This window comes from Cellvibrio sp. ATLC23, from assembly GCF_057196725.1.
In genome coordinates this window covers 57,672-115,342 of record NZ_JBXUOS010000015.1, presented here as the reverse complement: position 1 = coordinate 115,342, position 57,671 = coordinate 57,672, and the positions used below count along the sequence as shown (strand labels likewise).

The following is a 57,671-nucleotide window of genomic DNA, read 5'->3' as shown; positions in this document are numbered from 1 at the left end:
GGGAAACCTGTATTGGCGCGACTAGAGGTAAATACAAACGTCAGAGTGCGGCGCTAAGGCCGGCACCTCAATTTTTATCTGTTATTAGACTGAGTGTAGTTCAGGTCGCTGAATTCTGCGTTTTGGCGCCTTAGATCTATTTTTTATTAACCGAAAGCAAATCTCAGGCAATAAAAAACCCGGCGCAAAGACCGGGTTTTTTATCGAATACAACAATCAAGAATCAAACCAGTAATTACTTGATTTTGCCTTCTTTGTAGATCACGTGTTGACGAACAACTGGATCAAACTTTTTGATTTCCATCTTTTCTGGCATGGTGCGCTTGTTCTTGTCAGTGGTGTAGAAGTGACCAGTACCAGCAGAAGAGTTCAGACGAATTTTTTCACGCATGATAAATAGCTCCTAATTACACTTTGTGACCAGCGGCACGAACATCAACCAACACAGCGTCGATACCACGCTTGTCGATGATACGCATACCTTTTGGCGTCAGACGCAGAGAAACAAAACGCTTCTCAGCTTCAACCCAAAAACGGTGAGATTGCAGGTTTGGCAAAAAACGACGCTTGGTGTGGTTTTTTGCGTGAGAAACATTGTTGCCGGTAATTGGACGTTTGCCGGTAACTTGACATACCTTGGACATTTTATTGCCTCATTAAAAAATCAGCGCGCTAAGCTGGAAGCGCTGTGTTAGAACCGTAAAACAGACTAACAACCAGCCTAGAGCATTGTTGTAAGCAGCCTATTCTTTCCTAAACGCGGGTAATTTCAGGGTCGGAGCAGCAAATCCCAGAGGGAAATTTGCGCGAAAATGACGCTCTTTTAATACGTCTTCACAACCCTGCCGCAAAGAGCCGCGTTTTATACCAAAACAGTCCCCCAATAGCAATGAAAAGCTGTTTTTTTGACCAAAAAAACTGGCATTCGGCCAATTTCACAGCAATCCACGTTCGGCAAACGAAATTACCTCACTATCGCCGACCACCATATGATCAACAACACGCACATCGATTAGCTCTAATGCCGCTTGCAAGCGCTGGGTGATACGGCAGTCGGCCTGACTGGGTTCGGCAATTCCGCTGGGATGATTGTGACTGAGGATTACTGCCGCACAATTGTGCGCCAGCGCGCGCCGCACCACTTCGCGCGGATAGACCGAAGCACCGTCAATCGTACCGAAGAATAACTCTTCATAAGTGATCAGGCGATTTTGGTTGTCGAGAAATAACACCGCAAATACTTCGCGTGGTTGATGACGCAACTGGGCGCTAAGATAACGGCGCACCAAGTCCGGGCTGGTAAGCAGATCACCCGCTTTCATCGCTGCCGACAGGTGACGGCGCCCCATTTCCAATACAGCTTGCAGCTGCGCATATTTGGCATTGCCCAAACCGAGCCCCTTGCAGAACTCAGCCTGCGATGCTTCCAGCAACGGGCGCAAGCCACCGTATTGCTGCAATAACTCGCGCGCAAGATCCACTGCAGATTTGCCCACGCAGCCAACCCGCAGGAAAATGGCGAGCAATTCAGCATCGGATAAGGCGCGCGGGCCAAGGGATAAGAGTTTTTCGCGGGGGCGTTCGGCCTCGGGCCAATGGGCAATCGACATGGCATTCTCCTTTGATGCGCGATTAAACGCGCGTGTCCTTGTAGTGAGATCTGATCATTACTTTCAGTACCGTAACTGTGCGGGACAGTTACGAAAACGCCGGCAAGAATGGTATCTTAACCCTCTTTCGTCAAGCCCTGCGTGGCTGGCGCTGTTAGTGGCTAATTACGCCCAGCAGGGCTAAGGTTGATCACTAGTCATCTTTTTGCTGCCGGAACCCAACCCTATTTATGACATCGCTTGCCAACAAACAGATTTTGCTCGGCGTGACCGGCGGAATTGCCGCCTATAAAAGTGCCGATCTGGTGCGTCGTCTGCAAGATGCGGGCGCCAGTGTGCAAGTGGTTATGACACCTGCCGCGCAGGAGTTTATTACCCCACTGACGATGCAAGCGCTGTCTGGCAATCCGGTGCATACTCAACTGCTCGACCCCGAAGCCGAGGCGGGCATGGGTCATATCCAATTGGCGCGCTGGGCGGACTTGGTATTGATCGCCCCCGCCACGGCCGATTTTATCGCACGTTTGAGTCAGGGTATGGGCAATGACTTGCTCACCAGTATCTGCCTCGCCACCGCTGCGCCCATCGCCATCGCACCAGCAATGAACCAGAGTATGTGGCACAACCAAGCAACCCAAGCCAACCTTGATACCCTGATTAAGCGCCGGATTGCAGTATTCGGTCCAGCAGATGGTATGCAGGCTTGTGGCGATATAGGCGCAGGGCGCATGCTTGAGCCCCTGCAACTGGTCGATGCCGCTGCCAGTTTGTTTGCCAGTGGTAGTTTGGCCGGGAAAAAAGTGGTGATTACCGCTGGCCCTACGCGCGAAGCGCTCGATCCGGTGCGCTATTTGAGCAACTACAGCTCAGGCAAAATGGGCTACGCCCTAGCGCAAGCCGCAGCGGAAGCGGGCGCCGAAACAATTTTGATCAGTGGCCCCACCCAATTGCCAGCACCGGCACGGGTAAAGCGCATTGATGTAGTAAGCGCGGAAGAGATGCTTTCCGCCAGCTTGCATGCAGCACAGGGGTGCGATTTATTTATCGCCGCCGCTGCGGTGGCCGATTATCGCCCGGCGCAAATCGCCACACAGAAAATGAAAAAAAATAACAGCGATACATTGACACTCGCTCTGGTAAAAAATCCAGACATAGTGGCGAGTATCGCGTCGCTTAATCCAAAACCTTTTACCGTAGGTTTTGCGGCGGAAAGCGAAAATCTGCTGGAATACGCGCGCGTAAAATTAGCGCGCAAAAATCTGGATATAGTTGTCGCCAATAATATCAGCGATAGCACGATTGGTTTTAACAGCGATGACAATGCCGTTACGCTGGTAGAGCAAAATGGCGCGACTGATATTAGCCAGCGCAGCAAACAGCAATTGGCGCGCGAACTTATCGCGCTCTTCGCACAAAAAATAACAGTGCAATAAGCTCAGGTTTGTTAGCACAACAAACGTCATAGATTCGTTAGCCAAAAGGTATAGGTGTGAACCCACAGGACTTATTAAAAGCCAAGGCAGAAGCCAGCACAACACCGCTTTCACGCAGTGCACAGCGCGCTTTAGACGCCGCTAAGTACAAAGCCGCGGTGCAGCAAAAAATTCTCCTGATTTTACTGGGCATAGCGCTGATTATTAACGCGATTGTGGGCTACCTGCTCTATCAAAAACTGGTCGTGCAGCAACAACAGGTTAATTTGCACAATCTAACCCAAGAAAAAGTGGATGAACGAAGCAGCGCGCTCGCCAGTTATTTCAAGCAGCAAACTCAACTAATCGACAAACTTGCCACTGAATCAGAATTGATTGCCAGTCTTGATACAAACAATCCAGACAATACCGCAGAAATGCGCGCGCAATTGGAAAAAAAATGGCTGCGCACAACCCAGTCTGCACTTAACCTGCGCTTGCTACCATTGGGCAGCGCGCAGTTGGATCGCAACGCTGAATTTCCTATTCGCTATGCCGAACTAGATTTAATTAAACGCGCAGAAGAGCGCCAAGCCACCTTGCCAGAGCTAGTTGAAATTAATGATCGCTGGATGTTGAACTGGGTTCGCCCGCTAGCAACAGATGAAAAAAGTCCGCCGCTAGGAACGGTCATGGTCACCATAGATGCAGCCGAGCTAATCCGCATCTTTAACTCAGCAGAACCAAGTCTGGGTGAATTCATACTGCTACAACAATTTACCGGTAGCCCGCCACAAACGGTTAAAAAACTCGGTGCGGGCACCGCTGGCAATAGTATGCAGAGCAATGTCAGCGGCAGCCATTTGGTTGTTAAATTTACCCCATCTGAACAGCTGTTGCTGGCCGCCGAAGAATTACCCGCACTTTGGTTAAGTCTAGTCAGCTTGATAGTGGCAGGAAGTTTGGCACTGGTGTGGTTCATCAGTAAAATTTTGGTGCGCATCGAGCTCGGCGAAAAAGACAATGCAACACCATCGGTTGCCGAGGTGGTCAAAACCAGTAAAGAGTCAGTCAGCAGCGATGATGCCATGACCAATCCACTATTCCAAAAACAAGATATTCTCGATATCGCTATGATCGATGAAGATGAAAATATTCTCGGTCTGCAACAGGCATCCGGTAAAAAATCCAGCGCTACAGCGCGCAATAAAATCAATGAAGCCGATATACCCGCTGAAATTTTTCGCTCTTACGATATTCGCGGGCTGGTCGGCAGCCAGGTAACACCTGAACTCGCCCAACTGATAGGCCAAGCGGTCGGCAGCGAGGCAATTGATCAAGGTGAACAAGCCATTGTGGTAGCGCGCGATGGCCGCACGCACAGTGAATCATTAACTCAAGCGCTCATTCGCGGCATTCTGCGCTCCGGCTGCAATGTGATTAATATCGGTGTAGTACCCACACCGTTGATGTATTTTTCTACGTTTCATTTCGAGGATACCAGTAGCGGTGTGATGGTAACCGCGAGCCACAACCCCAAAGAGTACAACGGCTTTAAAGTGGTGATGAACAATCGCGCACTGGCCGATGATGCCGTGATCGATCTGCGCTCGCGCATTATTGGCCAACGTTTTCATCAGGGGCTTGGTGAAGAGACGCCGCGCAGTATTATTCCAGATTATATCGACCGTATTTTTTCTGACGTGGCACTTGCGGGTAATGTCTCGATAGTGGTCGATGCGGGCAACGCAGTAACGGGTATAGTGGCGCCGCAATTATTTGAAGAGTTGGGCTGCGATGTTATCCCTTTATTTTGCGACTTAGATGGTGAATTCCCCAACCATGACCCAGACCCAACCGTCGAAAAAAATCTGCACGCACTCATCGCCAAAGTGCAGGAAAGCAATGCCGATATTGGTGTTGCCTTTGATGGTGACGGCGATCGCTTAGTGGTAGTCACCCCTAAAGGCGATATTATCTGGCCCGATCGTCTATTAATGCTGTTCGCCAAAGATGTGCTCTCGCGCAACCCGGGCGCCGATGTGTTGTTCGATGTAAAATGCTCGCGCCAATTAAACCAAGTGATTAGCAGCTACGGTGGCAGGCCAATTATGTGGAAGACTGGCCACTCACCGATGAAAGCAAAAATGGAAGAGACGCAGGCTTTAATTGGCGGCGAATATTCCGGCCATATCTTTATTAAAGACCGCTGGTACGGTTTTGATGACGGTATTTATGCAATGGCGCGGCTACTGGAAATCATCACCCTGCGCGATCAAAAAATCGATGATATTTTTGCGGCCTTTCCGCAACTCTACTCAACACCGGAAATTAAAATTGCCATCCCTGATCTCGACAAGTTTGGTTTGATTAATAAACTCAGCGAAACTGGCGATTTTGCCAACGGCACTATTACTGCCATTGATGGCCTACGCGTGGATTACACCAAAGGCTGGGGACTGGTGCGCGCCTCCAATACATCGCCCGCGCTAACACTGCGCTTTGAGGCGGAATCACACGAATCCCTGGAAAAAATCCAGCAAATTTTCAAACGGGAATTATTAAAAGTCGATAACCGTTTAACGTTTAATTTAAATTCACAGGATTAATTTTTATGTCTTTAAACCGCGAATCAGCGATGAATATCGCCAATGTATTAACTGAAGCTCTGCCTTACATACAACGCTTCACCGGTAAAACCGTGGTAGTAAAATTTGGCGGCAATGCAATGGAAGGTGAAGAACTGCAAAACAGTTTTGCGCGCGATATTGTTTTGATGAAACTGGTCGGCATGAATCCCGTAGTCGTACACGGTGGTGGGCCACAAATTGGCAACCTGTTGGAAAAACTCAGCATCAAATCCGAATTTATCAATGGCATGCGCGTAACTGATAGCGCCACCATGGATGTAGTGGAAATGGTATTGGGTGGCACAGTGAATAAACAAATCGTCAGCCTGATTAATCGCAATGGCGGTCAGGCGATTGGTTTAACTGGCAAAGACGGAAAATTAATTCAAGCGAGAAAGTTAACCGTTACCCACAAAACCCCTGAAATGCTTGCACCGGAAATTCTCGACATCGGTCATGTTGGCGAAGTGGCCAACGTCAACACCTCCGTCATCGACATGTTGATCAACAGTGATTTTATCCCAGTAATTGCGCCCATTGGCGTGGGTGAAGATGGAGCCTCCTACAATATCAATGCCGATTTGGTTGCAGGAAAAATTGCCGAGTATTTACGCGCGGAAAAATTAATGCTGCTCACTAACGTGTCTGGTTTACAAGATAAACAAGGCAAAGTATTGACTGGCCTCAGCACTGAGCAGGTAGACGGCTTAATTGCCGATGGCACTATTTACGGTGGCATGTTACCCAAAATTGCCTGCGCACTCGATGCAGTAAAAGCCGGTGTTAACAGCGCCCACATTATCGATGGCCGCGTTGATCACGCAGTGCTGTTAGAAATATTTACCGATGTCGGTGTAGGCACACTGATCACCAATAATTCTCGCAAGGTCTGATCCAATTGTGCGCGTCGCCAATAAACATGGACGCGCACTCTTTTAAATGGAATCGCTCTGAATGGAGTCGCTATGATTAAATCCCCTAGTAAAACCCCGCGCCGTCAACAAATTCTGGAATGTTTGGCGCGCATGCTGGAAGCCAGCCCGGGCGAACGAATTACTACCGCTGCGCTAGCCAGAGAAGTCGGTGTCTCCGAAGCGGCGCTCTATCGGCACTTTCCCAGCAAATCCAAAATGTTTGAGGGTTTAATTGAGTTTATAGAAGAAACGATTTTTTCCCGCATCACACTGATTCTCGCCGAGGAAAAATCGGCATTAAAACGCTGTGAAAAAACTCTCTCGCTGCTACTTACGTTTGCCGAACGCAATCCGGGTTTGACTCGCTTGCTTACCGGCGATGCACTGACCGGTGAAACCGAGCGCCTGCGCGTGCGGATCGCGCAGTTTTTTGATCGCATTGAAACCCAGCTAAAACAAATATTGCGCGAAGCGGAATTGCGCGAGGGTTTGCACCCACAGCTACCTGTTGCGGCCGCTGCCAATTTGTTAATTGCCCTAGTTGATGGCCGTATCGCTGAATTTGTACGCACTGAATTTCGCCGTCGCCCGACAGAACATTGGCAAGATCAATGGCAACTGATAGCGCAGGGGTTTTTGGTGGCGAGTGACTCCGCCCAATAAGTTTCGCCCATAAAAAAACCGGCAACTGCCGGTTTTTTTATGGGTAAAGAATCATAATCGCTATTGCGAAATTTCAATAAACCGCTTGCGATCTTCATCGAACTTTTTCTCTACCGCTGTTAACTCTTGTTCGCGCTGCTGGATCTGCTCTTGAGTATCCTTCTCTTCTTGCACCAGCTTATCTATATTGCGCAATAACTCTTCAGGCAACTGGCGACCAGCGCGCTCTATCGCGGCCGCTTGCTTTTGCGAGGTTTCCAAGCGCGAGCGAGCAGAGAGCAAGTTAGCTTGCAAGATATTGATATTGCCTCGCAAACTTTCCAGATTGCGACGTTTCGCTGCATCTATATCAGCAACATTACTGTAGCTGCGACGCAGTTGAATATCATCACGCTCACGCTGTTCACGCTGTAGTCTTTCACGCTGCAAACGCTCCGCTTCAGGTCCCTGTATCACTGGCTTAACAACCTTAAGAACTTTTCCACTGAGCGAAACAATTTCATAGCCATGATTGACGTACTCAGGTGGAATCGCACTATCAAGCACAGTCACACCCGCCTTGTTTTTATAGCGATAAACCACTTTGCCCGCTGCAGTATTTTGCGCGGCAACCCAGCCGCTCAACAACAGCGAACTACAGGTGATCAATACTAATAACAAGCTGCGCATCTGAATCAGTTACCTCTCTCGTATCACGCCAGCTCTACACCGTAGGTTGCGCGATATGCTTTGATTTTATCCACCATTGCCTCTTGGCCACTTTGGTTTTCAAGATAATCAATGATGTGATTCAAGTTAATAATGCTAATGACCGGTATACCAAAGGTTTGTTCTACTTCCTGTATTGCAGATATCTCGCCCTGCCCTTTCTCCTGACGATTCAAGCCAATCAACACAGCGGCAGGTTTAGCACCTGCGGTATCAATAATGCTCATCACTTCGCGCACTGCAGTGCCTGCGGTGATCACATCATCCACAATCAGCACCTTGCCTTGTAACGGCGCACCTACCAATGTTCCGCCTTCACCATGGTCTTTCGCCTCTTTGCGATTGTAGCAATAAGGCAAATCGCGCTGATATTGATCAGCCAGAGCGATGGCAGTGGTGGCAGCCAAAGGAATTCCTTTATAAGCCGGGCCAAACACTATATCGAACTCCACGCCCGATGCAGTGATAGCCGCCGCATAATAGCGACCCAATTCAGCCAAAGCCTGCCCGGTCTGAAAGCGGCCAGCATTAAAAAAGTAGGGGCTGGTGCGGCCCGATTTGAGCAAAAAATCGCCAAAGCATAACGCTTGATGCCTGACAGCGAGCTGAATAAAGTCAAATTGGTATTTTTCCATGCAAAGTATCCAACTATGAACTAAGTTTTAAGTGACAAAATAAATACAACGAGGTCTTGCCCATGAGCAAGACCCGCATTTGGATCACAGCAGCTTTCCAAATGTAAGGATGTGAAAATTCGTAACGCCTACCACAAAAAACCCGATATTGGCGGTAACACAATCACACAAAGCTCGGGTATGATACACAGTCCGTAATCAAGGGGCTAACATGAGAGTTATCAGTCTTAGCGTCGATGGTATTTTTCAGGCGGCGCAACGCGGCCTATACACTTGGCTCGCGAATCAAGATGCAGATTTTATCTGCTTGCAGGATCTACGCGCACTAGAGCGTGAGTTAGAGAAACCCGAGTTCGAGCTCAAGGGCTACCATGCCTATTTTTTCGACTCTGGTACCAAACACTACAACGGCGTTGCAATTTATACCCGCCTGCAGCCTAAAGCGCTTATTTACGGCTTGGGTTTTGCCTCGGGTGTCGATATGGAAGGCCGCTATCTGCAGGTGGATTTTGAGCAATTAAGCATTGGCTCCCTGCTCGCCCCTGGCGCCAGTTCCGCGATGGAATCCCAAGAAGTCAAAATCAAATTTTTTGATGACTTTCAGGCGCATCTGGACAAAATCACCCGAAAGCGCCGCGAATATATTTTCTGTGGCAATTGGCAGATGGCTCACACCCCAAAAGATGTGAGCAATAGTGCCGCCAATCAGCACAACTCCGGCTTCTTACCCCATGAGCGCCAATGGTTGAGCCAATTGTTCAATCAAATTGGTTACGTCGATGCCTTCCGCAAGGTGAACAAAGACGGCGATGAATACAGCTGGTGGCCAAAAGGCCTTAAAGACGATGGCGACGGCTGGAGAACCGATTTTCAAGTAGTCTCCAATAGCCTCGGCGCCAAAGTCGAATATGCAGCCATCTACAAAACCCAGCAGTTTTCCAGTCACATGCCGGTCATTATCGATTACGACATAGAACTGTAAAATAACCGGTTATAAAAAACCCGCTCGGGCTACCGCAGCGGGTTTTTTATATATAGAACCAACGCGCGCATTATCAAATCCTATTCAACATTAAAGTATTTGCAATCACTTTATATCTATTCAGCGCAGTACAAGTCCTCAGTCGAAAAAACTCACCTGCCCAGCGCTCAAGAAAATACTCTCTTCTTTTGATATTTAATTTGATGATGGTTTGAATTAACATGCTCGCCCGCTCAAATGAGCACACCACACTTTATGGCTTTTTTAAAAGGATGCAAAATGATTACCCTTCAATCACGCCCCGCTCTACTTCTCTCACTGTGTTTAATGTCACTGGCAGGATGTGGCGGTGGCGGATCAGATAAACCTGCAAGCTCATCATCACCAAATAATACGGCTCAGTCTTCAGCTCAAAACTCAAGCCAAGCAAACAACCCAGATTTTGATGCAATAACCGGCTTGTACGATGCGAGTATCACCAGCAACAATATTAAAGATGAGAGCTATCTCTATATCAGCGGAGCTGGAAAAATTACTGCTTATAATTATTTAGGTGATGCTAAGGACGCTGGAAACAATTGCTATAGAGTGGCTATAGACAAAGATATTAATGCAGGCATCAATGGCAAAACAATCAGCTATTCGAAAGCAAATGCAGAATACACCACCAGCGTAAATGATAACTCTATCGCTTGGAAACTGGACTCTAATAACGCAATTACAAAAATAGTCTACGGCGGCTCTATCAGTAGCAGCAGAATCTCATTGACTAGCGGGGGTGTTTCACTAGTAATCGACAGTAAAAAAATTACTAGTCCAAGCATTACTGATATCACCAGCAGCCTTTGCAAGTAGAGACCATTTTCAAATAAATACCTATTGAGGCAACTCAAGCTTTTACATTTGCACAAGCTCGCAATAAAACACAAAAAACCTCGCTGCGAACAATCACCAATCACCGCGGGGTTTTTATGTGTTGAAAATCTATAGGATAAGCGGCTTAATTATTCAACAGATAGCGCGTCATACACCACGACCTTGCTCCACAAATGCTGATGCTCATCGATAAACTTCTGGTGCAATGGATGGCCCTGATACGCATCTTGCCCCGCTACATCATCAAATCCGAGCAACTCTGAAACGTGGTAAGAGTTATCTATAACTTCACGCTTTTCCGTCGATGCAGGTATACCCACATGAATACTGCGCACCGTCTCAATCGCCCCCAGAGACTTAACACCAGCAATCAACTTGGCAAGATCTTCTTTTGACTCGGGGTTTTTCAACCAGAAAAAAACATGATGCAGTAATTTAGGCATAGGATTATTCGCTGTAGTTGATGTTGCCAATGCACCCGATGAAGCGAGTGCCGCTCCGGCGATAGCACTGGCAGTTAAAAATTCACGGCGGGTAGTAGACATGTGTGCTCCTTGTTATTGCATTTGAGCAATAAAATGACGCCAATCCGGCACAATCACAAATGTTTTTACGCAAGATTACTCAAGGCCGCCACCGCATTGTTGCGGTAGCACGCCTCCTGATCGTGACAACAAAGCAAATTACAGCCAAGCATATTGTAAGTTTGTGAACAACACACCCAATTAAAGATTCTATGAATCAAACATCCACTTACCGAAGTCGCCTGCCCTTGGATGAATGGCAGGATTGAACGTTTCTTTGGCACCCTGAAAAAATCCATTAGACACATCGTGATTAAATCCGCCGAGTTAGATACTCGACTTATCGAATTCCGTTTCTATTACAACCATGTCCGCCCACACCAAAACCTGAAAGGTAAAACCCCTGCTGAGACTTGGAGCAAGCGCTTATCCGATTACACAAAATCACCACAAGAGATCATTTTATGGCAGGGCGGGTTATTACTGGGAACATTAGCGCCAATAGAAATTTATCTGTGATTTTTTCGGGCAATTATATTGTCCATGATTTTTATTGCCAAAATTCGTGGAAATTCAAATTTTTCAAACGCCGCTCAATAAAAAGCAGTAAATTTTTGCAAAAAATGGAATTTTTTAAGTCGCACAACCAGCAAAGTTGCTCATTTATAATAAAACTTTGCTGGTTAACAAATCCCACCAGTTGGTTTGGACGTGTGGACAGGACACCCTCAACTGGAAGGCGGCATTGAATCATTTTATGATTGTGTTCGATAATCGTTTGGCCGACTATCGTTAAAAAGCAGTTACACAGAATTTTTTACAGGCTCGAAAAAATGAACAGCCATTTTTTTCATCATAACCTCTAAAATTATTTGATGATCTTATATGCCGAAGGGAAGTTTTTCTCGCACCATTCGAAATACTCTTTTTCAGATTTCATTGTTCCATTTTCATAATTGGTCTCAAATTTTATATCAATACCTGACTTAACCATATTTTGAATAATAGCCAGTCTTGCTATAAGCCATTGCATAGGAGTAGCAGTTCCATAAATTTCTGCATTTAAAAGTGCCTTATATGTTTCAATACTTACAATTCCTTTTCTCAACTCAAAATCTATAGTAATTTCATTCATTTAAAGGCCTATTCATTGAAAATGAATTGATATAATTTATTCAATTAATTTTTAACATTTTCCCAGTTTTTTCATCGTAACGATATCCATGCTTGATCAAAAAATCATACTCTTTTCCAAACCCACTTCTTTGCAATGAACCATCAGGAAGTTTTCTGTTTAATACATCATCTATAGGCTTCGTTGCCATATATATTTCATCTCCTCGCTCAACTGCTGCTTTAAGGAATGGTTCGTTTACTTCAGCCCAAAATTGATCAGGTGTTTTGTACATATTATCAGGAGCATTTAGGATATTAAATCCACCATTGTTTGCAGCGGTATAGTCAGCGTTCTTCGCTAGAATCAATTGATCATTAATAATATTTTGAGTATCGCCAACATAAGTGCCAAGAACAGTTGTTGTTTTTCCTTCAGTTGCTTTGATAACCACACCACTAGTAGTTTGCATTTCATAATATTTTTGATTGGGCGGAAGCTTGCCAAAATCCCCTTCCGCACGAACGCCAGCTAAATTATCTCTTGCTGCATTTGCAGTATTAGCAACTTCATCCGTCGCCTTACCTCCTGCTTTAATCACCTTGTAAGCATCAATGCCAACATCAATTAACTTACCACCAACAAACTCAACCGCCAAATCCGTCATGGATTCCAGATTGACCATGCTATCAGCAGCTTCCGCCGCAATAGTACATGCCGTACCCTGACAGAAATCAGATGGTTCCGCCGTTACGATACGAATTTTAACTGCATCAGGCAGTAGTTTTGCAGCTTCCAATGACTCAGGCGAAACACCCAATGCGCTTGCATCTAACTGATCGATTTCAGTATTCAAATTATCCGTTGGGCCGCGCTTTTCTGCTAATGCGCCGAGAATCAACAGCACCTCTGCTGCCTGTGCTCCTTGCAAATCGCCTTGTGCTTTTTTGCCTGCAATATAGTTTGGTAACCCCATCGCAAATTGGGAATTCAATTTGCGATTATCCACCTCCGCATTACCAACGGCATTTGCCTTGATGGTGCCCTGCGTTACCGCGTAACTGTTATTCAAACTCGCATTGAACGTGCTACCGCCAGTGCTATCCAGACCACTGCCTGCCGCTTGGTTAATACGGTCAGAGAACTGGGTTCCGAAAGCATTCGCCTGCGCTTCCTGAGTAGCGTCATTTTTTCCATCGGTACGTAACGTGAAGGCTTCTACAGTTTCATGGCCTAAAGTATTGAGCATGTCGGTTTTGACACTACCATCGGCATTAACAAAAATATTGCCATATTGCGCATTATTTTTATCCAGAACGGTGCCGCCTTTGGTGTCCACGAACAGCGTACTGCCCAATGAGGTACTGGTAGTGTTATTGCCGCTGTAGAGGAATATTTCGCTGAATTGATCTGGCGATATTCCAAACTTCGCTTGTGCCATTTGCCCTAGTGCCGCGAAGGATTGAGCGAAAGTATCGCCATCCTGACTTTTCAAACCTTCCATTAATTCTTTGTATGCTGGGTTGCGCGTCAGTTCATTTTTGAGTTGGGTAGCTTTAGTGTTGTTGTCCAGTGTGCGCCAGAAATCGGTAACACCTAGAGCTTCCTCTTGACGCACTGCACCTACTGCACGACCAATGTCCTGACCGAATTCTTTGGTGTCAGTCACATCGTTTTTAATTTGCTGACGACCGTCACTGGTCAACAACCGATGATCCAACGTTGCATCCACCGTTTGGCTCTGCTCGCTGTTCCACAGTTCCTTTTCAGTACCTGTGGTGTCACGGTTCATGCCGATTAGCGGTGAACCATTAGCTTTACCGGCTTCGGTCAATTCACCGTCTGTCTCAAGCTGGGTTCCACCCACGGTGATATTGCCGTGACCCAAAGTCGCCAGGGTTTTACTGGCACTGTTTTCCTGGGTGTTGCTGTAGGTCAGGTTGCTGGTGTTGGCGTAGAGCGTTTTGCCATTAGCGCCTTCGGCGGTGGGTTGGCCTTCGCGGGGGTTGGGAGTGCCTTCTTTTTTCTCGCCCACACCGAAGTTGGCGCTGACACCGGCATTGGTCTGGGTGTTCTGGCGGATGTTGCGCAGGTCAGTGAAATTCAGGCTGCCGGTGCTGAAGTCGAGTTGGTTTCTGTCGCTACCGTCTTCGTTAATCGTCGCCAGTAATGCACCGGTGATTTGGGTGTGGCCGCCTACGTTGACATTGGCGGTGCCACCGCTGGTGAGGCTGGTGAGGACGGTTTCGCGGGTGACGCTCATGCCGTTGCCGCCGCTTAGACCACCGTTGACGCCACTGACATCGCCACTACCGCCAAAGCTGGCACCACCACTAACCCCCATACTGGTATTGCGGCTGTTGCTGCGATCCTGCACCGATTCCAGATTGAGGTTGCCTGCAATATCCACATCCAATTGTTGGTTGGCATGGACATTCGCACCACGGATGTTGGCATCGCCACTGGTGGTCAGGTCGATGTTGTTGGCAGTGAGCGTTGTGTTGTTGTGGGTGGTGCTACGGTCGCTTTCTTTGCTGCGGTCAAAGCTGCCGGTGATGCTCGCGCCACCGCTGGCACCGTACACGGTCATTTGCGCGGTGACGTGACCATGCTCTTGTTCACTTTGGCTTTCACTGGTGTTTTTGCTGGCGAGCAGATTGAGGTCGCCGGTTTGAACACTGATTCGATCCGTCGCGCTGATATGGCTGCCGCTGATGGTGGTGCTGGTGCCTGCGGTGTTGAGCTTGCCATCCTCACCCATGGTGCCGGTCTGGATCAGCACTTGGTTGCCCGAAAGGTGGGAGGCTACGGCGGTAGTGCTCTTTTCTTTGGTGTTGGATTTGCTGGCGTCTATATCCAGTTGGATACCGGCGTTGAAGCCGTAGGTGGAGGCGCTTTGTGCCGCTGCAGCGGTTTGCTGCACTAATGCGGTCGTGGCACTGGTGAGATTGATTGCTGCAAGGGCAACGCCTGCCTGATACCACTCTTTGTCGCCTTTGACATCGCCTACGAGTTCGCGCAGTTCCAGCACATCGTCGTAATTGACGCCGGGAACTTTATTGGCATAGTCACTTTCCAGTTGATTGAGCTGGTCTTCCAACTGACTGACATTGCGCTCGTAGGCTTTGTAGTCTTTCTTGGCTTGTTCGAGTTTGTCTTTGGCTTCGTCCACCGCGATCACGGCTTTAACCACTTCAGCAGCTTGATGCTGCACCACAAAACTCAGTTCGGCGGAGCCGTGAACTTCCTTGGTTTGGGTTTCATAGGTGTCGGTGGCTTCTTGCACGGTAACACCGGTGGCGCCCGCCAAGCCAAGCGTGCCGCTGTTGTTCTTGTCAGCATCGGCGGTGAGCGTGGAGCCGGTGATGTTGACGCTGCCGGCAGTGGCAACCAGGGTGACATCCTCATTACTGGTGAGGGTGCTGCCGCGCATGCTGGTGGTGGTAGTTTTAGTATCCACCTTGTCGTATTGGGCATCGGCGAGTTTGATCGTGGCACGGCCATCTTCATTTTTGATTAGCTGATCCGGGCGGGTCAGGCCTTTAGCCAAGTCGCCAAAACCAACGTTCATTTCCTTGTCGTGGCTGTAGCTGTTAACGACGGTGCGTGAGGCGTTGATGTCGATATCGCCCATATCGCTGACGATCTTCACACCTTGTGCGCCGATAACATCCGAACCGATGACTTCACCGGAGCCGACCTTACCGGTAATTTTGCCGCCCGCAATCAGGGTGGATTCCTGACCAGAGGTGATGCCTTCGCCGGATTTGTGCTCTTTACTGCCGTAGAGATTGCCACCGCTTCCAATGCCGGATTTTTTACTCCAGCGCTCGCTGTTATTGACCACTTCACCGGCGGTAATCAGCAGTTTATCGACGGCTTCCAGGTTGATGTTGCCATCCACTATGACATCGGTTGCGGCCAGGGTCAGGTTGTTGCCCGAGAGGAAACGCGCATCGCCACCGGCTGCAATCAGGGCATTTTGCAGTTGGGTATCGGCTTCTACTGCGCCTTTATCTTTTTTGCTCAGGCCACCTACGCCGGATTTTTTACTGCGATGGAAATCCAGTTCTTCATAGGTCATGCCGGTGATATTGATGTCGTCATCCGCTGCCACCACCACACTGCCACCGGCATTGAGGGTGCCGCCGAAGATATTGACGGTGCTGCTTTCATCGGTGACCAGCTTGCCTGTGCTGTCCACATGGCTGTTCACCAATATATTCCCACCCGCATTGATCACCCCGCCGGTAACGGTTTGATCCAGGGTTTCGTTCTCGGTGGTTTTACTACGCCCAAACGATTTCTTTTTCTTGGTGTAGTCATAGTGGTAATCCGAATCCACTACGGCGCTGAGGTTTAAGTCGCGCGTGGCGGCGAGGGAGACGTTACCTGCGGCGTTGACCATGGTGCCAATAAGGTTGGCGTCTTGCCCGGCGTTGAGGTTGACGTTGCCACCGCTTTGGAGATCCACCAGCGTGTGGGTGGTTTGGGTGTCGATGACTTTTTTGCGCTTGGCGATAGATTCGCTGTGGCTGGTATTGGCCAGCGCGCTCAGGTTGAGGTCGCGCCCGGCACTCAGGCTGGCGTCGCCACCGGCTTTGAATTGGGTGCCTTCGGCATTCAGGTCGCGCCCTGCATCCAGCGTTAACCGGTGACCGGCTTCGATGCTGACCACCTGGTGGGTGGTTTCACTGGTTTTGTTGGTGACCTTGCGCGTGCTGGTGTCAGTTGCGCTGGTGATGGTTATTGCATCCAGCTTGATGTCATTACCCGCCTTGAGGGTGATGTCTTGCGCGGCTTTGAACTGGCTGCCTTGCAAGTCCAGGTCTTTACCCGCATCCATCCGCAAGCTGTTGTGTGACAGGATGGTTGAAGCAGCACCCACACTGGTGCTGGTGTTGCGGCCATCGGCACTGGTGAAGGTAGTAAATTCCGTGCGGTTGATGATGCTGCCTTCGCGGCTCACCAGGTTCACGTCTTTCCCTTCAATCAAGCCCTGCTGGTTGAGGATATCGTTCTGCGCGGTAAGGTTTAGCCAACCGCCGGATTGCAATTTGCTACCCGCCGTGTTGGTGATGCTGTCACCCGTAAGGCTGAGGAAATCCGTCGCACTGATGTTGCTCTGGTTGGTGATCTTGCCATCGGCAAAGATACCCACCATGGGGCCGGTGACTGTACCGGTGTTGGTGAAATCCTTACCGGCACTGAGCATCACCCCGGTGTTGCTGTTGATGATTCCCTTTTGATCAAAGTTACCGAGCGTGCCCAAACTCAACAAGCCACCGGCAGCAATCAACCCATTGGTACTGATGCCATTGCCCGACCAGAGATCCATCTTGCCACCGGCAGACATAACGGCGCCGTTCGGCAGCAGGCTGGCTTTGTCCACGCTGGCGAGATACAACTCCGGCACCAGTACTTTTTCGCCATTCACCGTTTTTTCCACCAGCCAGACAATATCGCTGGTGAGCGCAGCAGCCTGCTCTTTGGTGAGCGCAACGCCCACCGCCAGTTGCAAACTCTGGTTCGCCGCTACCGCGTTGTTCATCAGCGCCTGCATCTGGTCGTAGTCGTTGGTGGCACTGCCCACAAAACGGGTATTGGTCTGGCGCACCAGCGCATCGCGGATCAACTGGTTTTCAAAGAAGGCATCACCCAGGCGCTTGACCGTTTTATCCGGGTTGTAGCCGATGGCATCCAACAGGTAATCCGAACCGAGGAAGTTGCTGTATTCGGTGAATTCCGGGCGGGTTTCGATCAGGACATCGCTACCCGGCGCTTTGTTTTCTACGTACAAACCACCTACGTTTTTAGGATTGAAATCGGCGGGCAACACGTTGACTACCGTGGTTTGGGGGGTTTTATCGCTACCGGTTACGGCCTTACCACTGCCGCTAATACCTTCTACCGTGCCAGTGACTGCCACGGGCTTCAGACTGTCGGTGCTGGCGCCCGGTGCACTGCCGGTGGACCCGGCAGTGGTAGTTTCACGCGTGTGCAGCGCACCGGTTGCCACGCCGGTGCTATCGGGGGTGAAGCCATCCAGCGCTGCCAGGTTGGACGCGGCGCCATCGAGTTCGCTGGCCCGGTCATCCGGTGCGCTGGTGGTGCTGGCGTCAGTACTCGTGGGGGCGCCGAAGAGGGCGTCAAAGGCGCGTTGTTTGAGCGCATCAATATCTTCGGTGAAGCTGGTCAACGAGCCACCGACCGTACTGCTGGCAACAGCAGCGGTCAGGCTGGTGGGGTCTACATCGCTGGCGGTCCCGCCGGTTTGGGTGGCAATGGCAGTGCCGCTGCCGTTGGCGTTCACCGTGACGACTGCACTGGCGTTATGCACACCCGCTGCGCCCACTGCGCCCGATGTGTTGCCCGCGCTGAGGTTGATCACCGAACCCACGGCGCCACCACCAATACCACCGGCATTGACGCCACTGCCGTTAACGGCACCGTTTTGGGTGAGTGACTGGGCGCCGGTATTGGCCGCTGAACCCGAGTGGGTGCCTACGGTGTTGTTGCCACCGCTGGCGGCATTGGCTTGATTGCCGCGATTGCCGTTGGTATTCGTGGCACCGCCTGTATTGGTGTTTTCTGAGTGGTTGCCGCCGGAGTGACCGTTGACAGTTTGGGTAATGCTGCCTGCCAGAGAGCCGGAAATATTGCCTGCTACCCGGACAATACCTATCGGGGTACTGGTCGCATCCAGTGTGGTGACAGTGGAATAACCTTTGTCATTGGGGCTGTCAATACAACCTGAACATGGCCCCGTCCCCACATAAACCACCGTTCCCGTCCGTGTTTTGGTTTTGTCCTGGGCACTTGTCATTGTCCAAGAGCCGCCGGATACAGTCAGGTCTCCACCGGTGGAAATCACCCCGTAGAGGTTGTTAATGCTGTTATTGCCGTTAAGCGACAGGCTGCCACCCGCTGCAATCACCGCTTCGGGGCCGGAGCTGGTGTAATCGTAATGGGTGGATTCAGTAAAACTAAATACCCTGCAGCCGAATTTGAGAGTCGAGCCACAGTCTTCTTCCTTGGTTGAATACAGATATTCCTCTTTCCGTGGTGTGGTAGCAATGGTTTCCAGCGGGGTTAAGCCGTTGTTGTTGATGTAATTGGCACTGAGCGACATGGTTCCGATGGATTCGATCCGCGCCTGGTCATTATTAATAAAGTGCGTGGCCGTAAGACCCATATTGCCCAGCGAGAAGATTGTCCCGCGGTTACTCAGGGCGGACATGTTGATGTTCATATCCCCCCCGGAAAACAGCACATTACCTAAGCCATTGGCCACATCGGCCGTGGTTGTCAGGGTGAGCATACCTGCCGCTGCCGTGGTACCGTAATTGACGTATTGGTTCGCCGAAATGGTGAGGGCTTTTGCACTGGTGATGCGGCCCGTATTGGTGATTTGGCTGCGTGCTGTGATGCTGGAAATACCCTCGGAACCGCCCATGATGGCACCCATATTCCACAGGGAGCCCGCTTTCAGCGTCAGGGTTTTTACCGTGGATAGGGTGCCGTAGTTAGTGATGTCACCTTGGGTGGCGATACTCAAACTACCGTTTGAAGTAATTCTTTCGCCGGCACCTATGTTGATGGAATCCTGCACATTAAAACTCAGCAAATTACCAGCAGACACATTGCCCACGGCACCGAAGGTTTTCAGGGTAAGGTCTACTGTGTTATCCGAATCTATGCTGCCACGATTGGTCAGGGTGAGGGTATTGATACTCACCTTCTGCGCGCCGCTGATACTGCCAGCGGCTTCGTTAACCAACCAGCTTCCCTTGGCGCTCAACAAGACCTCACCCGCACGGCTGCCCAGAGTGCCCGCGTTGGTGATGGTATTGGCATCAATGGTGAGGGTGGTCAGCGCCGATATTTCGCCACTATTTACAAAATCACCGGCAGTACTCCAGTTGATAGCGCCATTACTGCGCACGACACCACCGGTATTGGCAAAGGTGCTGTAATCGGCGCTGAGTGAACCCAATCCGAAATGACTAATAGTGCCGGACGAATTATTAATTCCCCCGACCGCATTAATAACAAAGTTGTTGCTGTTAACGGCGATGAGGCCGCTAGCATTCACCAGGCCATAGCGCGATTCAATGTTGCTAGTTGCACTACCGAGTGCGGCTATTGTTCCGCCACTATTGTTCAGACCTGCTGCACTGCCTTGTACCCCAATTCCAAATGAGTCGGCAATGATGCTTGCGCCGTTGGTATTCACCAGGTCGCCAGCGGTATTAATCACTGCCTGCCCTTGGGCGCTATTAATAATACCGCCGCTATTATTGAGTTGGCCGCTGCTGGTTAACACCAACTGGCCCGCACCGGTTTTAACAATGCTACCCAACTGGTTGTTGATATCGCCTGCGTTTGCCTGAACCGTGAAATGGCTGTTGGTAGTCGCAATTTTTCCACCGCCGGAATTATCGATGACACCTGCGACGATTGAACCGCTGCCGCTTCCGGTGGAGACAATGGTGCCGCCAATATTGCTGAGCATGCGCGCGGCGAAATCCAACTCTTTACCCTGCATCACGCCGCTGTTGTTATTAATATCGCCAGAGGTATTTACCGTAAAACGACCATCCGCAATCAATGAACCGCCGTTATTATTCACAGCGGAATTAATGGTTAAATTCCCTTGTGTGTACAAATAACTGCCGTTGTTGTTAAAGGTAGAGCCGCCACCAATAGCAATCCCTGATTTTGCAAATAGCGAACCTGAGCCGGACAAACTGCCACTTAAACTGGCCGCACCCGCAGTGGATACCGAACCACCGGATAGGGTGACGCTACCGCTATTGCCTAAACTCAGCGTGCCGGTGCCTGAGTGGATAAATTGACCGGCGTTGGTAAATGATCCACTAAAGGATTGGTTGTAACTGCCCGAATAAAATGTGCCTGCGTTATAGAGATTATTGAGCGATATATCCGCACCGCTGCCACTGGCATTGAAGGTGCCGTAATTATCCAGGCGATTGCCCGATAGCCAAGTGCTGCTGGATTCAAACTGGCCCGAGTTATTAAATTGGTTAAAACCCGCCGCGCTGAAACCTGCCGCACTGATCACACCGCTGTTATTGATGGTATTGGCCTGAAAGCGCAGGTTGCTGAGCGATTTAATCGCCCCCGCATTGTTATTAATCGTCGCCGCCGTTAACAGCAACTCACCCGTACCGCTTTGTGCCAATGTGCCGCTGTTGTTGATGTCACCCGCCGTAATGGCCGTGCTATTGCCCTGACCTACCAAGGCTCCGGAATTACTGAATTGCTGGTTAACCTGCAGCGATGTATTGCCTGCTGAATTGATTTCGCCCTGGTTGACCAATGCATTGGCCTGCGCGCTGAGCTGGTTGCCCGCCTTGATCAGGCCCGTACCACCATTGGTAATGGTGCCGGTGGCATTGAGCTGGAGGTTTTTATCGGCCACCAGGTTGCCCTGGTTGTTAACGCCCGCCGCACTGATGTGCAGATCAGCCACTGAGGCGATAGTGCCGGTATTGGCAAGGGTGCCGCTGCTATCCAAGGTCAATATGCCCGACCCCAAATGCACTAACGAACCGCCAGTGTTGTTGAATTTATCAAGTTGCAGCGACCAGTTAGTCGCCCCGTTGCGAATCACGCCCCGACTGTTGTCGATCAGGTTTGGCGTCGTCAATACCAGCGCGTTGGCGTTGTTGCCTTGGGCTGCAATCAGACCTTGGTTATTGGAAATAGTGTTAGCGTTGAGCTGGATCAGATTCCCTGCCAGAGTTCCACCGGCGCCGTTATCGATGTTGTTTTGCGCGGAAAGGATCAGTTGATCCGCCCGCAGCAGCCCACCCCGGTTGGCAATACTGGCCACATCCAATTGGATACTGCCTTGGGATTGCACCGCACCATCGTTATTGTTGAATGCATTGTTGTTGGCAATGCGCAATACGCCCAGGCCGCGATGGTTAATCACCCCTTGCTCGTTGTGCAATTGCACAGCGCTCAGATCCAGGTCGCGGCTATGCACTTCCACCACGCCGTTACGGTTGGAGAGCGAGGCGGTGTTCAGTTCAAAGGCATTGCTGCCGGTGCCGCGAGCTAAAATATTGCCGTCTTCATTATCCAGCGCGGGTAAGGTCAACGTCATGCGGTCAGTGGCTTCCAACTGGCCGCCCCGGTTTTGCAAACTGTTGGCAGCGAGGGACAAATCCCTCGCTTTAATCAAGGCACCTACACCCCCAATAGCATTGTTTTCAATGCGGTCGGTATTGATGGTTAATTGCCCTTGAGTGCTGATCTGACCCGCGTTGTTGCGCAATACATTACCGCTATCCAGCGCCAAGTTGCCTGTGCCTTGATGGACAAGCTGGCCGTTATTATTGCTGAATTGCGCCGCGCCGACCGTCATGTCCTGTGCCAGACTCGCCAGTTGGCCGCCATCGTTGTTGATGTTGCCCGTGGCAACCACGGAGAAGCCATCCACCGCCTGGACACGCCCCCCCTGGCTGTTATCCACATCGGTAGCCTGCAGCTGCAAATGACGGTCAGCACGCAGATAACCCGCGCGGTTATCCATGCTATCCGTTTGGATGGTTACATCGCCCTTTGCTTCCAGATAACCGGCTCGGTTATCCAGCAGGCTTTGCACCACCATCAAGTTACCGGAGGAATACACACTGCCATCGCGATTCAACAAATCGCTCAGGCTGAGCGTACCCGTGCCTAAATGCAGCAGGGTTCCGCCCTGGTTATTGATGGCGTTATTTAAGCTGAGATTGTGGCTGTGGCTTTCGATCAAACCACCGGCAGTGTTATCCAGATTGCGCAGGCTGAATTGCAGCGCATTGTCGGTGCTGCCCAAGGCGAGTATTTCACCACCCTGATTAGTCAATTGGTCGCCGGAAAAGACCAATCCATCCCCCTGGATACGGCCAGCGTTTTCCACTAGCACACTGGTGATCTGCGCATTCGTCGCAGCCATCAAAGCGCCAGATTGGTTGTTTACCCGGCCTGCTGCAATATTTAGCTGTTGATTCGCAACCAGTTGCCCCTGGTTGGTAAAGTCACCATTGACGGCCAAATCCAGATTGCCACGGCTGAGTAACAAGCCATCGGCGTTGGTGAAATCACCAGTGGTGTTAATGGAAAAGGTTCCTGCTCCCAGATGACGAATTTCGCCCTGGGTGTTGATAAAGCGGGGATCGGTTAAGGAAAAGTTATTGGCGTGGGTTTCAATAATGCCGCGCGTGTTATCAAACACGTTGGCAATGCTTAATTGCAGGGAGTTATCGCCGTTGGATTTTGCCAACAGTAGGCCCTGTTGGTTATTTAACTGCCCGGCGGTAATTGCCAACTGGCCACCGGCGGCAATAGAGCCTTGCTGGTTATCCACGTCATGGGTTTGTACCTGAATGTCACCCAGTGCTTGTACCAAACCTTGTGTGTTATTGAGCTGCCCATGGGTATCGTTAATCACCAGATTGCCGTTACTTAACAATTCACCCTGGGTGTTATCCACTTCCGCCAGGGTCAACACCCCCGCGCCAGTCAGCACAACTTGACCTAATGTGTTATCCAGCGTATCGCTAATGGTCAGCTGGTCGCTGTGGCTTTCTATTCGACCCTGCTGGTTACTGATGCCTGCACTGAAATCCAGCCGCAATGAATTGCCCGTGGTTGCCCTGGCCAATAGCACACCGCTGTTATTGTTGAACTGGTTGCCGCGCAGATCCAATTGCTGCGCCTGGATGCGGGCCTGGTTGTTGAGCTGGTCAACCACCAGGGTTGCATTATCAGCATCGATCACCCCGGCCACGCCGGATGCCAGATTATTCGTCAGGGTCTGTGCGCGGATGGATAAGTCCGCTGCCGACACTATGCCACCGGTGTTGAGTAACTGGTCACTCTCCAGATTCAGGTTGTTGCCGCTGATTTCCCCCAGGGTGTTATCCAGACTGGTGCTATTGATGTGCAATTCGTTAGCCGTTAGCAGGCCCCGGGTGTTATCCAGCGTTGCCGCGTTCAGTGTCATACCTTGAGCGGCGCGCGCCACCAGGATGCCATGGGTATTGTCCAGGCGATTGATATCCACCCGCAGTTGGCCGGTGGAATCGATTAAACCGCCGGTATTGACCAACTCACCCTGATCTATATGCAAAGTACCGTTGCCGCGATGGATCAGCTCACCGCTGTTAGTGATACGGCTATTGGCTAGCGTGAGGTTATTGCTGGCGGCTTCAAGGCGACCAGTATTGGTCAGGTTTTGCACCTGGGCATTGAGCGAGTTGTCCGCTGTACCCGTTACCAGCAGCAAACCACCATTGGTGAATTGCGTGCTGCGCAACTCAACCGAGTCCCCTTCGAGGCGGCTGTCGGTTTCATTGGTCAATTGGTCGATAGTGAGTTGCAACCAGTTCGCGCTGACCAGTGCCGAGCCATGGAGTGCGGTAGTGCTATTGGTGAACTGGTTCGCCTGGATACCCAGCGTGTTTTGCGCAGCCAGGGTGCCACTGCGGTTGATGAGGATATCCGCCGTGATACTGAGCGATTCGCCCGCGCTAATGCTCGCGTTCTCGTTCACCAGGTTGTTGCCCATCAGCACCAGTTGGTGCTGGGCATAAATACTGCCGGTATCGGTGTTGTTCAATGTGCCTGCGTTAATGGCCAAGGTACCGGTGCCGGTATGCACAATATCACCCTGGCTATTGCGCAACTCACCGGCGGTGATCGAGCTATTTTTACCGCCGCCCTGAATCAATCCTTGGCTGTTCTCCAAGATATTGGCAATGGTTATTTGCAAATTGTCGTCGCTGCCATTTGCTGTGGTAGCTATAGCACCCTGGGTGTTGTCCAAAGCAACAGCCCGCAGCACCAGGTCATCGGCGATTAGCTCACCGGCGCGGTTATCGATATGGGTCGCCTGCAAATCTAGATGATTGATGGCAAGGGTTCCCGCGCGGTTATCCAAATACCCCACGTCGAGGGATGAAAGACCAGCACCCGAGGATAAAACCAATCCGTCATTGCGGTTATCAAGTTGATCCGCCTTGAGCGTTAACTGTGCATTGGCTTGCAGGTGTCCGGTCTTATTACTGATGACTTGAGCATCAAGATTTAGGGTATCGCCAATAATTTCGCCCGCATTGTTGTTGAGCTGGTTGGCGATCAACTGCAGGTTACGACCCGCCAAAAGTCCATGCTGGTTATCGATGTCAAGCGCATCCAGCGACAGGCGGCCCGCACCGAGAGAGATAAATTCGCCACCGCTGTTCACCAGTGTACCCAGGGTTACATCGACATTATTGTTATGGATTTCCACCGTACCCTGGTTGCGCAATTCGCTTAGCTGCACCTGTGAATCTGCATGTTGGCCATGGATCAACACCAAGCCATCATTCACCCAGCGATTCCCCTGCAGTAAACCGCTGGCAGCCTGGATACGACCAGAAGCATTATTGGTTAACTGCTGGGCATTCAAGCCAAGTTGGTCAGCAGCGATGAAACCGCTGTTCACCAGGCTATCCACCACCACATCCAGTTGGCCATTGGATTGGATAATGCCCGTTGCGCCGTTATCCAACTGGTCACTGTTCAGGCTGAGCTGGCGTTGCGCCGCCAACACACCGTGGTTGTTGATCGCCCTGATGTTCAACACCAAAGAATCACCCAATGCCGCTACCTGGCCTTGAGCCAGGTTATCCAACTGGCGGGTATTGAAGGTGATGGCATTGCCCGCCTGAAGCAGGCCGTCATTGGTTAGCTGTTGTACGTTAAGTTGCAGGTTGTTTGCGGCAACAATTTCACCAGCGCCCAGGTTATCCAGCGAATCCAGATTCAGGCGAACATCGCCCGCGCCCTGGATCAATCCCCCCTGGTTCACCAAACCCAATTGCTCAATAGCCAGTGTGCCATTGCCCCGGTGCAGGATGACGCCGGAGGTGTTGTCCAGACCGGTATTGGCCAAGGTGAAGTTAATACCACGCGATTCTATGGTGCCGGTATTGAGTAAGCGTTGGGTATTGATAACCAGCGAATCGCTGGCTGTGTCACGCGCCAGAATCGATCCGCTGTTGTGCAGCTCATCCAGATTAAATGCCAGTTGGGCGGACTCAATGCGTCCATCCTGGTTGAGCAGGCGGGTGGCGTTCACTTCCAGTAGTGAATCGCCAATCAAATTGCCTTGGGTATTGTCCAATTGGTTCGCGGCGAGAAGGATAGCCCCACTGCCACCAATCAGCCCTTGATTGGTGTTATCAATAGTAGCGGCATTGATCTGCAGGCGATCTGTACCCCAATAGATAATACTGCCATTGTTGTTGTCCAGCCCCGCCGCGATATTCAACTCGCTGGGAGAAGCCCCGGATATAATCAGCTTGCCGCCGTTGCTGTTATCCAGATCTTGCAGATTTAGACTAAGCCCGTCGCCGGTTTGGATGACACCGGCTTGGTTGTTCAAAGCGCTGAGCGATACCTGCAATTGCTTTTCTGCCAGCAATTCGCCACCGCGATTATCCAGACTATCGGCATCCAGCCTTATGGTGCCCTGGCTCGCGAGGATGCCGTCGCGATTATTGAATTCACCGGTGTGGCGAATGTGTAATACTCCCGTGCCACCATGGATGATCTCACCTCCCATGGATTCCATATCCACACCATCCAGCAACAGGTTTTCGCTATTCGCTTCCAGTCGCCCGCTATTGATGAAAGTCTTAACATTGAATTCCAAAGAATTATTGGCATTGCCGGCTGCCAGCAAATGGCCTTCATTCAATAGCCGATCCGTATCCAGGATCAGTTTATTAGCTTCGATAAAACCGGTTCCCAGATTATCAATGTGGGTGCTGGTGATCGCCAGCTGGTCGGCACTGACAATCCCATTGGTGTTGATTAGCTGCTCGCTATCCAAGGTTTGCGCACCGGCTGCCATTAATTTGCCCTGGCTGTTGTCGATCAGATCACTGGCCTGAATATGCGCATTACCGGCTGCGCTGATCAAACCCTGCTGGTTCTGCAATGTTGTTGCTACCAGCTTCAGGTCGCCATTGGAGTCAATGTTGCCCTGATTGTTATTCAGCACAGCGCCCGTAATTGAAGCAACACCTGACCCGGTATAAAGAATTTTGCCGCGCGTGTTATGCACATTGGCCGCATTAATAGTCATGGCATTGCCTTGGGCAAACACAGTGCCGCGCGTGTTGTTCAGGTCACCACTGACGTTGAGACGCAAGCCGCTGCCGCTGGCTGATGTCGCCGAGATGGTGCCATCGGTGTTATCCAATTGCGGGACACTCAAATCAATCTGGCCGCCCTGCAGCAGCCCGGCAATATTGGTCAGCCGATCCAGGTTTAACACCAGATCAATGCCATTCACCGTGCCGCCATTGTTATCCAGCGAGCTGGTAGTAATACTCAACTGTTGCCCGCTGTTAATGACTCCCTGCTGGTTGTAAATATCGCCAGTGACACTGATAACCAACCCGGAATCACTGCCCGTTATACTGCCCTGCTGATTATTGAGCGACTGGGCAGACACATTAACGGCACGCCCCTGGAGTGAACCGGAGCGATTGTTGAGGCTGGAAGCAGTAACGCCTAACTGGTTCACCCCCAAGAGGGTGCCTGCACTATTGTCGAGTTGATTAGCGTTAAGGGTTAGCTGATTGGCGGCAATTGTGCCGGAGGTGTTGTTGATTGTAGAGGCGCCGATAATCAGGTTACTGTTGGACTGGATGCTGCCACCGGCATTGAGTAAATCGTTCAGGGTCAGCGAAAACACGCCCTGCCCTGCATGCAAAATTTTCCCATTCCGGTTATCCAGAGTTCCCAGACCTAATGACACATTGTCAGCGTCAGTCCCCAGCACCCCACCGTTATTGATCAGCGAATCCGTATTGATCAACAACCGATCCTTTCCAGTAACAACCCCGGCGGTATTGTCGAGTCTGTCGGTGCTGAGGTGCAGTTGGCGGCTGTGGATAGTGCCATCGCTATTGCGCACTGTTGCTGCGTTAATCGCAATGCTGTTATTGGCTGCCAATTGGCCTGACTGGTTATTTAACTCACCCACCCTGACATTCAGCTCACCCTCGCCCAACACTGTTATCTGGCTGTTGTCATTGGTGAGCGACTGGCTGTCGATTTTCAGACTCTCACCAGCCGTTTCGATGATGGAACCCTGGGTATTGCGGATACTATTACTGACCTCGAGGGTGAGTGAGTTACCCGCTGTGCCTTGCGCCAGCAACACACCGCCCTGGGCAAGGTAGTCGGTTGCGCTCAGGTTGATGTGTTGCGCCTGAATCTGGCCACTGTTGCTCAATAGTTGGGCAATATCGAGGGTTAGCCCATTCGCCAATAAGGTTCCAGTGTCGTTGTGCAGATCAGCAGCATCCAATTGGAGGTGGTTTGCACTAATATTGCCGCCCCCATTTTGGATGAGGTTGGAGGCATGGATATGTAACCCCGCACCCTGGCTTACCTGAATATTCCCTTGGCTGTTATTTAATGAACCCAGGTTTAGGCGGGTATCGGCATTGGCGAAAATCGTGCCCGCACTGTTATCCAGATCGCCCTCCACATCCACATGCAATGAATCTGCCTCTGCTCCGGTAGCGAGCAGTAGGCCTTGCTGGTTTTGGAGGCTAGTCGCCGTTGCTGTCAGGGTTTCTGCACGCACATCGCCCTGATTATTCACCAGTTGATTCGCGGTAAGCACCGTGTCCCGGGCGCTGAGTATGCCGTTAGAGTTATCCAAGGTGTGCGCCTGCACCTGGAGCTCATCGTCTACCTTCACTACACCCTGGGCGTTTTTAAAGCCTTCGCTCGCGATAATGCCAAGTGACCCACCCTCGGCAACCTGTATCTGGCCAGATGAGTTGTCGATATTGGTTGCCACCACACTGGCATTGGGAGTGTTAAATTGCAGCAGACCTTTGTTAGTGAAATCACCACTCAACTGCAGCGACTCGGCAGTTTGAAAAATCACCTGCCCCTGATCATTTGTCAGGTTGGCAGATTCCAGTGAAAATTCACCGCCCACATAAAAGGTGCCATAGTTTTCAAGACGATCGGCAATCTTGCCTTGCACATAACCCGCGCTATTTAACTGTCCATCCGTACCCAAACCCGCATAGAAATTACCGCGCTGGATGAATGATTCCCCAGTTAAGCCAATACCATTCACAGCACCCAGGAGACCGTGGTTATCGATAGTATCTTTCGCATCTAACTGCAACGATTTGGCATAGACCTGGCCAAGGGTTTCAATCGAACCACTATGAGATTGCAATTTAATCGTGTTATTGGCCTGGGCATTTTTGATAACGATATTGCCATCGGCACTCAGCTGAAGGTCATTGACCGATTGGATTAACCCTTGGGAATTAACTCCCATACCCTGCTCGGTTCCCACCAGGCGAATGGAGTTGGCATACATGGCGCCTAGTGATGAGGCATCCAACGCGATTTGGAAGCCCGGAGATGCTGCAGCGCCATTGGCAGCCACTGCACCGGTGTTGTAATCAACACTATTAACACCCGTAATCACATTCAATTGCCGGGCATAAAGCTGGGCATTGATACTGGCGGCGCGCGCGAGGATATCAAAGCGATCAACATTCGCGGCATTCAGGCCCTTGCCATCCAGGCGGAAATCACCCCCGCTGATATTGAAACCGCTGAGGCTCCCACCCTGCAGGGCGGCGCGACCTGTCGCTAGGGTCACGCGCGGGGTATTGATAAACCCACACCCATCGCACGTAATACCATTGGAGTTGGCCAGCACAAACTCTGCCGACCGACCGGCAATTTCAATATGGCCGAATAGATTCGAGCGCGAGTTGCTTGTCACTTCATTCAGGATAATGCTGGCTTCGCCACCGGCAAGCCGACGGTTACCATCCGTCCATCCGCCCAATTGGGTAAGCACAGGTGCAGCGCTGTTATTGAGAATAAGGCCGTTATTATCAACATTAAATTCACTGAAAAGATTGTGTGATACACCGCCAGCAGTAGGTGCAGAAATATCGACAACGGTGGTGCCATTGGATGCCTGTTTAATACCTGCCTGACGTGCTTGTTCTGCCGCCAGATCGACTTGTACGCTGGAAATTTTTGCTGTGGATACTGGAGCAGATGCAATTTTAATATTGCTTGCGTAACGAAGTTGTTGCTCCTGTTGCTTAATCAACTTTGAGACTGGCTGTTGCGCCAAGGCTGGATTGACAACCATAGCGACAATAACAAGAGCAGTTACACTGCGTTTAAAAATTGTGTGATTCATCCGTTCACTACCTATTAGAAATTGGCTTGAAGACTTGCATAAATTCCATGCTCTGCACCTTGCAGATAATCCGGGACCTTAAGTGCCCGGGCGTAAGCAATATCCAGATTCACACCTGCAGCAGACAAAATCATACCCACTGCAGAACCAGTGAGTATTTCATTATTAATATCGGGATTATCGGGAGTGTCTGATTGGCCTAAATCAATACCGACGTAAATATCCATACGCCCGCCAAATTTAAAGGGGTGCACCAAGGCTATTTGATTACGCCAATAACCTCCGCGATAGCCGAACAACCCTTCGCCTTCAACGCCGCGAACACTATAACGACCACCGAGCGATAAACCTTCAGAGGCAATAATTGCTTTAGGAGAATAGAAAAAATAGGTGGATGTTTGATAAGAAAACTGCTGATCAAACAGGGCGAAGTTGAGCGTGAGATTAGAATCGAGCGTATATTTATTGAATTGAAAATCATCTTCGGCGCTAACCAATTCGGTTTTTGCATCACCCCAATTTACACTGCGATACCAATTAACTGAAGTATTGAATAAACCATTGGCTAGTGGTCGTGTATATGTGAGGCCAAAATCCCACAAGTACAAAATTCGGCTCGATGTATCGAGAAAAACATCTTCCAGATAGTTTTTACTTTGCTTGCGCGTAAACCCTACACCCAAGGCAAGTTTATCGCGCTGGCCACGATAAAGCATATGATCCAAATTAAGTGAATGATTAGCAGAAGAACCACTCGTCAAAAAATCAACAGCTGTTCCTTTTACCAACTGTTCATATTCAAAATAGCTACCGGAGTAACTAAACAACGTATAACCATAAGGAACAGAATAGGCCAACGAATAGCTGCGTGACTTCGCTGGATCTTCGCCAGAAATAGCATCACTAACATTTAAAAATACATTGTCATTGCTATTGAATGGGTTATCCCAAGAAACATAGGCGGTTGCCAAGGTTTCACCGGTTGCTTCACTGCCACTATTATTAAAGCCTATCCCCGAATGAAACTGACGGGCGATATGATTACGAATTAATACGCGACTGGCTCCCGTAGTATTCCCGGGTTGAATATCAAGCTCACTGCGGTTTTGTTGTAAACGATTGAGCTGTTCCAAGCCCTGCTCAAGATCGCGTAGATTTAATAAACGCCCCTCTTCTACCGGGAACGCCCAGCGCAATTGCCGCTCACTCAAGGAACCCTCGACAGACTCTAGCGTTTCCAATTGCCCTTCAACGATCAGAATTTCCAGAGTGCCATCGGCAAGATTCTGCGGTTGCAAAAAGGCGCGGCTGGTTACCCAACCCTTGGTGATATAGAGATTACTAATAGCTTTAATGAGCCTGTTTATTTCAGCAAGTCCGAGGCACTGATTCAGGTAAGGATAGGTTAGGGTATCGATTGTTTTTTCACTGAAAGCAAATACACCCTGCACTTGGATATGCTGGATGTTAAAGCAAGTTTTGCTATCAAGTTCCTCAGTGACTGAAGCCTCAATCTGTGGCTGGAGAAAAATATCGGAAGATTGTTCCCGCGCCTCCAATTCTTTTTGGCGGCGCAACGCATCTTCTTGCAACCGTTTTTCATGGGCACGCGCTGCCTCAGCAGCAGTGTTATTTGACTGGGCGAACAAAGAATGCGGACAAAGAATCTGGATTAGACATAACGCACTCAGTAGAACCAATGATCTTATTACTGGCGCAACTGAAATACCACCAGTTCGATCCCTCAAACTTAAACCACGCATCGTCAACCCAATTTTGTAGTGTGAAAAAGTCAAAAAACCTTCACTTTGATAATTTTGGCGCCATTCTAATCAAAATTGGTCAATAATCAAGCGATCTTAGGCGACAAAACAAAACAGTTTGTTTTCGCGACACAGATCACATTTTCGCCAGATAAAATATATAGATATCTTAAGCTGTGAAATTTTTATTGGCAGCACTCGATATCAAATTGTGGAAAAGCGCTCCAATACCCGATTGAGAAAACGGCGCCCCATAGGGGTGGGACGCGCATAGCCCTGCGCGATTTCCACTAAACCTTGCTGGGTTAATTTTTGCCACTGCGGTGCAAGTTGTTGCCAATCCACACCGGTGCGCTCGGTAAAGTAATTCACTGGCACACCAGTATGTAGGCGCAATGCATTCATCATAAATTCCAGCGGCAATGCATCCGGTAATAATAAATCGCTGCCGCCACCAAAAACATTTTGGTGACCACCCAAGTTGGTGGAGATCTTTTGAGACGTGGTTGCGTCCAAATAATGTTTGGGCAAGCGGGTTTTCCACAGGCGCAGGATTTTATTTTCAGCTGGAAAGGTTATCTTTCCATGAGCGCCCGCACCTATTCCCAGATAATCGCCAAACTCCCAATAATTGAGATTGTGGCGCGCGCATTTTTTATCGCGTGCATAGGCAGAAATTTCATATTGCTCGTAGCCCGCCGCCGCCAACAACTCGATGCCAGCATCCTGAATATCCGCCAGTATTTCTTCTTCTGGCAATAGGGGTGGAGCGGAATAGAATGCGGTGTTTTGTTCGATGGTGAGTTGATACCAGGAGAGATGTTCTGGTGCGAGTTCAATCGCCTGTTGCAAATCAGCTTTGGCGGCAGCAACGGATTGCTCCGGCAAACCGTGCATTAAATCCAAATTGATATTGTCGAAACCTGCCGTGCGCGCCACACCTACTGCCTGCAGCGCTTCAGCGCGACCGTGCACGCGGCCAAGTAATTTTAATTGCTGATCATTAAAACTTTGAATGCCGATGGATAAACGATTTACTCCCGCAGCGCGAAAACCGGAAAACTTTTCTTGCTCAAACGTACCGGGATTTGCTTCCAGAGTAATTTCAATATCCGGTTCAAAACCGATAATGGTTTCTGCATCGTTTAAAATCTGCCCTATCGCTTGCGCCGACAACATACTCGGTGTGCCACCACCAAAAAAAATGCTGGTGAGTTTGCGGCCTTGCGCCAGAGATTGATCCTGCTGCAAATCCAAACGCAGTGCCGCCACATAATCTGCTTCGGGAATATCGTTATTCGCCTGATGGGAATTAAAATCGCAATAGGGGCATTTGCGAATACACCAAGGCACGTGAATATAAAGCGAGAGCGGTGGTAATTGTAGCGACATCTCAGTTACCAATAATTTATTGATTGCCGATGAGGGCAGATAATTTTTGCAGCAACTCCTGCATCGCTCTGCCACGATGGCTAATGCGATTTTTTTCTGCTTTATCTAATTCAGCCGATGCACAATTGTGCGTTGGTACAAAAAATAAAGGGTCATAACCAAAACCACCTTCGCCGCGCGGCTCGTTGAGAATCACACCCTCCCAGGTTCCATGACACAAAATAGGCGTTGGATCTTCGGCATGACGCATAAACGCGAGCACCGCATGATAACGGGCGGTACGTTTTTCGGTAGGAATATCCATTAATTCTTGCAACAGTTTCACGTTGTTATCCGCATCTTTTGCGCCTTCACCCGCATAGCGAGCGGAGTAAATTCCGGGGCGACCATTCAATGCGTCCACCTCAATACCGGAATCGTCAGCGATGGCAGGCAAGCCGGTTTTAGCGCAGGCGTAACGCGCTTTGATAATAGCGTTTTCAACAAAGGTTAAACCGGTCTCTTCAGCATTCTCGCTAAAAAAATCCGATTGTGGCACCACGTCAAAACCACAGCCAGCCAAGAGTTGCTGAAACTCGCGCAATTTTCCGGCGTTGCCGCTCGCTAAAACTATTTTTTTCATAAACATCTTTTCCGCATAAATTAATCAGAGAAAGAAAAGGCGCCCCCCGGCGCCTTTGTTATGCAATCCAGCATAAGATTATTCAGTGTAAAGCGTTCGGTTAAAGGTAAACATCATTGGTTTAGTTTCTTTGTCCACGCTGACCTGAATATCGAAATGCAATAATTCTTCGTTGTTAAATACAAACGGTGCGAGATAGTAAGTAGCATCGCCCTCTTTGATTTCGATAAATTTCAACGCTTGCTGTTGCTGCATTAAATTTTTGGTTTTTCCACTCACCAGCGCAGCCATACCCAAACTGGTATTGCCCTCTTCGGTTTTAGTGAGGCTGATATTGACCAAAGCCCGATCTTTACCCCGCACCAGCTTGTATGTCTCAGCCACATTTGCGGGAATATCGGTACTGTTAAACACATTGTAATGAACGGTATAGTCGCCGAATTTTTCGGTGGTACTAATTTCCTTAGGCTGATCGATTTGCGCTTGAGCAATTACAGCAACAAGACTTAAACAAAGACCTTGTAATAGATTTTTCATGAAGCGCTCCAAAAGCTGACCTGTGTATTGGTTTTCCAACAGGTTATTTACTGAGATGATAAATCGCCGTTTCGCCAAACAAGTTAGGCATAAAATCTTTTAAGGTTTGACCGGATTGTTCGTTCACCACCTGACGATGGATCACCTTGATATTGCGCTCGCGGCAGAGCACTTCAAAGTCCTTAAAGGTGCAAAAGTGAATATTGGGTGTGTTGTACCATTCGTAGGGCAGCAGATCCGACACCGGCATGCGGCCACGCGTCGCCAAATAATAACGCGCTTTCCAATGACCGAAGTTGGGAAAAGTCACTATACACTCTTTGCCCACACGCAACATTTCATCCAATACCAAGTGAGGAAAATGTAGCGTTTGCAGCGCTTGGGTCATAAGCACCGTATCAAAACTTTTATCGGCAAAGTTGCCCAGACCACTATCGAGATTCTGTTCAATAACATTTAAGCCTTTATCGATACAGGCATTGATTTGCGCCGCATCAATTTCCAAACCGTAACCTTGCACCTGTTTGGTATCGATCAAAAATTTTAATAAGGTGCCATCGCCACAACCCAAATCGAGAATACGGCTGCCCTGTTGAATCCAATGTTGAATTTCGTTGAGATCTATACGCATCAGATTGTCACTCCCGCAAGGTAGCGACCGAACACTTGCTGGTAGCGTTCATCGGGTAATAAGAATGCATCGTGGCCGTGTTTGGATTCAATTTCCGCATAGGTGACAGAGCGATTGGCGCCAACCAAGGCGTTCACAATTTCACGCGAGCGCTCGGGGGCAAAACGCCAATCAGTACTGAATGAAATCACTAAAAATTTTGCATGGGTCTGTTTAAATGCACTAACAGGATCATCATTAAATTCGCGTGCAAGATCAAAATAATCCAACGCTTTGGTGATGCGAATATAGGAGTTCGCATCAAAGCTAGTAGCAAAACTATCACCCTGGTAGCGCAGATAACTTTCGATCTGGAATTCCACCGGCTCGGCAATTCCTAGCTCAAAACTACCACTGCGCAAATCGCGTCCAAATTTTTCACCCATCGCAAAATCAGACAAGTAAGTGATATGGCCGATCATGCGCGCCACCGCCAAACCGTTTTTCGGCAAAGTGTTGTGTGCGATGTAGTCGCCATCGCAAAAATTGGGATCGCTGATAATCGCTTTGCGCGCTGCTTCGTTAAACGCAATGTTTTGCGCGGACAGTTTTAATGCCGACGCAATCACCACCGCGTGACGAATACGCTCAGGATAATCCAGCGCCCAGCGCATTACCTGCATACCGCCGAGGCTGCCGCCGATGATCGCCGCCCAGACATCAATACCGAGCACATCGGCCAAGCGCGCCTGACTCGCCACCCAATCGCGCACGCGAATCATCGGGAAATCGGCGCCCCAGGCTTTGCCGGTCGCGGGGTTGATCGAACGCGGGCCAGTTGAACCGTGGCAGCCGCCAATATTATTGAGCGCCACCACAAAAAATTTGTTGGTATCGATGGGTTTACCGGGGCCGATATAAGCGTCCCACCAACCGGGACGTTTGTCGTCCATGCTGTGATAACCAGCGGCGTGATGATGGCCGGAGAGTGCGTGGCAGATCAGCACCGCATTGGATTTGGCCGGATTCAATTGACCGTAGGTTTCATAAACCAATTCATACTCATCAAGCGTGCGACCGCAGGCCAGCAACAGCGGCGCGGTAAAACGATGAGTTTGGGGAGTGACAAGACCCACCGAATCGGCAGGTAGTTGGTTTGGCATGATTCTCTCTTAACGCGTGATGTAATGCCGATGGGCATCGGCCAGATCAAATGATGCGACAGTCTAAAGAGCTGTGCCTGTGCCTGCAAGGTTATACCCGGTTACTTCGCGTTTTGCTGCCTGCAATAAAAAACGGGCGCAAGCGCCCGTTTATATACTTCCAGATTCTTCTTTAGCTACCGAAGTAAGCCAGGTATTTTTTGGCGTATTTTGCCAATTTCTTTTCTTTGGCGCCGCTAGCTACTTTTTCAATCGTGGGTTTGTATTCTGCCACGCGGCTGCCAGCCAGAGCGCGGCACATCCAAGCAGCAGCATCTAACCCCACACTATCCAAGGACTGCTGATAAGTACTTTCTATCGTTTTATTAAGCTGTTGCAGAAATTCCGGTTGATAGTTTTGGGTGAAGTGAATGCGTTTTGCCGCCATCCGCATAAGCTCCGCATTGCCGCTGGCCAGCATATTAATGATGCGCTGGTTGTAAGTGGGATGGCTGTGCTCCGGCCAAGCTTTGGGTGCGATCAGCAGGTTAATTTGCGCATGCAGCGACAAAGTATTAAGTGCTTGAACCGCATATTTTTTTAATTTCTTGTGCGGAGCCTCGGCGATAATTTTTTCAATTGTCGGGCGATATTTTTCATTGCCCGAATAGGCCAAGGCTTTGGTGAGATGGGCAACGTAATTGATAGTGACCTTATCACTTGCCTTGGGTAGGGACGCCAAGGCTTTGGCTTCGACCAAATCAAACAACTGCGGCGAACTTAAACCAGCCCACTCCAGTGTTTGCGCGGCTTTTTCCTGCTCAATTGGGCTGCCCGATTGGAAAATCCTGACGTAATCTTCCGGCGTTTCAGTTTCCGCCTGCACAATCCAACTAGCGCAAATCCCCACCATCAACAACAGTGCACGTAATAACATGGTTACAGCTCTCCTTGATTAATAATAAAAATCAGTTAATCCAACGTTTAAAAATCAGCGAGGTATTAATCCCGCCAAAAGCAAAATTGTTACTCATGATGTAAGGGCAATCCAGTTCCCTGCCTTCACCCATGATGTAGTCCAAATCGCCACACTGTGGATCGGGGGTGTGCAAGTTCAGGGTCGGTGCAAACCAACCTTCGTTCATCATTTGGATGCTTGCCCAAGCCTCAATTGCCCCACAGGCACCGAGGGTGTGACCAATATTGCCCTTGAGTGTACTGATCGGTACTGTCTGTTTGCCAAACAATTTTTCGGTGGCGGTGGACTCAGCAACATCGCCGCGATCAGTCGCGGTGCCGTGGGCGTTGATATAGCCGATGTCCGCAGGCTGCAAACCGGCATCATCCAATGCCATTTGCATGGCGATATTCATGGTCGCTGGATCTGGCTGGGTGACGTGGCCGCCATCGGAGTTGGTACCAAAACCGATCAATTCAGCGTAGATTTTTGCCCCGCGCGCCTGTGCGTGTTCCAACTCTTCGAGGATTAAGGTGCCAGCACCTTCACCGATAACCAAACCATCGCGCCCGCTATCAAACGGGCTGGGGGTCAGATTCGGGGTAGCATTTTTGGTACTGGTGGCATAAAGCGTATCGAACACGGCGGCTTCGGAGGGGCACAATTCTTCAGCGCCACCGGCGACCATCAGGGTCTGTTTACCGTATTTGATCGCCTCGTAGGCATAACCTATGCCCTGGCTGCCGGAAGTACAGGCAGACGAAGTGGTGATGATCCGACCCTTTAAGCCAAAAAATACCCCCACATTAACCGGCGCGGTATGGCCCATCATGCGGATGTAAGTCGTTGCGGTAGCGCCGCCGATATCGCGTTTATCGAGCATCACCGCAAAATCGCGGGTGGCATCGGTACTACCAGTTGATGAACCATAGGCGACACCCATAGCACCGCTTTGCAAAATAGGGTCATCGAGCAGACCGGCATCGATCAACGCCAGCTCAGTTGCGCGGGTAGATAAGAGAGCAACACGCCCCATCGAGCGAATCTTTTTGCGCGGGTAATGGGCGGGCACCACAAAATCTTCAATCGGGCCAGCGAGATTGGTATTCAAATCTTTGTAGGTCGCCCAGTCTTCCAAGCGGCGAATCGCGCTAGTGCCGGATTTTAGTTTGGCGGAAAATTCCGGCCAGTTATCGCCCAGGGCGGTCACCACCCCCATTCCTGTCACCACTACGCGCTTCATCAAAACATTCCGCCATTCACTGAAATAACCTGACGGGTAATGTAACCCGCCGGGGCTGATAAGAGATAACTCACCAAAGATGCCACTTCGTCCGGCTCACCGGCGCGGCGCATGGGGATCAGTTTTAACGCCTCTTCAACCGGCGCATCGGCAAGCATTTCGGTATTGATCAAACCGGGCGCGACACAGTTGACGGTGATATCGCGCTTGGCCAATTCAATCGCCAGCGCTTTAGTGGCGCCGATAATACCGGCTTTGGCCGCACTGTAATTGACTTGCCCGCGGTTGCCCATAATGCCCGAGACTGAGGCGAGGGTGACTATACGACCGGGCGCACGACGGCGCACCATCGGCATAATTACTGGATTAAGCACGTTGTAAAAGGCATCGAGATTGGTGTGGATAACCGCATCCCAATCTTCGCCACTCATGGCGGGGAAGGCGTTATCGCGCGCGATACCCGCGTTGCACACAACACCATAATAGGCGCCATTGGCTTCCATATCAGCTTCCAACAATTGTCTGGCCTGCTCGCGCTCGGCTACATCAAACTGCAGAATACTGGCTTTGCCGCCAGCCGCTTCAATCAGCTGCTGTACTTCTTCCGCCTGATTGCGCTGACTGCGGCAGTGAATCACTACCTCGAAACCATCGCGCGCCAAATGCAGGGCAATCGCACGGCCAATGCCTCGGCTGGAGCCGGTTACTAATACTCTCTTATTGTTATCCACGTTGATCTCCTAAACCGCATTCATTTGCGTAAATTGCGCCATTACCGCCTCGACATCCTTGGGCTGGATTGCTTTTATTTCTGCGTGGGCAAGCAGTTGCTCGCCACTGTGTATCTCACACTTGAATAACACCAGATTGGTTTCATCGCGCAGCAACTCGCGCACACTTACCCGCAGCTCCTGTGCCGGATCAAAATGACTCAGCTCCGCATGATAGCGGCGAGTGCCGAGTAAAAAACCCAAACAGACCGGTTGACCGGCGCGGCGCGATTCAATGCCAGCCAGCGCACCTATAGCCTGCGCCATATATTCAATGCCGACCCATGCGGGGATGCGGCCATCGGCGTCCATAAATAAATGAGAATCGCGTGGGTCGACCAGTGCTTCCAGCTCGCTCTCGCTCCAGCGCAGTACCGATTTCAGCAGCAGCATCGGCGGGCGGTGGAGCAGTAAATCCTCTACCGATTCAAATAGCGGTGCGTGCGTCATAGGCATATCAATTCAGCGGCTGGCTATGAATGCGCAAGCTAAACTCGCGTGTGACATAGCCCAGGCTACCCTGCCAGGGATTAGCCCGATCAGTTATCTGTTGGTACTCAATGGAGGCGCGCAATATACCAGAAAAGCTCACTTCACGGCGCCCGTCGCGCTCGACGAACTGCCAGCGCGGATCAGCCGTTTGCAAATCCGCCAGCGGCCAATAGCTGAATTGCCACGCCTGCAGCAACTCCGGCAACCATTGCATGGCTGCATGGGATTGATGGCGCTCGATTTGCACCTGTCCGTTTGAAGATTCTACCGTCGCCACACGCTGGCCCAATTGGCTCAGCATAATCCAACGCCAGTGGTCAGCGCTGCGCTCGACAATCACTTCCAGTGTGTATTCCTGTTGTCCCTGTTGCACCAGCCATTGCTGCTGCGCGACATGAACTTGCTGATCGCTGCTGCGCGTTAATAACGTGAAATCGCCACGCTTTAAACTACTGCAACCACACAGCGCTACCAGTGCAATCAGTAACAGGCCGAGACCCAGACTCGATTTTTTATTGTCATTCATTAGGCTTCCCTCCTGACATGCTGATCTTATGTAGCCGTCCGATTAGAGGCGCATAAAACAAATTGAAACAGCAGCCCAGCAATAAAGTGATACCAAACGCGCTAACCATGGGCGTAGAGCTGAGCGCAAGCAAACCGAACGATAAACTGCTGGTCAGCGCCGACAGCCAAATCGCGCGCCGGGTGACCTGATCTTGCGTGCCTTCAGCAAAGGAAAAGATGGCGTAATCCATGCCCAGCCCAAGAATCAAATAGCAGCCAAACACATGAAAAACATTGATCGCGACACCGCTGATCGACAGCAAACTCAACGTGGTCAGCGTCGCTAACAGCGGCACAAAAATTAACAGCAATGCGTGTGCGCGGCGATAATAAATCCACAGCAGTGGCAAGAGCACAAAGTAGGCGAGCAGCAGTAACAGCGCGGCGGAATTCATCAGTGACTGCAACAATTGCGACATACCGGCGACACGATCAACCCAAACCACTGAGTGATTATTCGCCGCCGCCGACAATGCCTGCACATCGGCCACACCACGCAAGCCGATAATACTCACGTAGTCACCTTCCAATTGCCCCATCCACAATAAACCTTGATCGGGGCGCGCCACTTTGAGCCAATCCTCTACCAACAGACGCTGCGGTGCCGCCGCAGAAAAATCCTGCTCTGCCTGCGCAATCGCCTGCGCATCAAAACCAGCCGACTGCATAAATTGGCCAACCAAACCTTCCGCGCGATACAGCGGCTGCAGCAATGCATAGTTAACCGCTTGCTGGTGCAGCGAGGGCACTATGCTGCTGGTGGCTATGTACCCACTTAATGCGCCTGCAGTGACTAGCCCATCCAAATGCTCGCGGCGAAAACGCTCTTCGGTTTGCAACAATTCTTCTGCCGTTTTAGCGCGCAGCAAAAAATATTGATTCGGTGCAACACCCTGTAATGCACGCTGCAAACGCTGCTCAGAGGCCATCAATTGCGCCGAGGGTTTATAGAGTGAGCGCACATCGCTGCTCAGCTGCACACTCACAATACCCACTACTATTAACGTCGCTAAGCCGACAGCAATAAGCCGCGCTGGCACGCCGCGCATACGCACCCAAAATAACCACACCGCAGCGGCGCAGCGATCAATAATCGCGACCGGTTGCGGCAGCGGCTGACGCATCAGCAATGGATAAGTCACGACTAAAAATAACCAGGAACCTGCCAACCCCATCATCGAAAACAAGGCAATTTGTTGCAGACCGAGCAAAGGCGTAGACAACAAGCTGCTGTAACCCAAGACCGAAGTAATTAAACTCAAACTCAACGCAGGCAATAAGGCTTGCAGCACTCGCCCATCGCGCGACAATTCCTGATTTGTAGATAAAAAAATTGCCTGATGTTTACTTAAATCTTGGTGCTTGCATAACTCTTGATACTTGCATAAATAGTGCAGCGAATAATCAACCGCCACACCAATCAAACTCGCGCCAAAGACCAGCGTCATTAAATGAATTTTGCCAAACAAAAAATGATTGATAACCATCGCCACCAAACAGCCATAAGCAATTGATAACACACTCACCAGCAGCGGTTTAATGCGGCGGAACGCAAGCAAAAATAACAGCAACACCCCCAAACTGGAGCCGCCGCCGATAATGCTCATTTCGCGCTGCGCATTGGCCGAGGCTTCGGCGGCATGGAACACGGCACCGGAAACCAACACTTGCGTCGCCGACGTTTGGGGGTTGCTAGCCAACTGGTTGCGCAAATTTTGCAGCCAGCTATTCATCTGCGCCTGCAGCTGTAAATTAAATGCTTCGCCGTGCAAATTCAGCGCAAATAAAATTAAATGACCATCGCTATTGGATATCACCAAGCGATCATTAATGAACTCACCTTTGAGCGCCGGTTGTAATTGTTGCAGGTACGCAGGGGAGAGATTGAGTGGGTCTTGCAGCGGCGACAAACCACTGCCACCCAAACTAAAACCGAACAAGGCAGCCTGCGCCTGTTCTAACAGATCCTGTGTTTGAGTGTTTATCAATTGCTGTTGTGCGGGGGTTAATAATTGGTAGCGATAGCGCTGCAATAATTCATGTTGCTGTGCGGCCAATTCCAGCTGTGCACTGGGCGCACTCACTTGCAGCTGTGCATTGGTATTGATCGCGCTGGCAACTACCTCGGCCGCCGCATTGACCTGTTCCATTTCTGCCGCCTGCACGGCGACCAAAATTTTATTGCCAAATTGGCGATACAAACGCTCATTGATTTTATTGACCAGTGGGTTGTGGCGATCTTGCGGAAACAGGCTTTGCAGATCTGTCTCCAGCACAAAACCTTTTTGCAGCAGGGGATAAGCCAAAAGCAGTACAACAACGGACAGCAATAACAATGCCCAGCTAAATAACTGCTGCCAGCGCGCCAGCGAAATGTTTATTGTTTTTATCATCAGTGACAGGCACGCCAGGTAGAAAAAAGGAAACTAAAAATTACGGCGCCGATGCAAAACTGGCACAGGGTTTTTGTGGTTGCAGATAAAACCATTGGCATTGAGCTGCGCTGGGCACCGCGCTTTCAACTTGCGAATGAAATTCAATAGTTGTCTCATCGCCATTGGCCGCAGTCACTACCAATTTCTGCAAAAACTGATCGCCATTCATTACCGCTGTGCGCATATTTTTTTTAATCAGATCGAGTCGCGGCGTTAGGGTTAATTGCCATTCATCTTGCATGAAAATCCAATCCGCAATAAAACGCTGTTGAATCAGCGCTATGTCGGCACTCAAAAAAGCGAGCAAGGTTTTATTAATTTCACGCTGGATCAAACCGGATTGTTCACTGGCAACACTGCCCATACCATTTTTTTGCCAATTAATAATATCGCCGCCAGTAATGGTCATCGCACTAAAAAACGGTTTTTCAGTGGCGATATACAAACCCTGCCCGCGCCAGAAAATAAACTGCCCCTGCGCATTAAGTGAGTAGGCCAAACCCTGCAATTTTTTTTGCTGATTAAAACCACCCTGCACCACCGCAATGTCGCTGAGGCGTTTTACCACCTGATCAATTTGCGCCTGGGTATTTGCCTGTGCGGTGCAAGCCAATAACACGCCAACACTCAACAGCAGTGACCGAATAAAAACAATCAATTTATTCATAGATTAACCTGGCAATGGGCCGCATTTAGCGGTTAGCAATTGGTGCAAAATCGCTGGCGATTCAAAACACATCTCATTTTTGGCCATGTCGATCGCAACCTGAATGGTATAGCCTTTGGTCAAGCGCTCACCGGTTTTTACATCGCTAATCACATAATCTACTTTTAAGCGATATTCCCACTCGCGCAGTGAACACTGCACCCGCACCCGCTGACCAAAATGCAGCGGCTTGATGTATTTAATGCGCATATCAATAACTGGCCAGGCATAACCGGAATCGCGCATCGCCTGATAACCATAATCAAACGATTCCAAAAACTCACAGCGCGCCACTTCCAAATATTTCACATAGTGTCCGTGCCAGGCGACATGCATGGAGTCCACATCATGAAACGGCACCTGAATATCGGTTGTGGTTGTGTACATAACAAAAAAATCCGGCGGTTTAACGCTGATGCGTAGAAAAATGACGGTGCAATAATACGGGGATGCGCGGCAACATGCCGAAAAATAACCGGGTGTGCATCCAGCTGATGCGCACATTGTCTTTGATGACATCAAAGTGCGAGGGCATATCATCCTGATACAAAATATCCGTGGGGATATTTTCCACTGCTAACCCCTGCCAATACAAACGCACCAGAATATCGGTATCAAAATCCATGCGCGCGCCGATTTTTTTGCGCGCCAGTAATTCCATGGTGGGCGCCAGCGGATAGAGGCGATAGCCGCACATGGAATCTTTAATGCTGCGCGACAAGGTATTCACACACACCCAAAAGTCAGTCAGTTTGCGCCCACTACGACGCGAGCGCGGCATGGCCTCGTAACTGCGCCAGCCACTAATAACTGCGAGGGGGTGTTGTTGGGCGCAGGCGAGAAATTTTGGCACATCATCCAAATCGTGCTGGCCATCGGCATCGACTTGCAATGCATGGGTAAAACCCTGACGCTGCGCCAATGCAAAACCCTGGCACACCGCCGCGCCCTTGCCCGCATTGTGCGGCAAGCGCAACAAGTGCACATCGGTATTGTGCGCGGCAAGCTGATCCAACAACTGCGCGCAGCCTGCTTCACTGCCGTCATCTACCAGCAGCACGGGCAAATGATAGTCGCGCAAACGGGCGACCACGGCGGCAATTTTATGCGGATGATTAAAGACCGGGATTACCACACAGGGTTTGAAATCCAGCTCGCCGGGGGATGGGTTCATTCGCGCACAAGCTCCGCGGGATAAATCAAGCGACCTTGGGAAAACAGCAGCTCCCGCACGCCAGCATCGTTATGCACAGCATCAAATATGCGATAAAAACGGAAATCGACCGAGTTTTTACCCGCGTCATAAATCAGGCTGAGTTGGAGCGGTGTATTGGGGCTGATGGGGCAGGTGAACTTTAACCGCTCGACGCGCATCACCGGTTCTTGGAGCTGTAGAAACTCCTGCGCATAGTGCACCGCCCAGTCGAGCTGGACTACACCGGGCAGGATGGGGAAATCGGGGAAGTGACCGGCAAAACTGGCCAGCTCAGGCGTTACCAGAAGCTGCGCATCGACATGCCCCTGCGCCACTTTGACATCGATCAACTCTGGCCGCCGCGCCACCGCAATCGGTGTATTGGCGACCACGGTTAGCTCTCGCTCGCTTCGGCGAGGGCTTCGGCCTCTTCAGGACGATTGAGCAGATCGAACACCGCATCAACCACATCTTGCACAGTGCGGACTTGTTTAAAGTCGCTCGGCTGGATACGGCGGCCGGTAAATTCCTTCAATTTTACGGTGAGGTCTACGGCGTCAATGCTATCGATATCCAAGTCTTCGTAAAGATTGGCATCGGGGGTAATAGCATCGGGCGCTATTTCAAATAGGGAAACCAGTGTTTCCTGTAAAAATCCGTATATTTTTTCTTTGCTGTACATAGCGACATCTCGATATTTATTCTGCTGAAACCCTTGCTGGCGTAACAGATGCTGGCAAAAGCGGTTGCCTTGTTCCCCTCCAAAACAAGGCGGGCAGTCTACCAGAAGCGCTGCCGAATGCCCAACCACTCCACAGAAGCTGGAGGCTAAACATGTTAGTACGGCTTGCTGGCGACGATCAGGATTTCGGTAGGTTCGGTATTGTGCAGACCAATACCAATTTTTTGCGCCATGCCCAAACAGCGGCGCGACCACCAGGGGCGCGAGGTTTGAACATCCTGCTCGCCAAACACAAAACCGTTGCTGCGCACCAGGTCGATATAACCCTGCGCATCCTTCTGCGCCATCTGCGGGTGACGAAACAACAGGCGCACCGGCACGGAATTGATAAACGAGCGGCAGGATTCGCCCACTAGCAAAATACCACCCGGCCGCAGCAGGCGATAAAACTCCTGCAGGGTTTCCTGCTGCTGGCTGGTGTGATGCAACAGCTGGTGGCACAGGATAATGTCGAAGGACTCCGCCGCAAAGGTCGGCGCGCTGGCATTGGTGTGCTGGGCGGTGCAGGGAATTGCCAATTGGCTGGCCGCACTGACGGCTTTTTTCACCTGCTCTGCATCTATATCAATACCGGTAATTGCCGCTGGCTGAAAGTGGTGCGCCAGCAAACCAAACGCCAAACCCTGCCCACAACCTGCATCCAAAATCCGCGCCTGCGCTGGCAGCCGTTCGCCCAGTAGCGCTTTGAAATCGACAATCGCCTGGGACAACACATAGCGATACCAGGTGTGGGTGCTTAAAAACCAGCGCCCGAAACGGGTTTCGCGCACCCATATAGTTTTATGGTTAGCCGCGGTGGCGGCAGGGTTGGTGGTGGACATAGATCTGGGACGGCTCGGATAAACTATCAATGCTAGAAAAAGGCGCTAAGGCTCCGTGTGGCGGCATGATAATCTATTGGCGATTATTCTGACTACCGAAGAAAACCCTAGGGTTTTGCACCAAAAACACCGGCGACTTCCGATGAAAAACCCTATAAAACGCATTCTCGACCCGAGTATAGAATCCTTATCCCTGACGTTTTTTCTGCTCTATATCCACCTCGCCGATATGCATACCCGCGCAGATTGGCTGCTACCTTATCTGTTGGCCAGCGCAGCTGGCTTGGGGGCGATGACCTATATGCGCTGGCGCGGCTTAATCCTCAATCGTCTCTTTGTCGGTATCACCCTGTATTTTTGCAGCGGTTTGGCGGGCTTATTAAGCGGTTGGGATTGGCTTAATGACCACTATGGCGAGTTGGGTGCAGTGGCGATGCTCGGCTGGATTTTACTGGCGGGATTGATCGCCAGCTGGGCCAGCCCTCATGGATTTTTGGGGGTCAGATCTGCGGGTTATTTTTCGATCCGCGGCGGATCATTCTTATTACTATTTGCCGGAGTGCTGGCAACGGCAGCAGCGGCGAGTTTTATCGGCAATAAATTATTCGGCGAGTGGCTGCCGTTTATTTTTCTGTTTTCGATGCGCAGCCTATTGCTGCAACTGGATAAAAAACTGCTCAGCGCGCCGGCAACTGCTGCGTAATTAGCTTGGCTGCAACTGCAGGGTAAAAAGCTCGATCAAATCGCGGGTTAACTGACGCGCGGCCATGCTCTGCATCTGCCCATCGGCCATATAGGGTGCGGTGGCGACATCAGGTAACACACTGATGGTGTAATGCGGCGGCTGGGCGCTGATCTCATACCACTGCTGGTTTTTTAGCAGGGTGGCCGGTTCACAGCGAATCACTACTGGCGTCATCGCCATACCCGCACTCAGCGCCAAATTGGATGGCCCGCGATGAAACACCAACGGTTCGCCGGGTTTAGTCCGCGTGCCTTCCGGAAAAACAATCAATGAGTGACCAGCCTTAAAGGTATCCACGCAGCGGTTATACAAATCAGGATCGCTATTGCTCACATAATTCGCCGCACGCACCGCCATAGCGGTAAACGGGTTGCGCCATAAACTGGCTTTCACCACACAGTTGGCATCGGTCAGCCCCATCAAAAACACCACATCCAATAATGAAGGGTGATTGGCAATAATTAACTGCCCAGGCCGATGCAATCGCTCAATCCGGTGAAACTCATAACTGAGCAGCCCCAAGGCGCGCAACACCCGCACATAATTACGAAAGACCAAGGCGATAACACGCCGGGTCGCGCGCGCGCGGCGCATCTTGTTTACCGGCATAAAATACAGCACCGGAAACACACTGAGCGAGAATACCACCCCACCCAGACCAAACAGCGCAAAGCCTATGCCGGTCGCGGGCACTCGCCAAGCACGCGACAAACGCAACCGCCGCCACCAGCTAAGGGGAGTGCTCAGGCTGAGAGATTCCATATTCCATCTATCTCCAGAAGTAGGTCGGCGCGGCAAATATCCGCTGCCACATAGACTACCGGCACCTGCGGATAAGCCTGTTCAATCCGCTGTTTGATCTCCGCCAGATCGCCGGCATTGCGCACATAGACCTTCAACACTTCGGCCACTAATTGCGGCAAATCCCCTGCTGCACTCGCATACTGCCGGACAACATGTGCCAACAACAAATCCAGATTCTCCAGTGTGACCGTAATCTGTTCCGTCAATTGATAGGGGTGCAAGGTGACAAACCCGACCACGCTGGCAGTGCCAGAGACAAATAGTTTGGGCGCTTGCCCTGGCAGAGACAGCAAACTGGCGCGCGCAAACGATGGGCTGCGCGGGCCATATTCGGCGGGATAGTGATAGGCACTCGCCTGCCGAGGATTTTCAAAATGATGGGGAGCGGTTTTACTGGCGAGCGCGTAAATCAATAAATCGCCGCCGCGATGACCGAGGGCGCAGGCTGAAGGAAATTGGTTTTCCGCAATTTCGGCAGCGGCAAACGCGTCAAAGCGGCCCAAACAAAATTGGCGATAGCGCTCCAGACCCTGCTCTTCACCATTGATATCGGCAAAATAATTCCACACCCGCACCAAATGTGGATAAGCGCGCGCCCGGGTTTGCTCCAGCAATTCGCGGTAGAGCCGCTCGGTGGTAGCAGCCAAACCCGCCGCATCCTGTTCATCGGCCCAGAGCGCCAACAGCATATACTGATCGGTCTCCGCCCAGTAGCTGTGTGCACCATAACCACGGGTGACCGGTGAAGCGTCTACTGCAAATACTTCGCCCAGAATACTGCCGTCCAGCGGCAACAGCCCGGTACTCAGGCTCTCGCTACCCTTGTTATTTGCGCAGCGGGCATCCAGCCGAAAATTCGCCAGAGGCGTACTAGAAGCAGCCTGCTCAGCAAGAGAATTGTAATAGCCGCATTTCAGCGCCACCGGGTTTACCACCATATCCATTTACTTATCACTCTTAAATCCAGCTGCATCGCCTGCAGGTTTTACATCTACCCAATTCAACAGGCGCGGATTATAGGAGGAAAAGTTCGCATCAATCCACGTGCTTTCCCGATTGTTGCCTGCAAATTTCTGCTGGTTTACCAAAAGTAACGCCGCCTTGCGCCTCTGCCAAGGCTCCCGTAAAGTACGCGCTTATTTTTTAGGGACTCCAAAATCATGACCAACAATGAACAGAATCGTTTAGCTCCACACCCGGTACTGCCGGACTATTACGGCAAAGCCGAAGACCGGCGCACCCGTGTTGATGAAATGTTTGACTCATCAGCGGAGCACTACGACTGGATCACTGATGTCATGAGTTTTGGCTCCGGCCGCATGTATCGCCGCCAAGCATTGTTGCGCGCCGGTATTAAAGCGGGCGACAAAGTATTGGATGTAGGCGCCGGCACCGGCGTGGTCTCCTGGCTGGCGCAACAAATCGTCGGCGAAGAGGGCTTGGTGGTCGCGCTTGATCCAAGCAAAGGCATGTTGACCCAAGCCGTTAAACTGGGCGTTGAGCACACCTCTATGGGTCTGGGCGAAGCATTGCCCTTCCCCGATGACACCTTTGACTACCTCACCATGGGTTTCGCCCTGCGCCATGTTGCCGACTTGGGCGCCGCGTTTGCCGAATACCAGCGTGTACTTAAGCCGGGCGGCAAAATCCTGCTGCTGGAAATTACTCGCCCCGAAGGCAAAATTGCCACCGCATTTTTAAAGTTCTACCTCAAAATTGTGATCCCCAATCTGGCCAAGATTTTCCGCCGCAGCGCCGACAGCAAAGTGTTGATGCGCTACTACTGGGATACCATCGAACAATGTGTGCCGCCCGCGACAATCGTCGAAGCCCTAAAATCGACCGGTTTGGAGCAGAGCAAACGCGCCGTAGTGCTGAGCATTTTCAGCGAATATACCGGCATCAAACCCGCTCGCGCGTAATCGGTCGCACGTCGTAAAGGTCACATCAAAGGTAGTTAGTGAAATGAGTTCACACACACAAGAAGAATTGGAATTGGCGGCGCTGTTGATCGAGGCGTTGGATCTGGAAGACCTGGAGCCAGCTGATATCAACCCGGAAGCCCCCTTGTTTGATGCCAGCCACAGCGAAAGCCTGGGGCTGGACTCCATCGACGCGCTGGAAATTTCACTGGCCATTGCCAAGCACTACAAAGTGCAGCTCAAAGCTGACGATGAGAACAACAAGGCAATTTTCCACAGCCTGCGTTCACTGAGCAGCTATATAAACGTGCAACGTGCTTAACCGTGTTATCGCAATTGCCCTGATTGCGGCCTACCCACTGCTGGTGCATATCGCACTGGTGTTTGCAGTGCCGCAATTACTGTTTATTGCCCCTATGCTGTTTTTAGCCGGTGTCTGCTGGCAGGGTTTGGGCAACCGCAACAAAACTGTCTGGCTGGTGTTTGGCTTGCTGTGCACTGCGGTTGTGCTGCTCGAATATCTGGGTTTAACCCTGTATCTGCTGTTTCTGCCACCAATAATTATCCCGCTGCTGCTGCTGTTTATTTTTGGCCGCACACTGCTTAACGGGCGCGAACCCTTGATCACCGCAATTGGCGAAGCTGCGCGCGGCCCTCTGTCGCAGGCGATGCGCAACTACACCCACAGACTCACACAGCTCTGGTGTATTGTCTTTGCAGTGATGATTCTCTGGTCGGCGATTTTGCCCTGGCTGGAGCAACCGGAATTGTGGTCCTGGTTTACCAATATCATTAACTATGGTGTGGTCGGGGTGTTGTTTGTAGGCGAGTTTATGCTGCGCAAAAAACTCTTCCCTACCCATAATCACCCAGGATTTTTTGAATACCTGCGCATTATCGCCCGTGCCAATATCCGCTCTTAAGGTGCTGTGTCATGTTAGCTTCCGGCTCCGTCTGCCCCGACTCTTCTGACCTGTCTGCGCTTCCCGCGCTGGCGCTCAATGCGCCGATTGCCTTGATTGCACCCTATGTGCCGCAAAAAACTCTGGTTATCCATAAAGAGCGGCAGATTAGCCAAGCCGAGTTTCTACGCGATTTACAGACAGTGACTGCTGGCTTACCCGACGCCAATTTTGCGCTCAACCTCTGCGAAGACCGCTACTACTTTCTACTGGGCTTTTGTGCGCTGCTGGTAAAAGGGGCGATTAATTTGCTGCCGCCCAATCGCCAGCCGCTCACCCTCACCGAGCTGGCGCAGGATTATCCCGGCTGCTACTGCCTGTTCGACAAAGATCAGCCCTGCGATTTGCCCAGCATCAATCTCGCCGAACTGCTATCCAACACTGCACCTGAGACAAACAGCACACCCGCACTGCCGCTGATTCCCGCCCAGCAAATTGCCGCTATCGCCTTTACTTCCGGCAGCACCGGTAAACCCCAGGCCAATGCCAAATGCTGGGGCACACTCGCCGCCACCGCGCGTTTACTTGGCCAGCGGCTGGGCGCTGATTTAATTGCGCCAACGATTGTCGGCACAGTGCCACCGCAACATATGTATGGCCTTGAAACTACCCTGTTTATGGTGCTGCAAGCAGGCATGGTGATGCACAGCGACAAGCCGTTTTTTCCGGCCGATGTGCAACAGCTGTTACAGCAGCTATCCAGCAAGGCGATACTGGTCACCACCCCGATTCATTTGCGCGCGCTGATCAACGCCGACTTACCTATGCCACCGCTGGGGAGCATTATCTCGGCGACAGCGCCCCTCGACCCAAGCCTCGCCCAGGCCGCCGAACAGTGTTTCCAAGCGCCGCTGTGGGAAATTTACGGTTGTACTGAAGCGGGCAGCATGGCCACCCGCCGCTCAACCCAAACTGCCGCATGGCAATTATTGGATGGCTTTCAATTAGCGCTGACCGATACTGGCGCCTGTGCTACCGCACCGCATTTGCAAGTGGATGCACCGATTCAGGATCAGCTGGAGCTGCATGATGATGGCAGTTTCCTGCTCTGCGGGCGCAACGCCGATATGATCAATGTAGCGGGCAAACGCGCCTCACTGGCTAATCTAACCCTGCAGCTATTGCGTATTGATGGGGTGCAAGACGGGGTGATTTTTCTACCGCCGCCGTCATCCCAAACGTCCAATAGCCAACAGGAAGCGCGCCCGGTCGCGTTAGTTGTCAGTGAATTGCCGGAAAAGACGATTCTAACGGCGCTGGCGCAGCGGGTAGATGCTCCCTTTTTGCCGCGCCCACTGCGCAAAGTCACCGCCTTGCCGCGCAATGAGACCGGCAAACTCACCGCCGCTGCACTGCATCAATTGTGGAACCAGCTACATGAGCAACGCTAAGACCACACAGGAATTGCGCTTGCCGATCCCCGGCGCGCACGCCTGTTATGCCGACCATTTTCCCGGCGCACCACTGGTGCCCGGTGCACTGCTGCTCAAGTGGATTATCGCACTGCTGGCCAATGCCAACTACAGGCAGATCAATTACCTGAAACAGGTAAAATTTCTCGCGCCGGTACTGCCGGGGGATGAATTGCGCATTTGCATCACCCCCGGTACAAAGACCTTCACCGTCGCCGCCTATAAGGGTGAAACACCGGTGCTCAAAGGCCAATTCGAGTGTGTGCATGACTGAATCATCCACCAGCGCCAAACCATCAACCGCAAAAGGCTGGCAAACCCAGCAGGAGCGCGGCACCCCGTTGTTGCTCAACCTGCTCACTTGGGTGGCGTTGAATTTGGGGCGGCGAATGATTTTTGTGTGGCTTTGTGTGATTGTGTTTTATTATTTTCTGTTTGCCCGCAGCGCCCGCACTGCATCGCGCCATTTTTTACGGCGCGCGCGCCAGCGAACACCCAAGTGGTGGGAGATATACCGTCATCTGCTAACCTTTGCGCAGGTCGCGATGGATCGCATCTATTTTCTCGCCGGGCGCGAAGCCGAATTTGATGTCCACATCCACGGCAATCAATTGTTCGACGACTACAAAAATCGCGGCTGCTTTTTGCTCACCGCCCATATCGGCAGCTTCGATGCGCTGCGCGTGATGGGCATGGGTCGCCGCAGCGATGCACTGCCCATTCGCATCTTGTTGGATATCCAACACAACGCCAATGTGATGCGCCTGCTAGAGAAGCTCGACCCGCAACTCGCCGCTGGCGTGATTGATGCGCGCACTCCCGCACCCGCGCTCGCGCTGATTTTGAGCGAAGCGATTGAGCAGGGGCATTTGGTCGGTATCATGGCCGACCGCTGCGCGCAGGGGGAACGCAGTAGCACTGTTGACTTTTTCGGTGCACCAGCCGAATTTCCCGCTGGCGTCTGGCAATTAGCCGCGCTGCTCAAAGCACCGGTGATCAGCTGTTTTGGCGTTTACTCCGGCGCCAATCGCTACGATCTGCACTTTGAATTGATCAGCGACCAACTGGGCACTAACCGTCAGGATCGCACGGCGGCCATCGAAGTAGGTATGGCGCGCTACGTCGCGCAGCTACAGGATCTGGTGCGTAAGCACCCCTACAATTGGTTTAATTTTTATGACTTTTGGCAAGATGAAACCTCTGCGCATCACTAATTACACCTACACCAGCTGTTTGGGTGCAGGCCGTAGCGCTAATTGGGAGGCTCTGCAAGCGGGTCGCTCCGGGCTGAAACCCTGCGACTTTTTCCAGATCAGTGATCTCAATACCTGGATTGGCGAAGTCGCCGATCTAGGCGATGCGCTGCCCGCGCGACTGCTCGATTTTGACTGCCGCAACAATCGCCTCGCTTGGCTAGCCTTGCAGCAAGATGGTTTTTTCAGTGCGGCTGAAGCCGCCATCGCCCGCTACGGCGCGGCGCGGGTCGGCGTGTTTATGGGCACCAGCACCTCCGGCATCCACCAGACCGAACTGGCCTACTTCGAGAATCAAGACCCACTGCCCGACTGGTATAAATACGGCACCACCCACAATGTGTCCTCGGTCGCCACTTTTATCCAGCAAGCGCTGGGCACCCAAGGGCCAGTGATGGCAATCTCTACCGCTTGCTCCTCCAGCGCCAAAGTATTCGCCTCGGCGCAGCGCGCCATCACCGCCGGCTTGTGTGATGCCGCAATTGTCGGCGGAGTTGATAGCTTATGCTTGACCACACTCTACGGTTTTCATGCCCTGCAATTGGTTTCGCCGCAAAAATGCCAGCCCTTTGATCGCCAGCGCAGCGGCATTTCTATTGGGGAAGCCGGTGGTTTTGCGCTGCTGGAAAAAGGCGATGAAAGCGGTTTGTATCTGTTCGGTTACGGCGAGAGCGGCGATGCCTACCATATGTCATCACCTCATCCCGATGGCGCCGGTGCCCAATTGGCGATGAGTGCGGCGCTGCGCAAAGCAGGTTTAGCCCCTAACCAGATCGATTACATCAACCTGCACGGCACCGGCACCCAAGCCAACGACAGCGCCGAAGCCAAAGCAGTAGAGCAGTTATTTGGCAATGCTACCCCTGCCAGCTCCACCAAAGGCTGGACTGGCCACACCCTGGGTGCGGCCGGAATAGTGGAGGCTTGTATCGGGCTGGACGCCATAGTCCACGGGCATCTGCCGCAAAACCTGCATCTACAGGAAGCCGACGAAGGCATGAATATCGCGCTATTGAAAGAAGCGGCGATCCAGCCGGTGACGCGCGTACTGAGCAATTCTTTTGGTTTTGGCGGCAGCAACTGCAGCCTGATTTTGGGGAGTTTGTAATGCTGGAATGCTATCTCAATGCTATCGGCCTCGCCGCTCCGGGTTTGCCAAGCTGGCAGGCTAGCGCCGCCGTTTTGCAAGGGCAAGCGGCCTTTGAACCCACACCGCTGGAAAAATACAAACCCGAACTGCTCCCTGCCAATGAGCGCCGCCGCGCCACTGAACTGGTGCGCATGGCGTTTCGCGTATGTGAAGAGTTGATGGCAAAGAGCGCGATTCCAATGGCAGATTGCGCCAGCGTGTTTGCTTCATCCGGCGGCGACTACCCGATCATCGACCAGATCTGCCGCTCCCTGTGCGAAAGTGAACGATTAGTATCACCCACCCAATTCCACAACTCGGTGCACAATTCCGCCGCCGGTTACTGGAGTATCGCCACCGGCAGCCGCCAGCCATCGACCAGCCTCTCCGCCTATGACGACAGCTTTGCAGTGGGTTTGCTGGAAGCCATGTGCCTGTGCCAGCAGGAGCAATTGCCAACCCTGCTGGCGGTGTACGATATCCAACCGCCTTACCCACTCGGCGGCAAACGGCTGATTCCAGTGGAGTTTGGCGTGGCGCTGCTGCTCAGCCCCACTGCCAGTGAACACAGTCTCGCCCGATTGCAGCTCCAACCGACTGACACAACCGCGCCCAGCACTGCGGCACAACCGGCACTGGAAGCCTTGCGCTGCGCCAACCCTGCGGCGCGCAGCTTGCCGTTACTGGAACTTATCGCCCAAGCTAAATCCGGCTCACTGGTATTTGCCTGTACAAACCAACAATCGCTGCAATTAAAGGTGCAGCCGTGTTGATGGATCGCGCGCAAATTGCCGCGCTGATTCCCCACGGCGATTCCATGTGTCTGCTCGATGAAGTGGTCGCTTGGGATGAAAGCCAGATCCACTGCCGCAGCATCCAGTTTGCCAGCGCCGCCAATCCACTGTTTGAGGCTGAGCAATTAGCTTCAGTGCTACTGCTGGAATACGGTGCCCAAGCCGCCGCCGTACACGCCGGACTATTACAGTCGCGACTGGGTGAAACCCGCCCCGCCTACATAGGTGCGGTTAAGGATGTTGAGTTCTTGGCCGCCATCGCCGACAATTCCTGCGCGCTGGATTTGTATGCGCAGTGTTTGCTCAGCAGCAGCCAGGGCGCCATCTATGAACTAGTGGCGCAGCAAGCCGGCAATACGCTGTTGCGCGGGCGTCTGATCCTGAGCCAACCGGAATAAACACCCCCACTGTTTCATGCACACCGTGTGTGAATCTACCTGTTTGACATACTTACTAATCAAGGAGCCAAGTATGAATTTCATTACCCGCTGCATCACTATTATCGCCATCAGCAGTTGCGCAACCGGTGCATTGGCACGCGACGATGTAAAAGAGTTTTCCATCGCCGAAGCGCTCGCAACCGAACAGGCCAAAAATATCCTCGGCGACGACATCAAGTTTTATTTTGGTGCACAAAGCCATGGCGCAGTCGCTAAAAAATTTGGCGAGTTTGGCACCAACAAAAAATCCAATGGCGTGGGTAAATCTGACAAACAAGCCTGTGAATGGGCCTTTTTGTCAGCGATGAAATCCCTGCGTGAGCGCGCCCAGCGCGAGGGTGCCAATGCCGTAGTCAACATCCGCTCCAACTACCGCAACGCCACCACCACCAGCACCGAAACCTTCAAATGCGGTGCCGGGAATATCATGGTCGGTGTCGCCCTGTTGGGTGACGTTGTACAAATTAAATAATTGATGACTACTACTTACAAGGAGGTAAGAACTATAAAAACTATCTGGATTTTATTATTTGTAGAGGTAAAAAATGCTCAGCCAAAAACTACTTGCGATTTTAGTGTGCCCGGTCAGCAAAGCCGTGCTGGATTATCGCCCTGAACAACAAGAATTGGTGTGTAAAACCAGCGGTCTCGCCTACCCGATCCGCGATGGTATTCCGGTGATGTTGGAGTATGAAGCGCGCCGTTTAGCGCCGGAAGAATGTTAATCCCGCCACCGCTTCGCACCCATTGCGCGGTCTAGTTACCGCGCAATGATTGCCGCCCCTGCTTGATCGATACCACTTGCGCACTCTGCTCCTTTTGCTCCACTTCAGCCATTAATTCCGGCTCCAGTGGTGTAGTCAGCAATTCTTTATAGAGCGGTTCAATATTGCCCAGCGCGGTTTGCAATTGGTAAATATTGGTCTGCAAAGATTCTAACTGTTCGCTGTGGCTATTGCGCTGGGTTTGCAATTGCGTGAGGCGCAGCATGTGATGCTCAAGTAATTGTTTTTGATACTGGTTTTGATGAAACAATGGTGCCAGAGCTTCTTGCATCCAGTGATTGATGTGCTGATTGAGTTCGATATACACCGCGCGCACTTCCTGCACTAGCGTATTGATAAAACGGCTAATCAACGCGCCTTTGTGCGTGAACACTGTTGCCAGTGATTTGCGGAAATCGTCGGCGCGGGTATGCAGCTGGCGCAACTGGCGACGCTGTTTTTGAATTTTTAACAGATGGCGCATGATCAGGTCATCGCCCGAAAAGGTTTGCTCTGGCCGCTCATAAATCGAGGTAAGCACGCGGTTACAGCGCTCGATTTCCCGTTCCAAGTGGCGCAGGTTGCTGTCTACATCGTCAAAAAATTTACCGATGGCACGAGCAAGCCCCACGGTAGTCCAGCTCTGCGCCAGACTCGCATGGGCCTCGGCGATTTGCTGTTCCAATAAGCCGCTGCTGATCGGCCCTAGCAGCGACAATTTTTGTGATTCCAACAAGCGCTGGCTGGTGCGCAATGACAGCGCCTGTTTGTGATATTCATGATGGTTGCGGCGAATGGTATCGCGCAACTCAGTTAATTTTTCACCCGCTGCTTCGGGTGCAACTGCGCGCAATTCACTCAACTCACTTTCGCACTCACCCAAGCGGCGCTGCAAACTATTGCGCGCATTAATCACCATCGCATAGCTGTCGCCGATTAAGCGATGGCCAATAATTTGCTGCTGATTGCGCATCACGCATTCAGCCAGCATACGTTCAAGCTGCGGGAAATTGCTGCGTACTAACTGCGCCTGATTGCGCCCGACTTTGCCCAGCAGCCCCTGTTTGGCCGAGAGCGCCACCACATGTTCAGGCGCTAAATCCAACTGGCGCGCG

48 protein-coding genes (1 of these 48 only partly in view) are annotated in these 57,671 nt (G+C 51.2%); 19 read left to right on the top strand and 29 right to left on the bottom strand.

What is annotated here, in order from left to right:
* Nucleotides 1-235: 235 nt before the first annotated feature.
* The 3 genes from rpmG to radC all read right to left on the bottom strand — a co-directional run bounded on the left by rpmG (nucleotide 236) and on the right by radC (nucleotide 1,610).
* The gene (gene rpmG, locus AC2CG4_RS19410; protein ID WP_062058336.1) at nucleotides 236-391 is read right to left on the bottom strand and encodes a 50S ribosomal protein L33; all 156 of its coding nucleotides are present in this window, start codon (nucleotides 389-391) and stop codon (nucleotides 236-238) included.
* A gap of 16 nt (nucleotides 392-407) precedes the next feature.
* Complete coding sequence (rpmB, locus tag AC2CG4_RS19405) at nucleotides 408-644, bottom strand: 50S ribosomal protein L28 (RefSeq protein WP_062058334.1); 237 nt, start codon at nucleotides 642-644, stop codon at nucleotides 408-410.
* A gap of 291 nt (nucleotides 645-935) precedes the next feature.
* Nucleotides 936-1,610, bottom strand: a complete 675-nt coding sequence (radC, locus tag AC2CG4_RS19400) for a RadC family protein (RefSeq protein WP_484487832.1) — start codon at nucleotides 1,608-1,610, stop codon at nucleotides 936-938.
* 230 nt (nucleotides 1,611-1,840) lie between these two features.
* Here radC and coaBC point away from each other — a divergent pair, with 230 nt between their 5' ends.
* The 4 genes from coaBC to slmA all read left to right on the top strand — a co-directional run bounded on the left by coaBC (nucleotide 1,841) and on the right by slmA (nucleotide 7,229).
* Nucleotides 1,841-3,043 (top strand): bifunctional phosphopantothenoylcysteine decarboxylase/phosphopantothenate--cysteine ligase CoaBC, encoded by a 1,203-nt coding sequence (coaBC, locus tag AC2CG4_RS19395; protein WP_484487831.1) that lies wholly within the window; start codon nucleotides 1,841-1,843, stop codon nucleotides 3,041-3,043.
* Between the two features lie 56 nt (nucleotides 3,044-3,099).
* A complete protein-coding gene (locus tag AC2CG4_RS19390; protein ID WP_484487830.1) occupies nucleotides 3,100-5,631 on the top strand; it encodes a phosphomannomutase/phosphoglucomutase in 2,532 nt (843 codons plus the stop codon).
* 5 nt (nucleotides 5,632-5,636) lie between these two features.
* On the top strand, nucleotides 5,637-6,545 hold the full coding sequence (argB, locus tag AC2CG4_RS19385) for an acetylglutamate kinase (RefSeq protein WP_484487829.1): 909 nt from the start codon (nucleotides 5,637-5,639) through the stop codon (nucleotides 6,543-6,545).
* Nucleotides 6,546-6,617: 72 nt separating this feature from the next.
* The gene (gene slmA / locus AC2CG4_RS19380) at nucleotides 6,618-7,229 is read left to right on the top strand and encodes a nucleoid occlusion factor SlmA (RefSeq protein ID WP_484487828.1); all 612 of its coding nucleotides are present in this window, start codon (nucleotides 6,618-6,620) and stop codon (nucleotides 7,227-7,229) included.
* 60 nt (nucleotides 7,230-7,289) lie between these two features.
* On the opposite strand, the gene AC2CG4_RS19375 is transcribed toward slmA, so the two are convergent.
* Both AC2CG4_RS19375 and pyrE read right to left on the bottom strand, forming a co-directional pair.
* Complete coding sequence (locus AC2CG4_RS19375) at nucleotides 7,290-7,898, bottom strand: hypothetical protein (RefSeq protein ID WP_062058316.1); 609 nt, start codon at nucleotides 7,896-7,898, stop codon at nucleotides 7,290-7,292.
* A gap of 23 nt (nucleotides 7,899-7,921) precedes the next feature.
* Nucleotides 7,922-8,572, bottom strand: a complete 651-nt coding sequence (gene pyrE, locus AC2CG4_RS19370) for an orotate phosphoribosyltransferase (RefSeq protein ID WP_484487827.1) — start codon at nucleotides 8,570-8,572, stop codon at nucleotides 7,922-7,924.
* A 211-nt stretch (nucleotides 8,573-8,783) separates the two neighbouring features.
* Between pyrE and AC2CG4_RS19365 the strand changes: the two genes are divergently transcribed.
* Nucleotides 8,784-9,554 (top strand): exodeoxyribonuclease III, encoded by a 771-nt coding sequence (locus tag AC2CG4_RS19365; RefSeq protein WP_062058310.1) that lies wholly within the window; start codon nucleotides 8,784-8,786, stop codon nucleotides 9,552-9,554.
* A gap of 279 nt (nucleotides 9,555-9,833) precedes the next feature.
* On the top strand, nucleotides 9,834-10,409 hold the full coding sequence (locus tag AC2CG4_RS19360; protein WP_484487826.1) for a hypothetical protein: 576 nt from the start codon (nucleotides 9,834-9,836) through the stop codon (nucleotides 10,407-10,409).
* A 149-nt stretch (nucleotides 10,410-10,558) separates the two neighbouring features.
* On the opposite strand, the gene AC2CG4_RS19355 is transcribed toward AC2CG4_RS19360, so the two are convergent.
* Nucleotides 10,559-10,975 carry a Dabb family protein gene (locus tag AC2CG4_RS19355; RefSeq protein ID WP_484487825.1) on the bottom strand — a complete coding sequence of 139 codons (417 nt, stop codon included), beginning with the start codon at nucleotides 10,973-10,975 and terminating at the stop codon, nucleotides 10,559-10,561.
* Between the two features lie 195 nt (nucleotides 10,976-11,170).
* Between AC2CG4_RS19355 and AC2CG4_RS19350 the strand changes: the two genes are divergently transcribed.
* On the top strand, nucleotides 11,171-11,473 hold the full coding sequence (locus tag AC2CG4_RS19350) for an integrase core domain-containing protein (RefSeq protein ID WP_484487846.1): 303 nt from the start codon (nucleotides 11,171-11,173) through the stop codon (nucleotides 11,471-11,473).
* A 349-nt stretch (nucleotides 11,474-11,822) separates the two neighbouring features.
* Here the strand turns inward: AC2CG4_RS19350 and AC2CG4_RS19345 are convergent, their stop codons facing one another.
* The 20 genes from AC2CG4_RS19345 to AC2CG4_RS19250 form a co-directional block, all read right to left on the bottom strand.
* Nucleotides 11,823-12,089: a hypothetical protein gene (locus AC2CG4_RS19345; protein ID WP_484487824.1), complete on the bottom strand. Its 267-nt coding sequence runs from the start codon at nucleotides 12,087-12,089 to the stop codon at nucleotides 11,823-11,825.
* Nucleotides 12,090-12,129: 40 nt separating this feature from the next.
* Nucleotides 12,130-30,336 (bottom strand): hemagglutinin repeat-containing protein, encoded by an 18,207-nt coding sequence (locus tag AC2CG4_RS19340; RefSeq protein ID WP_484487823.1) that lies wholly within the window; start codon nucleotides 30,334-30,336, stop codon nucleotides 12,130-12,132.
* 14 nt (nucleotides 30,337-30,350) lie between these two features.
* Nucleotides 30,351-31,985 carry a ShlB/FhaC/HecB family hemolysin secretion/activation protein gene (locus AC2CG4_RS19335; protein WP_484487822.1) on the bottom strand — a complete coding sequence of 545 codons (1,635 nt, stop codon included), beginning with the start codon at nucleotides 31,983-31,985 and terminating at the stop codon, nucleotides 30,351-30,353.
* A 318-nt stretch (nucleotides 31,986-32,303) separates the two neighbouring features.
* Nucleotides 32,304-33,491 carry a radical SAM family heme chaperone HemW gene (gene hemW, locus AC2CG4_RS19330; RefSeq protein ID WP_484487821.1) on the bottom strand — a complete coding sequence of 396 codons (1,188 nt, stop codon included), beginning with the start codon at nucleotides 33,489-33,491 and terminating at the stop codon, nucleotides 32,304-32,306.
* A 16-nt stretch (nucleotides 33,492-33,507) separates the two neighbouring features.
* Entirely contained in the window at nucleotides 33,508-34,113 is a 606-nt protein-coding gene (locus AC2CG4_RS19325; protein WP_484487820.1) for an XTP/dITP diphosphatase, read from the bottom strand.
* Nucleotides 34,114-34,191: 78 nt separating this feature from the next.
* The gene (locus AC2CG4_RS19320) at nucleotides 34,192-34,650 is read right to left on the bottom strand and encodes a DUF4426 domain-containing protein (protein WP_484487819.1); all 459 of its coding nucleotides are present in this window, start codon (nucleotides 34,648-34,650) and stop codon (nucleotides 34,192-34,194) included.
* A gap of 43 nt (nucleotides 34,651-34,693) precedes the next feature.
* Nucleotides 34,694-35,281: a methionine biosynthesis protein MetW gene (gene metW, locus AC2CG4_RS19315; RefSeq protein WP_484487818.1), complete on the bottom strand. Its 588-nt coding sequence runs from the start codon at nucleotides 35,279-35,281 to the stop codon at nucleotides 34,694-34,696.
* Entirely contained in the window at nucleotides 35,281-36,423 is a 1,143-nt protein-coding gene (metX, locus tag AC2CG4_RS19310; protein WP_484487817.1) for a homoserine O-succinyltransferase MetX, read from the bottom strand. The genes metW and metX overlap by 1 nt, the downstream gene beginning before the upstream one ends.
* A gap of 172 nt (nucleotides 36,424-36,595) precedes the next feature.
* Nucleotides 36,596-37,339, bottom strand: a complete 744-nt coding sequence (locus AC2CG4_RS19305; RefSeq protein ID WP_484487816.1) for a hypothetical protein — start codon at nucleotides 37,337-37,339, stop codon at nucleotides 36,596-36,598.
* 31 nt (nucleotides 37,340-37,370) lie between these two features.
* Nucleotides 37,371-38,603, bottom strand: a complete 1,233-nt coding sequence (locus AC2CG4_RS19300) for a beta-ketoacyl-ACP synthase (RefSeq protein ID WP_484487845.1) — start codon at nucleotides 38,601-38,603, stop codon at nucleotides 37,371-37,373.
* Nucleotides 38,603-39,334: a 3-ketoacyl-ACP reductase FabG2 gene (locus tag AC2CG4_RS19295; protein ID WP_484487815.1), complete on the bottom strand. Its 732-nt coding sequence runs from the start codon at nucleotides 39,332-39,334 to the stop codon at nucleotides 38,603-38,605. The genes AC2CG4_RS19300 and AC2CG4_RS19295 overlap by 1 nt, the downstream gene beginning before the upstream one ends.
* A gap of 9 nt (nucleotides 39,335-39,343) precedes the next feature.
* Complete coding sequence (locus AC2CG4_RS19290) at nucleotides 39,344-39,823, bottom strand: hotdog family protein (protein WP_484487814.1); 480 nt, start codon at nucleotides 39,821-39,823, stop codon at nucleotides 39,344-39,346.
* A gap of 7 nt (nucleotides 39,824-39,830) precedes the next feature.
* Nucleotides 39,831-40,391, bottom strand: coding sequence for a DUF3261 domain-containing protein (locus AC2CG4_RS19285; RefSeq protein WP_484487813.1), 561 nt, complete (start codon nucleotides 40,389-40,391; stop codon nucleotides 39,831-39,833).
* Nucleotides 40,384-42,825, bottom strand: coding sequence for an MMPL family transporter (locus AC2CG4_RS19280; RefSeq protein ID WP_484487812.1), 2,442 nt, complete (start codon nucleotides 42,823-42,825; stop codon nucleotides 40,384-40,386). Before AC2CG4_RS19280 ends, AC2CG4_RS19285 begins: the two co-directional genes overlap by 8 nt.
* Nucleotides 42,826-42,865: 40 nt before the next feature.
* Nucleotides 42,866-43,534 (bottom strand): LolA family protein, encoded by a 669-nt coding sequence (locus AC2CG4_RS19275; RefSeq protein ID WP_484487811.1) that lies wholly within the window; start codon nucleotides 43,532-43,534, stop codon nucleotides 42,866-42,868.
* Nucleotides 43,535-43,537: 3 nt separating this feature from the next.
* Complete coding sequence (locus tag AC2CG4_RS19270; protein ID WP_484487810.1) at nucleotides 43,538-43,960, bottom strand: acyl-CoA thioesterase; 423 nt, start codon at nucleotides 43,958-43,960, stop codon at nucleotides 43,538-43,540.
* A 19-nt stretch (nucleotides 43,961-43,979) separates the two neighbouring features.
* Nucleotides 43,980-44,747, bottom strand: a complete 768-nt coding sequence (locus tag AC2CG4_RS19265) for a glycosyltransferase family 2 protein (protein ID WP_484487809.1) — start codon at nucleotides 44,745-44,747, stop codon at nucleotides 43,980-43,982.
* Entirely contained in the window at nucleotides 44,744-45,160 is a 417-nt protein-coding gene (locus AC2CG4_RS19260; protein ID WP_484487808.1) for an ApeI family dehydratase, read from the bottom strand. Before AC2CG4_RS19260 ends, AC2CG4_RS19265 begins: the two co-directional genes overlap by 4 nt.
* Nucleotides 45,161-45,162: 2 nt before the next feature.
* A complete protein-coding gene (locus AC2CG4_RS19255; RefSeq protein ID WP_484487807.1) occupies nucleotides 45,163-45,450 on the bottom strand; it encodes an acyl carrier protein in 288 nt (95 codons plus the stop codon).
* 155 nt (nucleotides 45,451-45,605) lie between these two features.
* The gene (locus AC2CG4_RS19250) at nucleotides 45,606-46,331 is read right to left on the bottom strand and encodes a class I SAM-dependent methyltransferase (RefSeq protein ID WP_484487806.1); all 726 of its coding nucleotides are present in this window, start codon (nucleotides 46,329-46,331) and stop codon (nucleotides 45,606-45,608) included.
* Between the two features lie 142 nt (nucleotides 46,332-46,473).
* Here AC2CG4_RS19250 and AC2CG4_RS19245 point away from each other — a divergent pair, with 142 nt between their 5' ends.
* Nucleotides 46,474-47,034, top strand: a complete 561-nt coding sequence (locus AC2CG4_RS19245; RefSeq protein WP_484487805.1) for a hypothetical protein — start codon at nucleotides 46,474-46,476, stop codon at nucleotides 47,032-47,034.
* Here AC2CG4_RS19245 and AC2CG4_RS19240 read toward each other — a convergent pair whose 3' ends face one another.
* Nucleotides 47,035-47,838, bottom strand: a complete 804-nt coding sequence (locus AC2CG4_RS19240) for a lysophospholipid acyltransferase family protein (RefSeq protein WP_484487804.1) — start codon at nucleotides 47,836-47,838, stop codon at nucleotides 47,035-47,037.
* Nucleotides 47,820-48,824, bottom strand: a complete 1,005-nt coding sequence (locus tag AC2CG4_RS19235; protein ID WP_484487803.1) for a chorismate transformation FkbO/Hyg5 family protein — start codon at nucleotides 48,822-48,824, stop codon at nucleotides 47,820-47,822. Before AC2CG4_RS19235 ends, AC2CG4_RS19240 begins: the two co-directional genes overlap by 19 nt.
* A 216-nt stretch (nucleotides 48,825-49,040) precedes the next feature.
* Here AC2CG4_RS19235 and AC2CG4_RS19230 point away from each other — a divergent pair, with 216 nt between their 5' ends.
* The 11 genes from AC2CG4_RS19230 to AC2CG4_RS19180 all read left to right on the top strand — a co-directional run bounded on the left by AC2CG4_RS19230 (nucleotide 49,041) and on the right by AC2CG4_RS19180 (nucleotide 56,517).
* Nucleotides 49,041-49,802, top strand: coding sequence for a class I SAM-dependent methyltransferase (locus tag AC2CG4_RS19230; protein ID WP_062058243.1), 762 nt, complete (start codon nucleotides 49,041-49,043; stop codon nucleotides 49,800-49,802).
* A 43-nt stretch (nucleotides 49,803-49,845) separates the two neighbouring features.
* Nucleotides 49,846-50,124: a phosphopantetheine-binding protein gene (locus AC2CG4_RS19225; RefSeq protein WP_062058240.1), complete on the top strand. Its 279-nt coding sequence runs from the start codon at nucleotides 49,846-49,848 to the stop codon at nucleotides 50,122-50,124.
* The gene (locus tag AC2CG4_RS19220) at nucleotides 50,117-50,725 is read left to right on the top strand and encodes a COG4648 family protein (RefSeq protein ID WP_062058237.1); all 609 of its coding nucleotides are present in this window, start codon (nucleotides 50,117-50,119) and stop codon (nucleotides 50,723-50,725) included. The genes AC2CG4_RS19225 and AC2CG4_RS19220 overlap by 8 nt, the downstream gene beginning before the upstream one ends.
* A gap of 11 nt (nucleotides 50,726-50,736) precedes the next feature.
* A complete protein-coding gene (locus AC2CG4_RS19215) occupies nucleotides 50,737-52,155 on the top strand; it encodes an AMP-binding protein (RefSeq protein ID WP_484487802.1) in 1,419 nt (472 codons plus the stop codon).
* On the top strand, nucleotides 52,142-52,450 hold the full coding sequence (locus tag AC2CG4_RS19210; protein WP_484487801.1) for an ApeI family dehydratase: 309 nt from the start codon (nucleotides 52,142-52,144) through the stop codon (nucleotides 52,448-52,450). The genes AC2CG4_RS19215 and AC2CG4_RS19210 overlap by 14 nt, the downstream gene beginning before the upstream one ends.
* Nucleotides 52,443-53,390 carry a lysophospholipid acyltransferase family protein gene (locus AC2CG4_RS19205; protein WP_484487800.1) on the top strand — a complete coding sequence of 316 codons (948 nt, stop codon included), beginning with the start codon at nucleotides 52,443-52,445 and terminating at the stop codon, nucleotides 53,388-53,390. The genes AC2CG4_RS19210 and AC2CG4_RS19205 overlap by 8 nt, the downstream gene beginning before the upstream one ends.
* Nucleotides 53,353-54,537, top strand: a complete 1,185-nt coding sequence (locus AC2CG4_RS19200; protein WP_484487799.1) for a beta-ketoacyl-[acyl-carrier-protein] synthase family protein — start codon at nucleotides 53,353-53,355, stop codon at nucleotides 54,535-54,537. The genes AC2CG4_RS19205 and AC2CG4_RS19200 overlap by 38 nt, the downstream gene beginning before the upstream one ends.
* The gene (locus tag AC2CG4_RS19195) at nucleotides 54,537-55,331 is read left to right on the top strand and encodes a beta-ketoacyl synthase chain length factor (protein ID WP_484487798.1); all 795 of its coding nucleotides are present in this window, start codon (nucleotides 54,537-54,539) and stop codon (nucleotides 55,329-55,331) included. The genes AC2CG4_RS19200 and AC2CG4_RS19195 overlap by 1 nt, the downstream gene beginning before the upstream one ends.
* Entirely contained in the window at nucleotides 55,331-55,750 is a 420-nt protein-coding gene (locus AC2CG4_RS19190) for a hotdog family protein (protein WP_484487844.1), read from the top strand. The genes AC2CG4_RS19195 and AC2CG4_RS19190 overlap by 1 nt, the downstream gene beginning before the upstream one ends.
* A 73-nt stretch (nucleotides 55,751-55,823) precedes the next feature.
* Entirely contained in the window at nucleotides 55,824-56,264 is a 441-nt protein-coding gene (locus tag AC2CG4_RS19185; RefSeq protein ID WP_484487797.1) for an excinuclease ABC subunit A, read from the top strand.
* Between the two features lie 73 nt (nucleotides 56,265-56,337).
* Nucleotides 56,338-56,517: a Trm112 family protein gene (locus AC2CG4_RS19180; RefSeq protein ID WP_484487796.1), complete on the top strand. Its 180-nt coding sequence runs from the start codon at nucleotides 56,338-56,340 to the stop codon at nucleotides 56,515-56,517.
* 31 nt (nucleotides 56,518-56,548) lie between these two features.
* Here AC2CG4_RS19180 and AC2CG4_RS19175 read toward each other — a convergent pair whose 3' ends face one another.
* Nucleotides 56,549-57,671, bottom strand: partial view of a dynamin-like GTPase family protein gene (locus AC2CG4_RS19175; protein ID WP_484487795.1) — the 3' portion only. 893 nt of this gene lie beyond the right edge of the window; only the last 1,123 of its 2,016 coding nucleotides appear in the window; its start codon lies beyond the right edge, outside the window — the gene reads right to left on this strand; it ends in the stop codon at nucleotides 56,549-56,551.

Bases quoted from the DNA above. Each gene is read 5' to 3' on its own strand.
- AC2CG4_RS19270 (WP_484487810.1), bottom strand. From the start codon at position 43,960: ATGTACACAACCACAACCGATATTCAGGTGCCGTTTCATGATGTGGAC.
- AC2CG4_RS19210 (WP_484487801.1), top strand. From the start codon at position 52,142: ATGAGCAACGCTAAGACCACACAGGAATTGCGCTTGCCGATCCCCGGC.
- AC2CG4_RS19250 (WP_484487806.1), bottom strand. From the start codon at position 46,331: ATGTCCACCACCAACCCTGCCGCCACCGCGGCTAACCATAAAACTATA.
- AC2CG4_RS19225 (WP_062058240.1), top strand. From the start codon at position 49,846: ATGAGTTCACACACACAAGAAGAATTGGAATTGGCGGCGCTGTTGATC.
- AC2CG4_RS19375 (WP_062058316.1), bottom strand. From the start codon at position 7,898: ATGCGCAGCTTGTTATTAGTATTGATCACCTGTAGTTCGCTGTTGTTG.
- rpmG (WP_062058336.1), bottom strand. From the start codon at position 391: ATGCGTGAAAAAATTCGTCTGAACTCTTCTGCTGGTACTGGTCACTTC.
- AC2CG4_RS19255 (WP_484487807.1), bottom strand. From the start codon at position 45,450: ATGTACAGCAAAGAAAAAATATACGGATTTTTACAGGAAACACTGGTT.
- AC2CG4_RS19240 (WP_484487804.1), bottom strand. From the start codon at position 47,838: ATGGAATCTCTCAGCCTGAGCACTCCCCTTAGCTGGTGGCGGCGGTTG.
- hemW (WP_484487821.1), bottom strand. From the start codon at position 33,491: ATGTCGCTACAATTACCACCGCTCTCGCTTTATATTCACGTGCCTTGG.
- AC2CG4_RS19230 (WP_062058243.1), top strand. From the start codon at position 49,041: ATGACCAACAATGAACAGAATCGTTTAGCTCCACACCCGGTACTGCCG.
- AC2CG4_RS19185 (WP_484487797.1), top strand. From the start codon at position 55,824: ATGAATTTCATTACCCGCTGCATCACTATTATCGCCATCAGCAGTTGC.
- AC2CG4_RS19275 (WP_484487811.1), bottom strand. From the start codon at position 43,534: ATGAATAAATTGATTGTTTTTATTCGGTCACTGCTGTTGAGTGTTGGC.
- AC2CG4_RS19245 (WP_484487805.1), top strand. From the start codon at position 46,474: ATGAAAAACCCTATAAAACGCATTCTCGACCCGAGTATAGAATCCTTA.
- radC (WP_484487832.1), bottom strand. From the start codon at position 1,610: ATGTCGATTGCCCATTGGCCCGAGGCCGAACGCCCCCGCGAAAAACTC.
- AC2CG4_RS19265 (WP_484487809.1), bottom strand. From the start codon at position 44,747: ATGAACCCATCCCCCGGCGAGCTGGATTTCAAACCCTGTGTGGTAATC.
- AC2CG4_RS19290 (WP_484487814.1), bottom strand. From the start codon at position 39,823: ATGACGCACGCACCGCTATTTGAATCGGTAGAGGATTTACTGCTCCAC.
- pyrE (WP_484487827.1), bottom strand. From the start codon at position 8,572: ATGGAAAAATACCAATTTGACTTTATTCAGCTCGCTGTCAGGCATCAA.
- metX (WP_484487817.1), bottom strand. From the start codon at position 36,423: ATGCCAAACCAACTACCTGCCGATTCGGTGGGTCTTGTCACTCCCCAA.
- argB (WP_484487829.1), top strand. From the start codon at position 5,637: ATGTCTTTAAACCGCGAATCAGCGATGAATATCGCCAATGTATTAACT.
- metW (WP_484487818.1), bottom strand. From the start codon at position 35,281: ATGCGTATAGATCTCAACGAAATTCAACATTGGATTCAACAGGGCAGC.
- AC2CG4_RS19190 (WP_484487844.1), top strand. From the start codon at position 55,331: ATGGATCGCGCGCAAATTGCCGCGCTGATTCCCCACGGCGATTCCATG.
- AC2CG4_RS19300 (WP_484487845.1), bottom strand. From the start codon at position 38,603: ATGAAGCGCGTAGTGGTGACAGGAATGGGGGTGGTGACCGCCCTGGGC.
- AC2CG4_RS19180 (WP_484487796.1), top strand. From the start codon at position 56,338: ATGCTCAGCCAAAAACTACTTGCGATTTTAGTGTGCCCGGTCAGCAAA.
- AC2CG4_RS19285 (WP_484487813.1), bottom strand. From the start codon at position 40,391: ATGAATGACAATAAAAAATCGAGTCTGGGTCTCGGCCTGTTACTGATT.
- AC2CG4_RS19205 (WP_484487800.1), top strand. From the start codon at position 52,443: ATGACTGAATCATCCACCAGCGCCAAACCATCAACCGCAAAAGGCTGG.
- AC2CG4_RS19320 (WP_484487819.1), bottom strand. From the start codon at position 34,650: ATGAAAAATCTATTACAAGGTCTTTGTTTAAGTCTTGTTGCTGTAATT.
- AC2CG4_RS19355 (WP_484487825.1), bottom strand. From the start codon at position 10,975: ATGTCTACTACCCGCCGTGAATTTTTAACTGCCAGTGCTATCGCCGGA.
- AC2CG4_RS19280 (WP_484487812.1), bottom strand. From the start codon at position 42,825: ATGATAAAAACAATAAACATTTCGCTGGCGCGCTGGCAGCAGTTATTT.
- AC2CG4_RS19340 (WP_484487823.1), bottom strand. From the start codon at position 30,336: ATGAATCACACAATTTTTAAACGCAGTGTAACTGCTCTTGTTATTGTC.
- AC2CG4_RS19215 (WP_484487802.1), top strand. From the start codon at position 50,737: ATGTTAGCTTCCGGCTCCGTCTGCCCCGACTCTTCTGACCTGTCTGCG.
- AC2CG4_RS19195 (WP_484487798.1), top strand. From the start codon at position 54,537: ATGCTGGAATGCTATCTCAATGCTATCGGCCTCGCCGCTCCGGGTTTG.
- slmA (WP_484487828.1), top strand. From the start codon at position 6,618: ATGATTAAATCCCCTAGTAAAACCCCGCGCCGTCAACAAATTCTGGAA.
- rpmB (WP_062058334.1), bottom strand. From the start codon at position 644: ATGTCCAAGGTATGTCAAGTTACCGGCAAACGTCCAATTACCGGCAAC.
- coaBC (WP_484487831.1), top strand. From the start codon at position 1,841: ATGACATCGCTTGCCAACAAACAGATTTTGCTCGGCGTGACCGGCGGA.
- AC2CG4_RS19365 (WP_062058310.1), top strand. From the start codon at position 8,784: ATGAGAGTTATCAGTCTTAGCGTCGATGGTATTTTTCAGGCGGCGCAA.
- AC2CG4_RS19325 (WP_484487820.1), bottom strand. From the start codon at position 34,113: ATGAAAAAAATAGTTTTAGCGAGCGGCAACGCCGGAAAATTGCGCGAG.
- AC2CG4_RS19345 (WP_484487824.1), bottom strand. From the start codon at position 12,089: ATGAATGAAATTACTATAGATTTTGAGTTGAGAAAAGGAATTGTAAGT.
- AC2CG4_RS19305 (WP_484487816.1), bottom strand. From the start codon at position 37,339: ATGTTATTACGTGCACTGTTGTTGATGGTGGGGATTTGCGCTAGTTGG.
- AC2CG4_RS19360 (WP_484487826.1), top strand. From the start codon at position 9,834: ATGATTACCCTTCAATCACGCCCCGCTCTACTTCTCTCACTGTGTTTA.
- AC2CG4_RS19200 (WP_484487799.1), top strand. From the start codon at position 53,353: ATGACTTTTGGCAAGATGAAACCTCTGCGCATCACTAATTACACCTAC.
- AC2CG4_RS19235 (WP_484487803.1), bottom strand. From the start codon at position 48,824: ATGGATATGGTGGTAAACCCGGTGGCGCTGAAATGCGGCTATTACAAT.